Source organism: Streptomyces sp. NPDC005574 (genome assembly GCF_040605435.1).
Lineage (GTDB): Bacteria > Actinomycetota > Actinomycetes > Streptomycetales > Streptomycetaceae > Streptomyces.
On the sequence record NZ_JBEXCW010000007.1, the window covers coordinates 116,048 to 173,305 of the forward strand.

Below are 57,258 nucleotides of genomic sequence, written 5' to 3' on the forward strand. Positions count from 1 at the left end.
GCGCCTCGACGGCCTTGTCGACGACGCCCTCGGCCTCGTCCAGCGCCTTCTTGCAGTCCATCATGCCGGCGCCGGTGAGCTCACGGAGCTTCTTGACGTCGGCGGCGGTGTAGTTCGCCATGATTCCTGGAATCTCTCTCGAAGTCTGAAGATCTACGGGCCGAACGGCGGGGGCTTCGCGGCCCCCGCCGTTCACTGACCTGAAGCGATGAGGTGTCAGGCCTGCTCGGCGTCCGCGGCGGGAGCCTCGGCAGCGGCCTCGGCCGGAGCCTCAGCGGGGGCCTCAGCGGCAGCCTCGGTCTCGGCCGGCGCCTCGGCGGGGGCCTCAGCCGCAGCCTCGGTCTCGGCCGGCGCCTCGGCAGCGGCCTCGGCGGCGGGGGCCTCGGCGTCGTCGGCCTTCTTCTCGCCCTCGAGCAGGTCGCGCTCCCAGGCGGCCAGCGGCTCGCCCGCGGCCTTGTCACCCTTGCCCTCGGTGGCGACACCGGAGCGGGAGATGAGGCCCTCGGCGACCGCGTCGGCGATCACACGGGTGAGCAGGGTGACGGAGCGGATCGCGTCGTCGTTGCCCGGGATCTTGTAGTCGACCTCGTCGGGGTCGCAGTTGGTGTCGAGGATGGCGACGACCGGAATGTTGAGCTTCCGGGCCTCACCGACCGCGATGTGCTCCTTCTTGGTGTCCACGATCCAGACGGCGCTGGGCACCTTGGACATCTCGCGGATACCACCGAGGGTCTTCTCCAGCTTGGCCTTCTCGCGCGAGAGCACGAGAAGCTCCTTCTTGGTCAGACCGGACGCGGCGACGTCCTCGAAGTCGATGAGCTCGAGCTCCTTCAGGCGCTGAAGGCGCTTGTAGACGGTCGAGAAGTTGGTGAGCATGCCGCCCAGCCAGCGCTGGTTGACGTAGGGCATGCCGACGCGGGTGGCCTGCTCGGCGATGGCCTCCTGCGCCTGCTTCTTCGTGCCGACGAACATGACCGTGCCGCCGTGGGCGACGGTCTCCTTGACGAACTCGTAGGCGCGGTCGATGTACGACAGCGACTGGAGCAGGTCGATGATGTAGATGCCGTTGCGCTCGGTGAAGATGAAGCGCTTCATCTTCGGGTTCCAGCGACGGGTCTGGTGACCGAAGTGGACGCCGCTTTCCAGCAGCTCCCGCATCGTGACGACGGCCATGGCCGTTCTCCTTGGTGTTCTCGGTTGTGCCGCGGGTGCCGGACGGCACTCACGCCTGACGCCCGCATGCGCCGTGCCACGAAGGACCGAGGGGCGCAGACACCGGCCGGAAACCGACCCGATGCCGGGGCGTGCGAAGTCGACCCGGTGACCCGGATCGCCAGAAGAAGTGTACGGGACCCGCGGGCCCCCGGGTGACGCCGCTGTCCACAACCCGGGAGTAATCCACAGCCACCGGTCGATCCGGGTACGGCTGCGGGACGGTTCTCGCATGCGAGTCAAGCGACGGATGGGGAGAGGGCCGGGATCGTTGCTGGTGGCGGCGGTGCTGATCACCTCGGCGGCCGCTCACGGGAGCGGCGGGGGCGGACCGGCCTGGGAGCCGGCCGGCCGGCGTGCGGCACCCGCCGAACCGGTTCCGCAGGTCGGCCGCGGGTGGCCGGTGGGCATGCGCCCGGTGATCCTGCGCGGCTGGGAGCCGCCGGCGACGGTGTACGCCCGGGGCCACCGCGGGGTGGATCTGGCGGCGCCCGCCGGAACTCCGGTACGGGCGGTGGCGGCGGGCCGGGTCTCCTTCGCGGGCCGGGTGGCCGGAAAGGGGGTGGTGTCGGTGGAGCTGGCGGGCACGGGCGCCCCACCGCTGCGGACGACCTACGAACCGGTGCTGGCGGCCGTGCGCAAGGGGCAGGAGGTGGCGGCGGGAGAGGAACTCGGCACGGTGGAGGCCAGGGGCTCGCACTGCCCGGCCGCCTGTGTGCACTGGGGCCTGCTCAGGGGCAGGGCCTACCTCGACCCGCTGTCCGTGCTGCCTCCGTGGCTGCTGCGGTCCGGCCCGTCACGCCTGCTGCCGGTGCTCGGCGTCCCGCTGCCCACCGGAGCGACGGCCCGCCGGCACAACCCCGCACGACGAGCGCGGAGACCGGTCCGCGTCGGCCCCACACGATGAGCGCGCAGGGCGACTCACGTCAGCCCCGCACGATCAGGGCGCGGGGGCTTGGCGGCTCACGTCAGCCCCGCGCGATGAGCGCGGAGACCGGTCCGCCTCAGCCCCACACGATGAGCGCGCAGGGCGACTCACGTCAGCCCCGCACGATCAGGGCGGCGGGCCGGCTCACGTCAGCCCCGCGCGATGAGTGCGGACACCGGCGCGCGTCGGCCCCACACGATGAGCGCGCAGGGCGACTCACGTCAGCCCCGCACGATCAGGGCGCGGGCCGGCTCACGTCAACCCCGCGCGATCAGGGCGCGGGCCGGCTCACGTCAACCCCACACGATGAACGCGGAGACCGGTGCGCGTCGGCGTCGCGCGATGAGCACGGAGACCGGTGCGCGTCAGCCCCGCACGCCCCGTAGGGCCATGCCGACTGCCGCCTCGGTGATCGTCCCAGGATCCTCCGCCGCCCCCAGCTCGATCCGTCGTACGGCGGCGTCGACCACGCCCTGGAGCAGCATCGCCGCCAGCCGCGGTTCCGCGTGGCCCATCTCGCCGAGCGCCTCGACGATCAGCGCCACCAGCGCTCCGTGCGCGGCCCTGATCTTGTCCCGGGCACCCGCGTCGAGTTCGCTCGCGGAGATCGCCACCACGGCCCGGTGCCGCCGGTCCCCGACCAGGGCGAGCTGCCGGCGCACGTACGCCTCAACCCTGCCCTCGGGCGAGTCCGCCCGCTCCATCGCCGCCGAGACCTCGTCGGCCCACACCGGGAAGTCGACCTCGCACAGTTCCTCGACCACGGCGGCGCGGGACCGGAAGTACTCGTAGACCGACGACCGGGCGAGCCCCGTCCGCTCGGCGAGGGCCGGGAAGGTCAGCGCCTCCGTCCCGCCCTCGGACAACAGGGCACGGGCCGCGTCCAGCAGGGCGGCTCGCTGCATCGACCGGTGCTCGGCCACGGAGGCCGCTCGAATCCTTGGCACGCCGTCCACTGTACGGACGGAGCCTTGCCGACGGGAGCCACTCCCCCGACCCGAAGCCCCACCCGCATCCCGCCGGGCCTTCCGGGCTCGGGCCCAGTCCGGTCCGCTCCTGGCTCGTCCCGGCGCAGCCCGAGCCCCCGACCCCAGCCCTGTCAGCGACCAAAACTCGCCAGCTTCGCCCGCAGTTGCAGCACCGACTTGGTGTGGATCTGGCTCACCCGGCTCTCGGTCACGCCCAGTACGTTGCCGATCTCGGCGAGGGTGAGGCCCTCGTAGTAGTACAGCGTGACCACGGTCTTCTCCCGCTCGGGCAGGGTGTTGATCGCCCGGGCCAGGAACCGCCGCAGTTCCCGGTCCTCGGCCACCGCCACGGGGTTGTCGGCGGCGGTGTCCTCCAGCGTGTCCATCAGGCTGAGCCGGTCCCCGCCCTCGCCCCCGACGTGCAGCAGCTCCTCCAGGGCCACCACGTTCGCCAGCGACAACTGGCTGAACACGGCGTGGAGTTCCTCCACCGCGATGCCCATCTCGGACGCCACCTCGCTCTCGCTGGGGGTCCGCCGCAGCCGCGCCTCCAGCGTGGCGTAGGCCCGCTCCACGTTGCGCGCCTTCTGCCGCACGGACCGCGGGATCCAGTCCAGCGCCCGCAGCTCGTCGATCATCGCGCCCCGGATCCGGGTGATCGCGTACGTCTCGAACTTGATCTCCCGGCCGATGTCGAACTTCTCGATCGCGTCGATCAGCCCGAACACCCCGGAGGAGACGAAGTCGGCCTGCTCGACGTTGGGCGGCAGACCCACGCTCACCCGGCCGGCCACGTACTTGACGAGCGGCGAGTAGTGCAGGATCAGCTGCTCGCGCAGCCGCTCGTCCCCCGTCGACTTGTACGACCGCCACAGCTCGTCGAGTGTCGAGGGAGCGGGCGGCCGCACGCTGCCACCGTCACGGGCGGCTGCGGGGATCGCCGCCCGGTCGGACCCGGAGGTGTGCTGGGGCATTCGTCGCCTTGTGCCGTTTCTGCTGCGAAGTGGTGGTGGCTGGGTGAGCTGTCGGTCTGGTGGGGTATCGCCGGTGTGCGCCTGAATTCAGGTGAGCGTAGCGTGACTGGGGCGTCGCGGTGAGCGAAGGGCGGCCCACACCGCACGCACGGACGACGTCCGCCGGGCGCTTCGCCGGGGTGCGGTGGTCGACGGGTGTGATCACCGGATGACACCAACTCCGTGATTTCTCAAGGGCGTCCGGGTTCCCCCGGACGGCCGAACAGGTCCGGTCCGCACCGACCGCGATCACCGCGGACCGAGATCACCGCCTGGCGTGTCAACTTCCAGCCGTCGCCGTGTCGTTCGACGTAACCGAGTGACCGGAGTTCATACAGTCGGGCGACCGCGTCGTCCCGTGTGGTCTGGGCAGCGCGCGCGATCTCGTCCACGGGTGCCGCGCGAGCGCCCGGCAGGGCGGCGAGGACCCGCCGGGCGCCGGCGGCGAGCAGGTCGCGCGGCAGCACCGGCCCGCGCCGGTCCGGGGCCAGCTCGCCCATGTCACCGACCAGTTCGGTGACCTCCGCCGCGTCCGTGACCAGCGCCGCCTCCCCGCGCAGCAGCTCGTGCACGCCCGCGGACAGGGCGCTGGTGACCGGGCCTGGTACGCCCATGGTGTGGCGTCCCAGACGCTGGGCGGCCCGCGCGGTGACCAGGGAGCCGCTGCGGTGGGCCGCCTCGACCACCACGGTTCCCCTGGTGAGCGCGGCGATCACCCGGTTCCGCAGGACGAACCGGCTCGGGGTCGGATGCTCCCCCGGCGGCAACTCCCCGATCACCAGACCCTGTTCCGCGATCCTGCTCAGCAGCTCGGTGTGTCCGCGCGGATAGGGCCGGTCGACCCCGCAGGCCAGGACGGCGACGGTGGCGCCGCCGGCGCCGAGCGCCCCCCGGTGGGCGGCCCCGTCGACCCCGTAGGCGCCGCCGGACACCACGACCCATCCGTGTTCGGCGAGCTGGGCGGCGAGGCCGGCCGCCATGTGGGCGCCGTACGCCGTGCAGGCGCGGGCGCCGACGACCGCCACCGATCGCAGCGCCCACATCCTGAGGTTCGGCAGGCCGCGCACCCACAGGCCCAGGGGCCGCGCGTCGCCGAGGTCGTCGAGCTGGCCCGGCCACTCGGTGTCGCCGGGACACACGAACCGCACCCCGGCCTCCCGCGCCACCTCCAGGTCACGGACGGGCCGGGCCCGTTCAGCCCGGGCCAGCAGGCCCGCCCACCGCCGCTCGCTCACGCCCGGGGGATGCGGCGCCCCCTCACGCAGCAGGCTGACGGCCTCCTGCGGCCCGCACCGGCGCACCCACCGGCCGCCGGCCTCGTCGCCCGGCTCGACGACCCGGGTGAGGAAGACGCGCGCGAGCAGTTCACCCGCCGCGGCGGGGTCGGCGCTCACGCCGGCGCCCCGATCGCCATAGGCACGCCCCGTGGCACGCCGGTGCGCAGTTGCAGGGCCAGGGCGACATCGGTCGCGCCGGGCCGGTCGTGGCCGGCGAGGTCCGCGACGGTCCAGGCGACGCGCAGCACCCGGTCGAGTCCCCGCGCGGTCAGGACACCGCGCTCCAGGCTGCGTTCCGCCTCGTCCATGGCGCCGGGCGCCGCGTGCCAGCGGCTGCGCAGTTCCCGCCCCGGAACCTCGCTGTTGGCGCTCCACGGGGTGCCGGCCAGACGTGCCGCGGCCCGCTCCCGGGCGGCCCGCACCCGGTCGGCGACAGTCGCGGTGGACTCCCCGCGGGTGCCGCGCGCGGTGAGCTGCTCCCGCGTGACGGCGTCCACCTGGACCCGCAGGTCCACCCGGTCCAGGAGCGGGCCGGAGAGCCGGGCCTGGTAGCGGCGGATCGCGGAGGGCGGGCACTCGCACAGGGTGTCCCGCAGCGAGAAGCGGCCGCAGGGACACGGGTTGGCCGCGAGCACCATCAGGAACCGGGCCGGGAAGCGGACGACGCCCGCGCTGCGCGCGATCACCACATGCCCCGATTCGAGGGGCTGCCGCAGCGCGTCGAGAGCCCGGCCGCTGAACTCGGGGGTCTCGTCGAGAAACAGCACCCCGCGGTGGGACAGCGAGACGGCGCCGGGCCGCGCGATGCCGGGGCCGCCGCCCACCAGGGCCTGCATGGTCGCCGAGTGGTGCGGGGCGCAGTAGGGGGCGAGGTCGATGAGCGGTTTGCCCGCCGGGAGCAGGCCCGCCACCGAGTGGACGGCCGTGACCTCCAGGGACTCCTGCCTGCCGAGCCGGGGCAGGACGGCGGGCAGCCGCTCCGCGAGCATGGTCTTGCCGGCCCCGGGCGGTCCTTCCAGGAAGAGGTGGTGAGCGCCTGCCGCGGCCACCTCCACCGCGGTGCGTGCCGAGGTCTGGCCGACGACGTCGGCCAGGTCGTGGCCCTGGTCGTGGTGTGAGGCGCCCATGCCGTGCAGGCCGGTCGCGGCGCCCGTGCCGGGCAGCCGGAGACCGGCGAGGAGCGGATCGGGGCGGCCGAGGTCGTCGGGCTCCTCCTCGGGCACGGGTTCGTCGGCGAGGACGGCGATCAGCTGGCGCAGGCTGCGCACGCCCAGCACGGACACGCCCGGCACCAGGGACGCCTCGGCCGCCGCGGACTCGGGGACGACGACCTGTTCGTAGCCGGCCTCCGCGGCGGCCAGCACGGACGGCAGGATGCCGCGCACGGGACGCACCCGGCCGTCCAGGCCGAGCTCGCCGATCATCACGATGTCCGCCAGCACGCGGGGGTCGATCCGCTCGGCGGCGCCGAGGACCGCGCAGGCCACCGCGAGGTCGAAGCCACTGCCGCCCTTCGGCACCGACGCCGGGCTGAGTCCGACGGTGAGCTTCTTCTGCGGCCACTCGCCGCCGGAGTTGACCACGGCGGCGCGGACCCGGTCCCGGCTCTCCGTCAGGCTCTTGTCGGGCAGTCCCACCAGCGTGAACGCGGCGACTCCCGGTTCCAGGTCGGCCTGGACCTCGACGACGACACCCTCGACGCCGACCAAGGTCACCGCACACGTACGGGCGAATCCCATCACGCCACCCCCCGCGCGTGCTCGACCAGGGCGGCTCCGCGCCGGGGCAGGACGACACCGACGAGGTCGATGCGGACGCCTCCCGGCGGGGCCCCTCCATGGGTCTGGATCCAGCGCTCGGCGAGGCCGCGCAGCCGCTGCGCCTTGTCGGGGGTCACCGCGGCCATGGGGTGCTCGAAAGCGCCCGTCCTGCGGGTCTTGACCTCGCAGACGACCAGGACGTCACCGTCCCGCGCGACGATGTCGATCTCTCCGGTACGGCCGCAGCGCCAATTGCGCTCCAGCACCGTCATCCCGGCCTCGGTCAGCCGCCGCGCGGCCAGTTCCTCGCCGTACCTGCCCAGTGCCCTGCGTGCCTGTTGCGTGTTCATGTCGGCACCACCTCCGGCGCCAACCGTCACGCATCCGCACCCACGAAGTGGATCTTTGTGGACCGCTCAGCGGTTGTGGAGAACCTCGTCACCCCGGCGGGTGAACGTCACCCGCCCGGCAACTCCAGATCGCTCTTGTTGAGCTCCTCAATGTTCACGTCCTTGAACGTGAGCACGCGCACCTGCTTGACGAACCGGGCCGGCCGGTACATGTCCCACACCCAGGCGTCCGCCATCGACACCTCGAAGAACACCTCGCCCTGGACCGAGTGCACCTGCATCTCGTAATCGTTGGTGAGGTAGAAGCGCCGCTCGGTCTCGATCACGTATTTGAACAGACCGACGACATCGCGGTACTCCCGGTAGAGCTTCAGCTCCATCTCGGTCTCGTACTTCTCGAGGTCCTCGGCGCTCATGGCATGTTCCCCTTCAGCCGTGCGATCCCACCATTGTGCGCCAGTCCCGCCCACCCCTAGACGATTTCGGTGTCCAGGGTGACGGGTCCGGCCGGGGGACCGTCGTCGAGCAGCCTGCGCAGCAACCCGGCGAGTCTGGTCGGATACACCGTCTCATGTGCCTGGGCCAGTTCCTGACACGTCCACCAGCGCGCTCCGCGGAGGCTGCGCCGCTCCAGCTCGGTGAGGCCGGTGGCCCCGGTGGCCGTCTGGGTCGTACGGGCCAGGTAGTACCACTCGTCCTGGTCCCAGCGGCGCCCCGCGAACGGGAAGGAGCACCTCCGCCGCCACAGCACCGGGCCCAGTTCGACCTCGGTGATGCCGGTCTCCTCCACGAGTTCCCTGCGGGCGGCCTCTTCACGGGTCTCGTCGCCCTCCAGGCCCCCGCCGGGCGTGAACCACCAGTTGTTCGCCGGATCGTCGGGCTCGTGGCCGTGCAGCAGCAGGATGCGGTCCTGCGGGTCGAGCAGCACCAGCCGGGCGACTTTGCGCAGCCCGCCCCCGAAGGCGCCCGGGTCCCCGAAGGCGCCCTGACTCCCGAAGCCGTCCGCGTGCTCGTCGGCGTCTGCGCCGGTCCCCGGCGCCTCAGCGGGCACCGGGCGACTCCGTCCGGGTGCGGGCGCGGCCGCCGCCCACCCGCTTGGCGATCGGGCCGTAGGCACCGCCGGCGAGGATGAGCACCGCGCCAGCCACGATCAGGCCCACCACCGCGCGGAGCGGTCCGGGCTGGGAGAGGGTGCCGAGCGCCTCGAAGCCGGTCGGCCGCTTCAGCATGCCGTTCATCGGCCACACGACCGCGTCGACCCGGGCGGAGACGGCGCTGCGGGCCACGGTGCCGCCGGCCGCGTCGGTCAGGTGGGCCGTGGAGTCCAGCGAGCCCTGACGCTCGTCACCGAGCAGGAACAGCCGCCCCTTCGGCACCGTCACGGTGGGGATGTCCGTGATCTCGGCCAGGCTCCCCTTGGGGAGATACGGTTCCTCGATCTGCTTGCCGTTGATCGTCAGCTTGCCGTTCGTGCAGCAGGCGACGGTGTCGCCGCCGACCGCGACGACCCGCTTGACCACGGCTGAGTTGCTCACCCAGGACTTGTCCGTGAAGACCACGACGTCACCGCGGCGCACCTCGGAACCGTCGACGCGCTGCGCCAGTACCCGGTCGCCCGCGGCGATGGTCGGACTCATGGAGCTGGTGGGGACGGTGTAGGGCCGGTAGGCCACCGCTCCCCAGCCGAATCCCCCGAGGAACAGCACCAGACCCAGGGCGACGGCCAGACCGGACAACCGCTGTCCGGTCCGGCTGCCCACCGGTTCACTGCCCGTGCCGCCGCTGCGCGGGGCCGTACGCGTCGCACTCTCGCCACCCATGGGTCCGCACCCTACCCGGCGGTACCGGACCCGGTCAGCCCCTTCCGAAGCGGCCCGGGTCACAGCTCCACCAGGGATTCACAGGCCCCGGACGTACGGCGGAAGGATCGGCTCCGCCGGGCCCGGGCCTCAGCGGGTCCCGTCGGCGGCGATCCTCCTGCGGCGCCACAGCGCCACCGGCACCACACCGACCAGGGCGATGCCGTTCGGGGCCACGGTCAGGGCGGCGGAGGCCGAGGACCGGTCGTTCAGACCGTTCTGGTCGAAGGTGTCGGGGATCGGGAGCGTGCCCCAGCGGTTGATCGGCCAGGCCTTGACGATGGCGCGGCCGACGACCTCCTTCACCGGGACCATGCCCTTGTGCTCGTCCGCCTGGTTGTAGCGGGAGTCCCGGGAGTTCTGCCGGTGGTCGCCCATGACCCAGATGGAGCCCTTGGGGACCTTCACGGTGAACTGGCCGCCCTGGTCGTCGACGCTGCACGGGGTGTTGCCCGCGTACACGTAGGACGTCTCGTTGAGCGCCTTGCCGTTGACCTTCAGCGGGCCGGTGCCCTTGCAGGAGACGGTGTCGCCGCCGACGCCGATGACACGCTTGATGAGGTCCTTCTCCTCCGCGGACGGCATGAGGCCGATCCAGCTGAGGAAGGTCTGCACCGCGTTCGGGTTCGCCGTGGGCTCGCCGGCCAGCCAGTTGTCCGGGTCGTGGAAGACGACGACCTCGCCGCGCTCGGGCTCGGAGCCGAACCACGGGGTCAGCTTGTCGACCAGGACCCGGTCACCCTGCTGGAGGGTGTTCTGCATCGAGTCGGAGGGGATCGAGAACGCCTGCACCAGGAACGTCTTGATCAACAGCGCGAGCACGAGCGCGATGCCGATCAGGATGGGCAGCTCCTTCCAGAAGGAGCGGGGCTTCCTGGGCCCGCGCGCCGGCTCCCCGGGCCCCTGGTCGCCGGGGCCGGATCCACCGGGTCCCTGGGTCCTCGGCTCCTCGCCCGTATCCGGACCGTCCGCCGCTCCGGCGTCACTCCCGGAGGTCACGGCGCCGTCCGCGGCCGGGGCGGCCGGCTCCACGGGTTGTCCGCCGTACTCCTCGCCGTCGTGTCCGGACCGTGCGCCAACCGCAACATCCCCCACGCCAACTCCTCACTCTGTGCCGCTGCCTGCCCCAGACGCGGCGCAGGCCCACCACTCCCATAACGAGCGGGAGTTCCGCAGGGCTCGGGAGTCGGATCGTTCCGTTGAGATCCTCGGAGGCAACCCTATGCGACAGTTCGGGAGCCGCGGTCGTCCCGGCTGCCGAGTCGGACACGGAAGCAAAGGTTTTCGGCTCGTCGAGGGAGGTCCAGTGGCCGAGCGGCCAGGCGATGACCTTGGCCCGGCCCACCACGGAGTCGAGGGAGACCGTGCCGCCGTAGTCGGTGTTCTGGTGCGCGCGGGAGTCCGCGGAGTTGCCGCGGTGATCGCCCATCACCCACAACCGCCCCTTCGGGACGGTGATGTCGAACTGCGATTCGGAGGGGACGTTTCCGGGATAGAGGTACGCACCCTCCTCCAGGGGGACCCCGTTGACGGTCACCCGCCCCTGCGCGTCACAGCACTTGACCCGGTCGCCGCCGACCCCGACGACCCGCTTGATGAGGTCCTTCTCGTTGTCCGAGGGGAGCAGGCCGATGAAGGTGAGACCCTCCTTGACCTGCTTGACGACGATCGGGTCCTTCTTCTTGGTGGTCTGCTCGTCCTGGAGCCAGCCGCCGGGGTCGTGGAAGACGACGACGTCCCCGCGCTTGGGCTCGGAGCCGAACCACGGGGTGAACTTGTCGACCAGGACGCGGTCACCGATCCGGATCGTCTGCTCCATCGAGCCGGACGGGATGACGAACGCCTGGAGGAGGAAGGTCTTCAGGACGAGCGCGATGAGGACCGCGACGCCGACGAGGAGCGGTATCTCCTTGACCGCGCCGCGCCTGCGGCGCCGTTTGACCTTGCGCTGGAGCTTGCGCCGCTCGGCGCGCGAGCGGCCGTTCGCGGCCGCGCCGCCGCCGGTCCGCCGGGAGCCCGTGGGCAGCAGGTCCTCGGCGGCGCTGAGGCCCGTACCGCGCCGTCTGCCACGGTTACCCATGCGCACCGTCCGGTGCGGGCACGCGCGCGTAGGCGCCCGGCCGCTCGAGGCGGGTCCAGTGCGCGCTGGGCCATACGATCCAGTCGGCACGGCCGATGACCTCGCCGACGGGGATCATGCCGCCGCCCGGTGAGCCGAGATGGTCGCGGGAGTCGCTGGAGTCGCTGCGGTGGTCACCGAGGACGAAGAGGGTGCCGCCGGGGACCCTGATGTCGAAGGGCACCGTGGACGGGCTGTCACCGGGGTACAGGAAGGTCGACTCGTCGACCGGCCGGCCGTTCACCCGGACCCTCCCCTCCTTGTCGCAGCAGACCACGTGGTCTCCCCCCACACCGACAACGCGTTTGACGTAGTCCGCGTCCCCGAAATAGCCGGTCCCGTCGAACACGACCACGTCACCGCGCCGCGGCTCGGCACCGAAACGGTACGCCAACTTATTTACGAGAACCCGGTCCCCGATCCTCAATCCGGATTCCATGGATCCGCTGGGAATCTGGAAGGGTTGCACCACGAATGCGTTGAGGACGAGCAAAAACAGCAGGCAGACCAGGAGCGTCAGGGTGATGCGCCCGCCGGGGAGCGGGTCGGTGATCCTCGACACCAACGCGAAACGCGACCGGTCCTCCGGCCCCCTGGGGTCCGAGTTCTCGGATCCGCGGGGGCGGGAGGAGCGGTCGCGCTCCGTCGGCTGTGCTTCGGTGTCCATCGGGGCCAGATGCTATCCGGCCCTGCTGTGGCAACCGGCGCGCGATCAGCGGTCGCGCTTCTCCTTGATCTTCGCGGCCTTGCCGCGCAGCTCGCGCAGGTAGTAGAGCTTCGCGCGACGCACGTCACCGCGGGTGACGACCTCGATCTTCTCGACGATCGGGGTGTGCACCGGGAAGGTGCGCTCCACGCCGACGGAGAACGAGACCTTGCGGACCGTGAAGGTCTCGCGGACCCCGGCGCCCTGGCGGCGGATGACGATGCCCTTGAACTGCTGCACACGAGAGCGGTTGCCCTCGATGACGCGGACGTGGACGTTGACCGTGTCACCCGGGCGGAAGGCCGGGACGTCGCTGCGCAGCGACGCGGAGTCGACGGAGTCGAGCAGGTGAGACATTTTGCGTCTGCTTTCTTCGCCCATGCCACAGGTCATCGACGGAAGTTGGGTGATCTGGATGAGAGCCGTGCGCGTCGGGGCGGGCGTCGTGTCCCCCTGTGGCAGGGGCGCACGCCGGACGGCGCACAGCAGCGGCCTATTGTTCCACGCCCTGCGGCCTGCGCCAAAATCGGCCGTACGGCTCCCCCTCGGGGTCCGGGGCCCAGCCCAGGATGGAGAGCATCTCGCGGTCCTTCTTGTCGAAGGCCCCGGGGTCGCACCGCTCGATCAGGTCGGGCCGGTTGGCCGCCGTGCGGCGCAGCGCCTCGTCGCGGCGCCAGCGGGCGATCTTCCCGTGGTGCCCGCTGAGCAGCACGTCGGGGATGCCCTGGCCGCGCCACTCGGGGGGCTTGGTGTAGATCGGCCCCTCCAGGAGGTTGGCCATGGCCCCGGGGGCGAAGGAGTCGTCCCGGTGCGACTCGGCGTTGCCGAGGACGCCGGGCAGCAGGCGCGCCACGGCCTCGGTGACGACCAGGACGGCCGCCTCGCCGCCGGCGAGGACGTAGTCGCCGATGGACACCTCGTACACGGGCATCCGCGTGGCGTACTCCTCGACGACGCGGCGGTCGATTCCCTCGTAGCGGGCGGGTGTGAAGACCAGCCACGGGCGCTCGGACAGTTCGACGGCGAGGTCCTGGGTGAAGGGACGGCCGCTGGGCGTGGGGACGACGAGCGCCGGCGCGTGGGAGCCCGTCTCGTAACCCTCGGCGAGCACGGAGTCCAGCGCGTCGCCCCACGGCTCGGTCTTCATCACCATGCCGGGACCGCCGCCGTAGGGGGTGTCGTCGACGGTGTTGTGCCGGTCGTAGGTCCATGAGCGCAGGTCGTGCACGTGGACGTCGAGCTGTCCGCGCGCGCGTGCCTTGCCCACGAGGGAGACGTTCAGCGGCTCCAGGTACTCCGGGAAGATCGTGACGACGTCGAGCCGCATCACGCCTCTTCCCCGGCGGCGTCCGCTTCCCCGGAGCTGTCGTCGGACTCGGACGCGTCCCGCGCGGAGGCCGTCTCGGCCCGGTCGTCGATCAGCCCGGGGGGCGGGTCGATGACCGCGCGCTGCTCCGCCAGGTCGATCTCGGTGACGATCTGCTCGACGAACGGGATCAGCACCTCGGTGCCGTCGGGCCGCTCCACGATGAACAGGTCCTGGGAGGGCAGGTGCGAGATCTCGGTGATCCGGCCCACCTCGACGCCGTCCCCGGTGACCACGTCCAGGTCCATCAGCTGGTGGTCGTAGTACTCGTCCTCCTCCTCGGGGAGCGCCTCGGGGTCCACCTCGGCGATCAGGAGGGTGTTGCGCAGCGCCTCGGCGGCGTTGCGGTCCCGCACGCCCGCGAAGCGCAGCAGGAGACGGCCGCTGTGGACGCGGCCGGTCTCGATGGTCAGCGGCCCGGTCGAGGCCGGGTCGGTGGCCAGGACGGCGCCGGGGGCGAGCCTCAGTTCGGGCTCGTCGGTGCGTACCTCGACGGTGACCTCGCCCTTAATGCCGTGGGCGCGGCCGACGCGAGCGACTACCAGCTGCACTTGTGTTGATCTCCTGTCGTACGACCCGTCGCAGACCCCCGCGGGTCATACGACGTCGGGCCGGGGACGGCCAGTGGCCCTCCCCGGCCCGAGCCGGTGCTGTGTTTCGACGTCAGCGGACGTGGTCCACGTCGACGAGGTCGACGCGGACTCCGCGACCGCCGATGGCGCCCACGACGGTCCGCAGTGCGCGCGCGGTGCGGCCGTTGCGGCCGATCACCTTGCCGAGGTCGTCGGGATGGACCCGGACCTCGAGCACGCGCCCGCGGCGCAGGTCACGCGAGGCGACCTGCACGTCGTCGGGGTTGTCGACAATGCCCTTCACGAGGTGCTCGAGAGCCTCCTCGAGCATGCTCAGGCCTCGGTCGGCGCAGCCGCAGAGGACTCGGCGGAGGCGTCGTCCTTCTTGTCGGCCTTCTTCTTCTGGGTGATGGCCTCACCCTTGCCCTCGTCGTCGCCGCCAAGGGCTTCGAACAGGGGACGCGCGGCCTTGGGGGCCGGCTGCAGCAGCGGAGCCGGGGCGGGCTCGCCCTTGAACTTCTGCCAGTCGCCGGTCTTCTTCAGGATCGCGAGCACGGGCTCGGTCGGCTGTGCGCCGACGGAGAGCCAGTAGGCCACGCGGTCGGCGTTGACCTCCATGCGCGAGGGGTTCTGCACCGGGTGGTACAGACCGATCTCCTCGATGGCCCGGCCGTCACGGCGGGTACGGGAGTCGGCGACGACGATGCGGTAGTGAGGCGCGCGGATCTTGCCCAGACGCTTCAGCTTGATCTTGACTGCCACGGAAGTGGTGTCTCCTGGTCTTGACGTGGTTGGGCACGGCGAGATGGCCGCGTGGGGTTGCGGTACCCGAGTGCCCGATGGACGCGTCAGCCGGAGGAGAGAGGGGTCCTGTGCGGCTGTCGAGTACAGCTAGCCATTGTGCCACACCCGGCGCGTCGCGCTTACCCCGGTCCACCGGGCATGCCACAGGGACGCCGGGCGCCACCCGGCGCCTTCGCATCCGCCCGCACCGCGTCGCGGCCCGGTCGTCCTCGTGCGGCCGCCGGCGTCCGCGGCCGCCACGCGAGGACGACCGCGGAGAGCGACCCGCCCGCGTCCACGCCGTCTGCTGGTCCGGCACCCACGAGATGCCGGGATGCGCAGTCAGCCGGCCGCCGCGCCCACGACCTCCGGGATGCGGAACGGCTTTCCGCAGCCGCCGCAGACGATCGGCGCCTGGGCCAGCACGGACGGGACGACCCGTACGTTGCGGCCGCAGTCGCAGACCGCCTTGACGCGCACGCCCCCGCCGGAGGAGCCGTGCCGGGCGGCCGGTCCGCGGAAGGAGCGGGCGGTGTCCGCGGCGGTCGCGGCCGTGTGGGCCTTGAGCGCGCGCTGGAGGCGCTCCATGGTCGGGCGGTAGCGGCGCTTGGCCTCGGGGTTGAGCGTGACCAGGGAGAACCCGCTGCTGGGATGCGGCTCCTCGGGATGGTCCAGGCCCAGCTCCTCGGCGATCGCGAGGAATCGGCGGTTGTGGTAGCGGCCGGCACGGGACGTGTCGCGCACACCGCGCGAGGCGGCGATGCCATGGACTGCCTCGTGAAGCAGCCGCTCGAAGGAGAGCTCGTGCCCGCAGGCGGACGAGGACTCTCCGATCAGAGACTCGGGCGCGGCAAGATCGGGCAGCTCGGGGTGGTACCGCTGGATGTCGGCCCACGCCTGCGCCAGTTCTGCGGCGAGAACAGGTGGTGTCTGTGTCGTGCTCACGTAATGACAACGAGCCGGGGTGCCCCTGTGTTCCGATTCCGGGGCATCCCAAATAATTTGCACGTACCCGTCAGTTGGCACTGATGCGTCCTGACGAGGGCGGGTGCGCTGATCTGCGGAGAAGCCTCACAGCTCATACCAAGCTGGTGCGTAGTCCTCCGTACGGCCCCGCGCGTAGACGATGTCGGCACGCGGGGGCGCCCGTGACCCGCGGGTGCGCAAGGGGCGTTTCGGCCGCGTGCGTGACGCAGACCCTCGCCTCAGTAGGCGCGCGCGACGACCGCGACGTTACCGGGTGCGTCCTCGGTGTCGGGCACCGACCCGTCCTCGGCGACCAGACACCGTACGGTGACGGCGTGCTCGGCCAGCCTGGCCTCGCCCTCCGTGCCGAGCGCCGCCCACGGGATGCGCGCCCACCCGCCGGCGCCGGCGGCCTCGACGGCCTCCTCGACCGTCGACACCTCCGACGTCCGGGACAGGCGGCGCTCGCGGGACTGCGCCAGCAGCAGCGCCTGGTCCTCGCGCAGGACACCGGGCAGCAGTGCCGCGAGAGCGTCGACGGCCACCGGCTCCTTGCCTCCCGGGATCCGGCGGACCAGCATCGCCGTGCCGTTCTCCAGGTCACGCGGGCCGATCTCGATCCGTACGGGCACGCCCTTCAGCTCCCAGTCGACGGCACGGCGCCCGAAGGCGACGTCCGTTCGGTCGTCCACCCGGACGCGCAGGCCCGCGGCCCTCAGCCGGTCGCCCGTCTCGCGGACCTTGGCCAGAACCGCCTCGTCGGCCTTGATCGCGAGGACGACGACCTGGATCTGTGCGAGGTTCGGCGGGACCCGGAGGCCGTCGTCGTCGCCGTGCATCATCACCAGGGCGCCGATCATGCGGGTGGTCGAACCCCATGAGGTCTGCCAGACGAGTTCCCGCGTGCCGTCCTTGGACAGGTACCGGGTGTCGAAGGCCCTGGCGAAGTTCTGGCCCAGCTCGTGACTGGTGGCCATCTGCAGGGCCTTGCCGTCGCCCATCATGCCTTCGAGCGTGAGGGTGTTGATCGCGCCCGCGAAGCGCTCCCTGACCGTCTTGCGCCCGGCGACGACGTCCATGGCGAGGACGTCGACCATGAAGTCCTCGTAGACCTGGCGGTGGATGTGCGCGGCGAAGTCGCGGGCCTCCTCGTAGGTGGCGTGCGCGGTGTGGCCCTCCTGCCAGAGGAACTCGCTGGTGCGCAGGAAGAGGCGGGGGCGGAGTTCCCAACGGACCACGTTGGCCCACTGGTTGATCAGCAGCGGCAGGTCGCGGTAGCTCTGCACCCACTTGGCGAAGTATTCGTTGACGATCATCTCGGAGGTGGGGCGGACGACCGCGGGCTCCTCCAGCTCCTTGCCGCCGCCGTGCGTGACCACCGCGAGCTCGGGTGCGAAGCCCTCGACGTGGTCGGCCTCCCGGGCGAGGTAGGACTGCGGGATCAGGACCGGGAAGTAGGCGTTCTCGGTGCCCGTCTCCTTGATCCGGGCGTCCATCTCCTGCTGCATCCGCTCCCACAGGCCGTATCCGTACGGTCGGATCACCATGCTGCCGCGCACCGGGCCGTTGTCGGCCAGCTCGGCCTTGTTGATCAGATCCTGGTACCAGCGCGGGAAGTCGTCGGCCCGCGAGGTCAGTACGGGTGCTTTGGCCATGGCGAGATGGTACGGCGCCAGGTTGCCGGGATGTGAAATCTCGCCACATGCGGGCACACACCGCAAGCCGGGACCTACAACCCCTGGACGCGCGGTCGAGTGCGGAGTTACCTGACATACGGGGGGAGTACGAGCGCACGTCACGGGGGCCATGTGATCGGGCAAAGAGACAACAACTCTCGGCGGAATGGGGCGCTTTTCTATGTCACCTACGCTCGTGCGACAGCACCTGTCCCCCACGGGACCCGCGTCCCGCGTGGACCGGAGTGCACGCGCGCGTGACTGGTCGGAGATCCAGGAGCGGATGCTGGTACCGCTCTACGAGGCCGTCTACGAGCGACTCGAAGTGGGCCCGCGGACGCGCCTGCTGGGCCTCGGCTGCGGTTCCGGGCTGGCCCTGCTGATGGCCGCGTCGAGAGGCGCCGCGGTCACTGGGGTCGAACCCGGCTCCCCCGAGCGGCTCGCCCTGGCACGGCAACGCCTGCTTCCGGACGCGCCCGGCGGACACGTCCGCGGCGACACCCGGCTCGTCGGCGGCTCACCCGGGGACGCGGCGGACGCGACCAGGCCGCCGTACAACCTGGTGACCGCCTTCGAGCCGCTCGGCCACCAGGAGGACGACGCGGTGGAGCTCGGCTCCCTGCTGGCCGCGGCGACACCGCTCGCCGTGCACGGGGCGCCGGTGGTGCTGGTCGGCTGGGGGCCGCCGGAGCGGTGCGCCACGTCGAATGTGCTGCGGATCGCCGGGAAGCCGGAGGCTCCGGCGCGCGGCGGAGGCGGCCGGCGCGCGGCCGTGCGCGACGACCTGGAGGAGGTCGCCGGGCGGGCCGGGCTCAGGCCGGACGGCTCGGGCCGGGTCGCCTGCCCCTTCGGCTACGCGGACGTCGGCAGCGCCGTGCGCGGCCTGCTGTCGACGGGCCTGTTCGACACGGCGATCGCCGCGACGGACCGGGCGCAGGTCGGCAAGGAGCTGACGGAGGCCCTGCACCCCTACCGGCGGCGGGACCGGACGGTGTGGATGCCGAACGTGTTCCGGTACCTCGTCGCGCGGGTGCCGTAAGCGCCCGCGCGACCAGCCCGTGAACCTGCCGGACGTCAGCCCATGAACTTCTTGAACTCGTCCGGCAGTTCGAAGTCCTGAGGGGCCTGCTGGCCGGGCACGCCGAGGGCGCCGCCGCCCTGTGCGGCGGCGGCACGGCGGGCCGCCTCCTCCTGCTCCTGCTGCTTGCGCTTCATCGGGTTGCCGGAGCGCTGCTTGCCCTTGGCCTGCCTCTGCTGCTTCTTCTGCCGGCCCGGGCCGCCGCCCATGCCCGGCATCCCCGGCATGCCCGGCATCCCGCCGCCCTGGGCCATGCGGGACATCATCTTGCGGGCCTCGAAGAACCGCTCGACGAGGTTCTTCACGGCGCTGACCTCGACACCGGAACCCTTGGCGATACGGGCGCGGCGCGAGCCGTTGATGATCGTCGGCTCGTGGCGCTCGGCCGGGGTCATCGACTTGATGATCGCGGCCGTACGGTCGACGTCCCGCTCGTCGAGGTTGGCGATCTGGTCCTTGATCTGGCCCATGCCCGGGAGCATGCCGAGCAGCTTGCTGATGCTGCCCATCTTCCGGACCTGCTCCATCTGGGCCAGGAAGTCGTCCAGGGTGAAGTCCTGGCCCTTCTTGGACGCCAGCTTGGAGGCCATCTTCTCGGCCTCTTCCTGACTGAACGTCTTCTCCGCCTGCTCGATCAGGGTGAGCAGGTCACCCATGTCGAGGATGCGGGAGGCCATCCGGTCGGGGTGGAAGGCGTCGAAGTCCTCGAGCTTCTCGCCGTTCGAGGCGAACATGATCGGCTTGCCGGTGACCGAGGCGATCGACAGGGCCGCGCCACCGCGGGCGTCGCCGTCGAGCTTCGACAGCACGACACCGTCGAAGCCGACGCCGTCACGGAAGGACTCGGCCGTGTTGACCGCGTCCTGGCCGATCATCGCGTCGACGACGAACAGGATCTCGTCGGGGCGGACCGCGTCACGGATGTCGGCGGCCTGCCGCATCAGCTCCTGGTCGATGCCGAGGCGGCCGGCGGTGTCCACGATCACGATGTCGTGGACCTTGGCCTTCGCGAACTCGACGGAGTCCTTGGCGACCTTGACCGGGTCGCCGACGCCGTTGCCCGGCTCGGGCGCGTAGACGGCGACGCCCGCGCGCTCGGCGACGACGCTGAGCTGGTTGACCGCGTTGGGGCGCTGGAGGTCGGCGGCGACCAGCAGCGGCGAGTGGCCCTGGTCCTTGAGCCACCGGCCGAGCTTGCCCGCGAGGGTCGTCTTACCGGCGCCCTGGAGACCGGCGAGCATGATCACGGTGGGCGGCTGCTTGGCGAAACGCAGCCGCCGGGTCTCGCCGCCGAGGATGGTGACGAGTTCCTCGTTGACGATCTTCAGGACCTGCTGGGCGGGGTTCAGCGCTCGCGAGACGTCGGCCCCGAGCGCCCGCTCCTTGACGTTCTTGATGAACGTGCGGACCACGGGCAGCGCCACGTCCGCCTCGAGGAGCGCGATACGGATCTCGCGCGCCGTGGCGTCGATGTCCGCCTCGCTCAGGCGCCCCTTGCCGCGCAGGTTCTTGAAGGTCGCTGAGAGGCGGTCGGAGAGAGTATCGAACACGGCGGCGTCGGTCCTCGGAGTCGGGGGCAGGGTGAGCGTCTTCCAGGGTATCCGGCCGAGCGGGACAATCGCCCCCGCCTGCCGTATTCGACGAACGGCACAGGGTCCGCCGCCCAGCGGCGGGGCGCCTCGGGCACGGCGGGGCCGCACCGCGGGGGCCGGGCGATCAACGGGCGTGGGGCGCCCGACGGGCTCGGGTACCCACGGGGCTCGGCTGCCCACGGGTCCCGCCGGCAATGTCACAGGGGACCGCCGGCGGAGGTCACAGGCGCCCGCCCGGGGGCGAGGTCACAGCCGCCCGCCCGGGGCGAAGGTCACAGCCGCCGGCCGGCACAGGCCGCAACCGCCCCCGGCGGACGCGTCCGTGTCCCCCCGCCGCGCCCCGCCCTCACCCCCGCAGTGTCTCCTCCAGCCTGCGGGTCAGCGAGGCCGCTTCCTCGCCGGGGAGCGGTGCGCCCTCGGGGCCGGTCACGTAGAAGGCGTCCACGGCGTTGGCGCCGAGCGTCGAGACGTGCATGCTGCGCACGCGTACCTTCGCGTCCTCCAGGGCACGTCCGATCCGGTGCAGCAGACCGGGGGCGTCGTGCGCGCGGACCTCGATCACCGTCGCGAGCCGGGAGGCGGCCGGCGCGACCGTCACCCGGGGCGGGGGCGCCACGACTCCCCGGCGGCGCGGATAGGCCGCGTCCCGTTCGGCGAGCCGGCCCGTGATGTCCAGCGAGCCGTCCAGCGCGCGGACGAGATCGGCGCGCAGCCGGGCGGCCTGGGGCAGCGAGCCGTACTCGGCGGCGACCCGCCAGTTCAGCAGCAGGACCGAACCCTCCACGCCGTCCGGGAGGTCGAGGGCGCGCAGCTCCGCGGTGCGCACGGTCAGCCGGTGCACGGCGAGGACGCCCGCCACCGCGGGCAGCACGCCGGCCTGGTCCGGTACGGCGATGAGCAGTTCCACACCGAGCGGCTCGGGGTCGCCGGCGGGCTGCTCCTCGGTGGGCGGCGGCTCGGTCTGGGCGCGCAGCGACAGGACGGGGCTGCCGGTGGCGACCGCCTCGATGGCGAGTCGTTCCTGCTCGGCGGTGGGAGCGAGGGCCTCGGGTTCCTCGGGGGCGTCCCCGGCGAGGACCGCGGCGACCCGCTTGACCAGGTCGGTGACGAGGGAACCGCGCCAGGACGACCAGGCGGCGGGCCCGGTGGCCAGGGCGTCCGCCTCGGTCAGCGCGTGCAGCAGCTCCAGGGTGCTCTGGGTGCCGACGGCCTCGGCGACCGAGCGCACGGTGGCCGGGTCCTCCAGATCGCGCCGGGTGGCCGTCTCGACGAGCAGCAGGTGATGCCGTACGAGGGTGGCGAGGACGGCCACGTCCGTGCGGTCGAAGCCGATGCGGGCGGCCACGTCCTTGGCGATGATCTCCCCGGCCACGGAGTGGTCGCCGGGCCAGCCCTTGCCGATGTCGTGCAGCAGCGCGGCCACCAGGAGCAGGTCGGGGCGGCTGACGCGGCGGGCGAACTCGGAGGCGCGCACGGCGGTCTCGATGAGGTGCCGGTCGACGGTCCAGATGTGCACCGCGTTGCGCTGCGGGCGGCAGCGCACCCGCTCCCAGTCGGGCAGCAGCTGGGTGATCAGGCCCTCGGCCTCCAGCGCCTCCCAGACCTCGATGGTCGGGGTGCCGGAGCCCAGCAGGGTGACGAGCTGCTCGCGGGCCTCGGCCGGCCAGGGCGTGGGCAGCGGGCGCACGGTGGCCGCGAGGCGCCGGACGGCGTGCAGGGAGAGCGGGAGGCCGGCCTGGGCGGCGGCGGCAGCGGCACGCAGCGGGAGCACGGGGTCGCGTTCGGGGCGGGCGGCCCGGGCGAGCACCACCTCGCCGTCCTGTTCCACCACGCCCTCGGCCAGCGGGGAGCGTTCGGCGACCGGTTTGCCGCCGCCGAGCATGGCGCGCAGCCGCGGCCGTACGGCGCGGGAGCGCAGCACCCGCTCGACCTCGCGCCAGGTGACGTCGCTGGCGTACGAGATGACGCGGGCCGCTTCGTAGACCTGCCGCAGGAGGGTGTCGGCGTCGAGGAGGCCGAGCTCGTCGGCCACCTGGTCCTGTTCCTGGAGGGCGAGCCGGTCGGTGGCCCGGCCGGTCGCCAGGTGCAGCGCGTCGCGGACGTCGAGCAGGCGGCGCCGGGCGTCGTCGAGGCCCTCGCGCGGGGCGTCGGCCAGCCAGGAGGCGGCGACCGCGCGCAGGGCGGTGGCGTCGCGGAGGCCGCCGCGGGCCTCCTTGAGGTCGGGCTCCAGGAGGTACTGGAGTTCGCCCTGGCGTTCGGCGCGCTCGGTGCACAGTTCGTGGAGTTCGGGCAGGCGTTTGGGGGCCTGGTTGCGCCAGTCGGCGAGGACGGTGGTGCGCAGTCCGGCGGTGAGGCCGAGGTCGCCGGCGAGGTGGCGGGCGTCGAGCAGGCCGAGCTGGACCTTGAGGTCCTCACCGGCCGTCTTCCGGGCCTCGGCCGGGGTGCGGACCGAGTGGTCGAGGGCGAGCCCGAGGTCCCACACGGGGTACCAGAGGCGGTCGGCGAGGGCGGCGATCGCGGCGGAGTCGCTGCCGTCGTGCAGCAGGAGCAGGTCCAGGTCGCTGCGCGGGGACAGCTCGCCGCGGCCGTAGCCGCCGACGGCGACGAGGGAGGCGCCGCGCAGTCCCTGTGTGGCCGCCTCGAAGAGGCCGGAGAGCCAGTCGTCGGTCAGTTCGCTGAGGGCCGCACGGCGCGGCGGCCCGGACCGCGCCCCCTCCTGGAGGAGGCGCAGCCGGGCCGCCGCATAGCCGCTGGGTCCCGAGTCCTCTGCTTCCTTGCTCACGTGCGTACTCGTCACCCAGCGACTCCTGTCGTTCTTCCGTTGCACGCTTTCCGGCTCTTAGAGCGCGTCCGGGCCGCGCTCACCGGTCCGCACCCGGACGGCCGTCTCGACCGGCAGGGACCAGACCTTGCCGTCACCGATCTTGCCGGTCCTGGCCGCCTTGACGATGACGTCGATCAACTGCTCGGCGTCGTCGTCCTCGGCCAGCACCTCGATGCGGATCTTGGGGACCAGGTCGACCGTGTACTCGGCACCGCGGTAGACCTCGGTGTGGCCCCGCTGACGACCGTAGCCGCTCGCTTCGGTGACCGTCAGGCCGTGGACCCCGAAGGCCTGCAGGGCCTCCTTGATCTCGTCGAGCCGGTGCGGCTTCACGACGGCGGTGATGAGCTTCATGCGTCCACCTTCTTGCTCGCGGCGTCGGCGACCGGGGCGGGACCCGCGGTCCGTACGGCGCCGCCGCCGGCGCCGCTGAAGTCGTATGCGGTCTCGGCGTGCTCGGCCTGGTCGATACCGGCCACCTCGTCGTCCTCGGGGACCCGCATGCCGATCGTCTTGTCGATCAGGAAGGCGAGGATCGCGGAGACGACCAGCGAGTAGCCGAGGACCGCGAAGACGCCGGCGCACTGCTTCCAGAACTGGGTCAGACCGCCGCCGTAGAAGAGGCCCTCGACGGTGGACTGGCCCTTGCCGCTGGCGAAGAGGCCGATCAGCAGGGAGCCGATGACTCCGCCGACCATGTGGACGCCGACCACGTCGAGGGAGTCGTCGTAGCCGAACCGGTACTTCAGGCCGACGGCCATGGCGCACAGCAGACCGGCGATCGCACCGACGGCGATCGCGCCGAGCGGGGAGACCGCACCACCCGAGGGGGTGATGGCGACCAGGCCGGCGACGGCACCGGAGGCGGCGCCCAGCGTGGTGAACGCGCCGTGGCGGATCTTCTCGTAGACGAGCCAGGCCAGCATGGCGGCGGCGGTGGCGACCTGCGTGTTGACGAACATCAGCGCGCCGACGCCGTCGTCGTTGCCGAGCCAGGAGCCGGCGTTGAATCCGAACCAGCCGAACCACAGGAGACCGGAGCCGAGCATGACCAGCGGGAGGCTGTGCGGGCGCATCGGGTCCTTCTTGAAGCCGACCCGCTTGCCGATGACCAGGATCACGCCGAGCGCCGCGGCACCCGCGTTGATGTGGACCGCCGTACCACCGGCGAAGTCGATCACGCCGAGTTCGAAGGCCCAGCCGCCGGCGCCCCAGACCCAGTGCGCGACCGGGAAGTAGACGACCGTGGCCCACAGCGCGACGAACAGTGCCCAGGCCGTGAACTTCACGCGGTCCGCGAGGGCACCGCTTATCAGGGCGGGCGTGATGATGGCGAACATCATCTGGAAGACCATGAAGACGAAGATCGGGATGGTGTATCCGGGCCACAGGTCCGTCAGGCCGATGTGGCTGAGCCCCACCCAGTCGGACGTCCAGCCGATGAAGCCGCCGGAGTCCGTACCGAAGGCCATGGAGAAGCCGTACAGCACCCAGAGGATGGTGACGATGCCGATGCTGATGAAGCTCATCATCAGCATGTTGAGCGTGCTCTTGACGCGGACCATGCCTCCGTAGAAGAAGGCGAGGCCCGGGGTCATGATCAGCACCAGGGCGGAACAGATGAGCATGAAGCCCGTGTTGGCGGCAGAGAGCTTGGGTGCCTCTGCGGCTAGCGTGATGGCTGGGGCCATCGGCGTCTCCTCGTCGTTGGTACGGCCCCGTGCGGGCGAAGCCTGAGCGGATTTGAGGGGTGGGCCGGTTATGCGCCATGAGATTGACGCAGCGCGGTTTCGGCGGACGCCCCTCGTTGTTTCGCCGCCGTGACGAAGGCGCCCCGTGCGTTACGCGTCGATGAACTGCCTGATGTCCGCCGAGTGGATCGTTATCGTGGCGCAACCTTCGGACGGGGACGCAAACCGGCCGCGGACGGCTCTCCGACGACCTGGCATGGGGGAGCCGAGTCGGGCTGTTCGGGAGGGCCGGCCGCGGCCGGGGATCAGGGGGGATCAGACCGCTTCGGCGGTCTCCGGCAGCTCTGCGGCGAGCGTGTCGGTGAGGTCCACGACCTCCGCGAGGTCCCCGAAATCGCGTACGGCCGTGTCGACCGTTTTTCGGATACGGGTGTTGACCCGCTCGGAGCGCACCTTCTTGGCGATCCGCATGGCCTTCCCCGCGAGCACCGTGCTCTCTTCTGGCTCGCGGCGCAGCAGGTGGACGGTGGCCATGCCGATCAGGTTCAGTGCGTACGACCGCTGGTGCTCGTCGTCGTCGGCGAAGAGGTCCACCGCACGCTGCATGAGGGGTTCGGCCAGGGAGGCGTAGGTGGGGCTGCGGCCGGCGACGTAGGCCAGGTCGCGGTAGGAGTGGGAGTTCTCGCCGTACAGCTCGGCCTCGGAGAAGAAGCGGATCCAGTCGGGGTCCGGCTCGTCCCAGTCGTCGGCGTCGGCGAAGACGTCCTCGGCCATCCGGACCGCCCTCTTGCACTTGCCGGGCTGCCCCATGTTGGCGTACGCCCGCGCCTCCATCGCATACAGCATGGACTGGGTGCGCGGACTCGCGCAGTCCCGGCTGCCGTACTGGGCGAGGTGGATGAGTTCCAGCGCGTCGTCGGGGCGCCCGAGGTGGATCATCTGGCGGCTCATGCTGGACAGGACGTACGAGCCGAGCGGCTTGTCGCCGGCCTCCTTGGCCGCGTGCAGGGCGAGGACGAAGTACTTCTGCGCGGTGGGCTGCAGCCCCACGTCGTACGACATCCAGCCGGCCAGCTCGGCCAGTTCGGCGGCGACCTTGAACAGCGTGCGGGTGGTGTGCTCGGGCTGCGGTTCCTGGAGGAGGTCGGTCACCTCGTGCAACTGGCCGACGACCGCCTTGCGGCGCAGGCCGCCGCCACACTGGGCGTCCCACTGGCGGAACATGACGGTCGTGGACTCCAGGAGCTCCAGCTCGGGCCGGGACAGCCGGCCGGCCCGGCGGCTCGCGGCCGACACCTCGGGGTCCTGCTGCGGGGCGGACCCCGGGTCGGCCGGAAGCCTCGGTGGCGTCTGCGCGGGCACCAGCCAGCGCTGCATCGGCTCGATGAGGGACGGGCCCGCGGACAGGACCAGCGAGGATCCGAGGAAGCCGCGCCGCGCCAGCATCAGGTCGCTGCGTGAGAACTCGCTGAGCAGGGCCACCGTCTGCGGGCCCGTCCAGGGCAGGTCGACGCCGGAGACGGACGGGGACTGACGGGTGGCGCGCAGCCCGAGATCCTCGACGGAGACCACACAGCCGAACCGCTCGGAGAACAGCTCGGACAGGATCCTCGGGATCGGTTCGCGCGGGTTCTCGCCGTCCAGCCAGCGGCGGACTCGGGAGGTGTCCGTGGAGATGTGGTTGGCGCCCAACTGCCGGGCCCGGCGGTTGACTTGGCGGGCCAGCTCGCCTTTGGACCAGCCGCTGCGCACGAACCACGAGGAGAGCAGTTCGTTGGGGCGCTTGTCAGCCTGCACAGCGTTTCCAGCGCCTGTCCCGCTTCCGCCGTTGCCGCCCACTGGAACGCCCCCATCCCTGAGACCACTTGTCGCTGAGTGCGCCAAGCCCTATCAGAATGCCGGTAAATACCGCCGTCCGTACGGTGGTTGTCACCCTTCGAACGGGAAGCCGCCTTGCCTCCGGCATACCCACGAGCGCATGTGCCCCCAGGACTCGTGCACTCACAGTAATCCCACGATCACCCGTCCAGCCATGGCGAACGCGTAAACGCCACCATTCGCCACCCCTTCGAATGAACTAACGGTTGCCCGCGCACGATTCACTTGACATAGGACGAACGAGAGTCGGCGGAGCGGTGCACTCAGGGGCGCGTACGGCCGGGTGCACCACCCGGGACACGCCCGGGCGCCGCGCGAACCGGAAGACGTGACGGAGAGTCATGGATCGGGTTCACCGCGTAACCGTCGGTGCGCTGGACCCGTTGGAGGGGGCATGGACTTCACGATCGGCGGTATTCGGGAGATCCGCTCCGGCTCGCGTCGGCGCGGCCGCTCCTCGGAGTGCACCACCGTCGCCGAGTTCACCGGACTGTGGGGCTGGGACGTCGCGCCGGGAGCGCGGGCCGCCGCGGGCGCCTGCTCCTGCGGACACGCCGACTGCCCCGCGCCGGGCGCCCACCCGCTCGCCTTCGCACCGCAGGTCGGGGCGGGCGCCACTCTCGACGAAGTGACCCGGATCTGGGGGGAGTTCCCCGGCGCCTCGGTGATGCTGCCGGTCGGCCGGGCCTTCGACGTGATCGAGGTCGCCGAGCCCGCCGGGCGCCGCGCGCTGGTCCGGCTGGAGCGGATGGGCCTGCCCCTGGGGCCGGTGACGGTGACCCCGGAGGGCCGGGCCCAGTTCTTCGTCGCCCCCGGCGCCGCCGCCGGACTCTCCGACCTGCTCTACCGCATGGGCTGGGACGACCCGTGCTCCCTCGACCTGCGCGGTCTCGGCCCGGGTACGTCCGTCACGGCCCCGCCCTCCGACCGCGGGGGCCTCGGCCCGGTGCGCTGGCTGCGCTCCCCCGCCCTGGACGCCTCGGCGAAGCCGCCGGCCGCCCGCCTGCTGCTGGGCACGCTCGCGTACGTGGCGCACCGCTCACGCGCGTAGGCCGGCGAGCGGCAGGGCGAAGACCGGACGGCCGAGCGGCCGACACGGCGAAGCGCCCGTCCCCGACCGAGTGTCGGGGGCGGGCGCTTCTTCGTTCCTGACTCGCGCCTGCGGTTTGTTCCGTTCCTGCGATGCCTCCGGCGCCTGCGGTGCGTCCAGCTCCTGCGGCGCGTCGGCTGCCGTGATGCTTCCGGTACGCCGCCGAGAGGGGTTCGGACAGCCCTCAGTCGCCGATAAGGGCGTCAACGAAGGCCTCCGGCTCGAACGGCGCCAGGTCGTCGGCGCCCTCGCCGAGGCCGATCAGCTTGACCGGTACGCCCAGCTCGCGCTGGACCGCGACCACGATGCCGCCCTTCGCCGTGCCGTCCAGCTTGGTGAGCACGATGCCGGTGATGTTCACGACCTCGGCGAAGACCCGCGCCTGCACCAGACCGTTCTGTCCCGTCGTCGCGTCCAGGACGAGCAGCACCTCGTCGAGCGGGGCGTGCTTCTCGACCACGCGCTTGACCTTGCCGAGCTCGTCCATGAGGCCGGTCTTGGTGTGCAGCCGGCCCGCGGTGTCGATGAGCACCACGTCGGCGCCCATCTCCTTGCCCTCCTTGACCGCGTCGAAGGCGACGGAGGCGGGGTCGCCGCCCTCCGGTCCGCGCACGGTGTGGGCGCCGACCCGCTCGCCCCAGGTCTGGAGCTGGTCGGCGGCGGCGGCCCGGAAGGTGTCGGCGGCGCCGAGGACGACGCTGCGGCCGTCGGCCACCAGGACGCGGGCGAGCTTGCCGGTGGTCGTGGTCTTGCCGGTGCCGTTGACGCCGACGACCATCACGATGCCGGGCCTGCTCGTCTCGGGCTCGGTGCGGACCGTGCGGTCGACGTCGGTGCGGACCAGCTTGAGCAGCTCGTCGCGCAGCAGCGCGCGCAGCTCGTCCGGGGTCCGCGTGCCGAGCACCCGCACGCGCTCGCGCAGGCCCTCGACCAGTTCCTGGGTGGGCAGCACGCCGACGTCGGCGGTGAGCAGGGTCTCCTCGATCTCCTCCCAGGTGTCCTCGTCGAGGTGTTCGCGCGACAGGAGCGTGAGCAGTCCCTTGCCGAGGGCGTTCTGGGACCGGGAGAGCCTGGTCCGCAGGCGGATGAGGCGTCCGGCCGTCGGCTCGGGCACCTCGATCGCGGGGACTTCGAGTTCGGGGACGGCGAGCGGCTCGTCGACGGCGGTGGGGGCCGAGCCGTCCGGAAGATCGACCTCCTCTATCGTCCGGCGCGGTTCGTCGCGCGGCGTCTCGGCCTCGTCGCCGAGGTGCGGCTCGGCCGGAGGGGCGGTGATGTCGGGCGCGGTGGGGGGCGGCGGTGGCAGCGGCTTCCGGCGCCGGCTGCCGACGACCAGCCCTCCGAGCGCACCGAGCACGACCACGGCGATGACTACAGCAAGGATGACGGTTTCCATAACAGCTCCAGTATGGCGTGACCCCCCGCCCGCTCCCCGGTTGCCCGCGCGGGGGCTCGGCGAACGGGACGGGCGGCCAGGGGGCGGTGGGCGGGCCCTTAGGGCTGTCCCGCAATTCCCGGCGGGCGCGCGACGACAGCTACGGCCCCTCGCCGCGTTGCCGGATCGCCCGAATACGCCCGGTACGCGGACTACGCGGACTACGCGGACGACCCTCCGCCTCACGATGCGCCGCATCCGGCGCCGCGCGCTGATCCACCGGGAATTGCGGGACATCCCTTGGCGCAACGGGCCGCACTGGACGGATCACCGGGAGCGGGCCGCCGTACACCCGTCACCGCCGGCTCTGGATGTCTGACGTGCCGTCAGCTACCGTCCCCCTCCACCGGAACGCCATCCGCCCGGCGAAGGGGACTGCCCATGCCCGTCACGGTCGTACGGTTCAACCTGGTCGAGCCCGACGCCACCCCCGCCTCGCTCGGCGCCCGCTACCGGGCCGCCCTGGAGATGGCCGCGTACGCCGACGAGCACGGGGTCACCACCGTGCAGACCGAGGAGCACCACGGGGTCGGGAACAACTGGCTGCCGTCGCCGTTCGCGTTCGCCGGAGCGGTGTTCGGCGCCACCCGGCACCTCGCGGTCACCGTGTCGGCGATCATCGGCCCGCTGCACGACCCGCTGCGGCTGGCCGAGGACATCGCGGTACTGGACCTGCTCAGCGGCGGGCGGCTGGTGACGGTCGCCGGGATCGGGTACCGGCCCGAGGAGTACACGCTGTTCGACGTGGAGTGGAAGCGGCGCGGCAGGCTCCAGGACGAGCTGCTTGAGACCGTGCTGAAGGCGTGGACCGGCGAGGAGTTCGAGTACCGGGGCCGTACGGTACGGGTCACCCCGCGGCCGTTCACCGATCCGCACCCGCTGCTGCTGGTCGGCGGCTCCTCGAAGGCCGCCGCCCGCCGGGCCGCCCGGCTGGGCCTGCCCTTCTTCCCCAGCGCGTACCTGCCGGAGCTGGAGGCCTACTACCGGGAGCGGCTCGTCGAGTACGGCACCGAGGGCTGGACGATGATGCCCGCCGCCGAGACGCCCCTGCTGCACGTCGCCGAGGACCCGGACCGGGCCTGGGCGCGCTACGGCGAGCACTTCCTGCACGAGGCGCGGACCTACGCCTCCTGGCAGTCCGGGGACATCCGGTCGGCGGTGAGGTCGGCGGCCACCACAGTGGAGGAGCTGCGCGCGGAGGGCGTCTACCGCATCCTCACGCCGGACGCGTACGTGACCCAGGGCCTGGACAACCTCGTACTGCATCCGCTGGCGGGCGGGATGCCGGTGGAGGAGGGGTGGCGCAGCCTGCGGCTGTTCTGCGAGGACGTGCTGCCCCGGCTCGACGGGTGAGCCGGGGCAGCAGGTCTTACGGGTGCCGAGGAGCGGGCGGCGGGGGCTTGGCCCCGCTCCTCGAGTCGTGGGAGCCTCGCGGGTTGGCTCAGCCCATCTCCTCCAGCGTCTTGCCCTTCGTCTCCTTGACGAACTTGAGGACGAACGGGATGGAGAGCGCGGCGAAGAACGTGTAGATCACGTAGGTCGCGGACAGGTTCCAGTCGGCCAGCGACGGGAAGCTCGCGGTGATGGCCCAGTTGGCGATCCACTGCGCGGAGGCGGCGACGCCCAGGGCGGCGGCCCGGATCCGGTTGGGGAACATCTCGCCGAGGAAGACCCAGACGACGACACCCCAGGACAGGGCGAAGAACAGGACGAACACGTGGGCGGCGACCAGGGCGACCCAGCCCTGTGTGGCCGGCAGCTTGCCGTCGACCAGGTCGTAGGAGAAGGCCCAGGCCTCCAGGCCGAGACCGATCACCATGCCGACGGAGCCGATGAGCGCGAGCGGCTTGCGGCCGACACGGTCGACGAAGATCATCGCGATCACCGTGCCGACGATGTTGATGATCGACGTGGTGAAGGAGTACAGGAACGAGTCCGTCGGGTCGACGCCGACCGACTGCCACAGCGTCGAGGAGTAGTAGAACGCGACGTTGATGCCGACGAACTGCTGGAAGACCGACAGGCCGATGCCCACCCAGACGATCGGCTTGAAGAAGAAGGAGCCGCCGAGCAGGTCCTTGAAGCTCGACTTGTGCTCGCTCTTCATCGCGTGCTCGATCTCGGCGACGCGGGCGTCGAGGTTGACACTGTCGCCCTCGACCTCGTCGAGGATCTGCCGGGCCCGGTCGCGCTTGCCCACGGAGATCAGGAAGCGGGGGGACTCGGGGATCGCGAAGGAGAGCAGGCCGTAGAGGACGGCCGGGACGACCATGACGCCGAGCATGACCTGCCAGGCCTCCAGGCCCATGAGCTCACCGCGCTGGTCGCCGCCGGCGGCGTTCAGCAGACCCCAGTTGACCAGCTGCGAGATGGCGATGCCGATGACGATCGCCGCCTGCTGGAAGGAGCCGAGGCGGCCGCGGTAGGCCGGAGGGGCGACCTCCGCGATGTAGGCCGGGCCGATGACCGAGGCCATGCCGATGGCGAAGCCGCCGACGATGCGCCAGAAGGCGAGGTCCCACAGGGCGAAGGGCAGCGCCGAACCGACCGCGCTGACCGTGAAGAGGACGGCCGAGATCTGCATGCACCGGATGCGGCCGATGCGGTCGGCTATCCGGCCGGCGGTCGCGGCGCCGATGGCGCAGCCGATCAGGGCTACGGCGATGACCTGGGCCAGCGCCGCGGAGCCGACGTCGTAGCGGCTGCGGATGGCCTCGACGGCGCCGTTGATCACCGAGCTGTCGTAGCCGAAGAGGAACCCGCCCATCGCGGCCGCCGCCGCGATGAAGATGACGTGCCCGAGATGCTCGGGATGAGCCGTCGCGGCTCCTGACGGCTGGGGTGCCTTCGCTGTGCTGGTCACGTGTACTCCTCGGGCCACCGGCAACGCTGCCGGTGTGGGGGTCGGCCCTCCCAGTGGTGCACGTCGTACCGCCGCCCACCACCTGAAGGTAAAAGCAACGCTGGAGAGACTATGCCTTCAAGTTTCGAAGTCAATACGGGGGATCATGCGAACCTGCACAGGTGGTGTGGACCGTTCGTGTTCAACACTTGAAGGTCGACAGAAGATGCAGGTCGGGATCGGTGTAGACCGCACGCACCTAGCGGAGACGCTGGGAGATGACCTTCGACACACCGTCGCCCTGCATGGACACGCCGTACAACGCATCGGCGACCTCCATCGTGCGCTTCTGGTGCGTGATCACGATCAGCTGCGAGGCCTCCTGCAGTTCCTGCATGATCCGGATCAGCCGCTGCAGGTTGGTGTCGTCCAGCGCCGCCTCGACCTCGTCCATGACGTAGAACGGGCTGGGCCGCGCCTTGAAGATCGACACCAGCAGTGCGACGGCCGTCAGCGACCGTTCACCTCCCGACAGCAGCGACAGCCGCTTGACCTTCTTGCCCGGCGGCCGCGCCTCGACGTCCACACCCGTGGTGAGCATGTTGTCGGGATCGGTCAGCACGAGCCGTCCGTCGCCGCCCGGGAACAGCCGGCCGAAGACGCCCTCGAACTCCCTGGCGGTGTCCCGGTAGGCCTCGGTGAAGACCTGCTCGACGCGCTCGTCGACCTCCTTGACGACCTGCAGCAGGTCGGCGCGGGTCTTCTTCAGGTCCTCCAACTGCTCACTGAGGAACTGGTGACGCTCCTCCAGCGCCGCGAACTCCTCCAGGGCCAGCGGATTGACCTTTCCGAGCTGCTGATACGCCCGTTCGGCCGACTTGAGCCGCTTCTCCTGCTCCGCCCGGACGAACGGCCGGGGCTGGTTGCGCGGGTGCTCGGGGTCCTCCGGCAGCTCCTCGCCCTCGGCGGGGGGCGAGGGCGGCACCAGTTGGCGGGGGCCGTACTCCGCCACGAGCCCCGCCGGTTCGACACCGAGTTCCTCCAGCGCCTTGGTCTCCAGCTGCTCGATCCGCAGCCGCTTCTCGGCACCGAGTACCTCGCCCCGGTGAACCGAATCAGTCAACTTGTCGAGCTCGGCCTTGAGGTCGCGTCCCGTGCCGCGCGCGGCGGTCAGTTCCTGCTCGCGGCGCGCCTTGGCCGCCTCCGCCGCGGCCCGCTCCCGCTGCGCCCGGCCGAGCGACACCTCGACGTGCGCGAGCACCTGGCGCGCACCGGAGCCGACGGCCGCCGCCACGGCCGCCTCGTGCCGCAGCCGGGCCCGCCGCTGTTCCGCGCGGGCGCGTGCCTCACGTTCCGCCCGCGCCGCCCGGTCGAGCGACTCGGCCCGTCCGGCGAGCCCCTTGACCCGCTCCTCGTGCGTACGCACCTGGAGGCGCGCCTCCATCTCGGTCTGCCGCGCGTTGGCTCCGTCGGCGGCGAGCCGGTCGCGCACCGACGTGTCGGGCTCCTCCTCGACGGGCAACTCCTCGGCCACGGCGAGGCGTTCGGCGAGCTCCTCGGCCTCCTCCACGGCCCGGTCGAGCGCGTCCTGGGCGCGGACGGCCGCCGCGGTGGTCCGTTCGGCCTCACCGGCCGCCCCCCGCGCCTGGCCGGCGAGCCCGCCGAGCCGCTGGGCGACGGCCGACTTCTCCCGGTCCGCGGCCCGCCGCCGCTCCCCCAGCTCCTCGACCAGCGCGGCGCCCTCCCGGCGCCGCTCGCCGGCCGCGTGCTGCGCCGCGGTCAACTCCTCGCAGCGCACGGCCAGCTCCTCCAGCTCGGCGGCCGCCTCGTCCACGGACGCCTGCACCTCCAGCAGGCTGGGCGCCCCGGCGGACCCGCCGTGGGCGAAGTGCGCGCCCAGCAGGTCGCCCTCGGCGGTCACCGCGGTCAGCCCGGGCCGCGCGTACACCAGGTCCTCGGCGTCCTCCAGGGTGCCGACCACGACGATCCCGCGCAGCAGCCGCCGTACGGCGGGCATCAGTTCCGCGGGACCGCGCACGAGTTCGGCTGCGTACGGCGGCCCGTCGCCCCGCGGCTCCTGCGGTACGTCGTCGGGGGCGCCGCTCAGCAGGAGTGCCGCGCGTCCCGCGTCCTGCTTGCGCAGCAGGCGGATCGCGTCGGCGGCGGCGGCCGGCGTGGTCACCGCCAGGGCGTCCGCGGCGGCGCCGAACGCGGCGGCGAGGGCGACCTCGTGGCCGGGGGTCACGCTCAGCAGTCCGGCGGCGGGGCCCAGCAGGCCGGCGAGCCGGTCCCGCGCGCCGAGCAGCGCGCCGGTGCCGTCCTTGCGGCGCAGCCCCAGGGCGAGGGCCTCGCGGCGGGCCTGGGTCGCGGCGCGCCTGCGCTCGGCCGCGGTGGCCGCCTCGCGGGCCGCCGTCAGAGCGGCCTCCGCCTCGGCCAGGGCCGCCTTCGCCGTCTCGTGCCGGTCGGCGAGTTCCTGGTCGCCGGCGTCGAGGCCGTCGACCTCCGCCTTCAGCGCCTCGTACTCCTCCTGCGCGGTGACGGCCCGCTCCCGGGCCTCGTCGCGGGCGGTGGCCAGCCGGTCGATCTCGGCCTGGGCGGAGGCGGCGCGCGAACGGGCCGCGTTGACCTGGCCGTTGAGCCTGGCCAGGCCCTCGCGCCGGTCGGCGATGGTACGGGCGACGTCCTTGAGGCGGCGCTCCTCGTGGGTCAGTTCGCGCTCCAGGTCGGCGCGGTGGGCGACGGTGTCCTCCAGCGCCCGTTCGGCCGCCTCCAGGGCCGCTTCGAGCTCGGCCTCCTGCTCGCGGATCCGAGCGGCCTCGCGCTCCATGTCCTCGGGGTCGCGGCCACGCCGGTCCTCGGGGGGCGCGGAGGTGGCGCTCTTGACCCGCGCGTCGGCCAGCGAGACCGTGCCGCGGACCCGTTCGGCGAGCTGCGAGAGCTCGTACCAGGTCTGCTGGGCGTGCTGGAGACGCGGGGTGAGCTGCCGTACCTCGTCCTCCAGGAGCGCCTCGCGCTGGAGGGCCTGCCTCAGCTCGCGTTCGGCGGTCTCCTTGCGGTCCTTGAGGGCGGCCTCGTCGGCGATCTCGGCGGTGAGCGCCTCACGCAGCCGGACCAGGTCGTCGGCCAGCAGCCGCAGGCGCGCGTCGCGGTAGTCGGCCTGGATGACCGCGGCCCGGCGGGCGACCGCGGCCTGCCGGCCCAGCGGCTTGAGCTGGCGCCGCAGTTCGTCGGTCAGGTCCTGCACGCGCGCGAGGTTGGCCTTCATCGCGTCCAGCTTCCGCAGCGCCTTCTCCTTGCGCTTGCGGTGCTTGAGGACGCCGGCGGCCTCCTCGATGAAGGCGCGGCGGCCCATCGGGTCGGCGTGCAGGACGGAGTCGAGCTGGCCCTGTCCGACGATGACGTGCATCTCCCGGCCGATGCCGGAGTCGGAGAGGAGCTCCTGGATGTCGAGCAGCCGGCAGGTGTCGCCGTTGAGCTGGTACTCGCTGCCGCCGTTGCGGAACATGATCCGCGTGATGGTGACCTCGGCGTACTCGATGGGCAGCGCCCCGTCGGAGTTGTCGATGGTCAGGGACACCTCGGCGCGGCCCAGCGGGGGGCGGCCGGTGGTGCCGGCGAAGATGACGTCCTCCATCTTGCCGCCGCGCAGCGACTTGGCGCCCTGTTCGCCCATCACCCAGCTGAGCGCGTCCACCACGTTGGACTTGCCCGAGCCGTTCGGCCCGACCACGCACGTGATGCCGGGTTCGAACCGGAGCGTGGTCGCCGAGGCGAACGACTTGAACCCGCGCAGGGTCAGGGCCTTGAGGTGCACGCCGCCGGACTCTACCTTTCGGGGGTGTCTCACTCCATGAACCCGCGGTTTCACGTGTGAACGCGGAGGGCACACCAAACGTTAAGAGAGTGAAAGGCTTGCGGGGGAAAGAAAGAAAAGAAGGGACGCCGAAGCGTCCCTTTGCAAAACTGACAACTTAAGCGGTTGAGACAGGCCGCACAACCACTGCGTGAGCTGTCGTGAGCGATGCAGTGATCAGGTGAGCGCGGGCTCCGCCTGGTGTGCGTCGATGCTCTCCATGATCCTGTCGTGAGAAGCGGCAGCCGCGAGCGTGTCGTTCTCGGCCTGGATCCGTACGAGCTCGGATTCCAGATCCTGTACGCGCTGCTGGAGCCGTCGCATCTCGGCGAGGAGTCGAGGGTCGGAGCCGCCGACGTAACCGAGAAGCGCCTTTGCCATGATGGATGGTCCTCCACACTGAGTGACCGACCGAAGCGGTGTGGGTCGTGAGGGATTCGCACCCGCGGTGATTGACACTTTTGAGTTCGGGTTTGCCGTTCATCCATGCCAAACAGCTAAGGTGCGCGGGGTGCTTTCAGCGTCTCACCAAAAAGTTTGACGGTCAACACGATCACACCCCGTATCGGCGGGCGACCCTGGGCGCGCGGCCGGATACCGGCGGCGCTGCTACGCGAACGGGCCCTGGGGGCGTGGCGATCATCTTGGCGTGCGGCGTTCCCCGGCGCAAGCGATTCTCGGCAACCACCAGGCACTTCCCGCTGAACGCGGGTGCCTGGAGACCTCCTGCCGGCCCCCGTGCAGGCATCCCGGCCGAGGGTCTCAGCGGATGGCGAAGCCCTCGTAGCCCCCGCGAGGTGTGTCCCAGATCTCGGTGACGCCGTCCACGCGGCCGGGCGTGTCGCTGCCCTGGAGCCAGCCGAGGAGACCTTCACAACCCGGCCGGGGGCCCTCGGCGACCACCTGGACCCTTCCGTCGTCCAGATTGAGAGCAAAGCCACTCAGGCTGCCGATCTCCAGGGCCTTGGCCCGCGTGAACCAGCGGAAACCCACGCCCTGCACGCGTCCGCGCACCCAGGCCACCAGCCGTACGTCCTCGCTCATGGGTGCAACCTAACCGGACAATGTCCCTCCGGACACTTCCTCCCCTTGCGTCATGCGGTACCGTCCCCACCCAGTGAATCTCATACGAAACTCACTTGATCGTGTGAGTTTCGTGAGTTTGGTTGACCGGGGGGACGCGTCGACCGCCGAGGATGAGAAAGGCAAGGACATGGGACGCCACCGACGCTCCGACGCCGGCCGCGCCGCCACGGGCCGCGCCACAGGGGTCACGCAGACGCGCGACGCGTACACAGGCAGCCACGATCCGCTGGACTCCTACAGCTTCGACCGCACGGAGAGCCCCTACGTCCCCCGGCAGCGGGGCGCGTACACGGCCGACCGCGGCACCATGGGCATCGCGCCCTACCTGAACGCCGGCGTCCCCGTCGAGGAGCCCGTCGCGGACACCGAGGTGCTCGCCGAGCCCTACGCCGTGACCGACGAGGTGCACGTCGAGGCGTCCGCCCGGAGCGCCGCCTACCTCTTCGCCACGGACGACGACTTCGCCACGGTCTTCCCCGACGAGGGCTTCGCCCCCGGCGGCTCCCGGCGCGGCCGCTCGCACCGCCGCAAGCGCAGGACCGTGACGCCGGTCCGCACCGGCCTGCTCGGGGTGTCCGCCGCGGTGGCGCTCGGCACGGTCGCGGTCGCCACCGGCGCCGTGCCCGGTCTCGACAACTACAAGCTCGGCGGGACCACCTCCAGCGGCGAGAAGGTCCAGGCCGCGGACTCCCCCACCAACAGCGCCACCGAGCAGGGCGGCACCTCCGGCGACGCGGGCGGCACCGACACCGGCAGCCGCGACGACGGTTCGGCGACGAGCCGCGACGCCCAGCGGGCCACCTCCCCGACGCAGTCCGCCTCGGCTCCGTCGGCCTCGGCGTCGGCCGCCGCGCCGACCAAGAAGCCGGCGAAGAAGCCGAAGACGACCCCGGGCAAGAAGGCCAAGGCCACGCCTCCGGCGGCGGCCACCAAGGTTCCCAAGCAGCCCAGCGCCCCGGTGACGGTGTCGGCGCAGTCCCAGGCCGGCGCCGAGGTGCTCGCACTCGTCAACGAGGAGCGGGCGAAGGTGGGCTGCAGCGCCCTGTCCGCCAACAGCGCGCTGTCGGGTCTGGCGACGGACTTCAGCGACGCCATGGCCGCCGAGGGCTTCTTCGACCACACCGACCCCAGCGGGGCCACCCCCTGGGACCGCGCCGAGAAGGCCGGGATCTCCGGCCTCGGCGGCGAGAACATAGCCCGGGGCCAGGCCGACGCGGCCGCGGTGATGGAAGCCTGGATGGACAGCCCCGGCCACAAGGCGAACATCCTGAACTGCGACTTCAAGACGCTGGGCGTCGGCGTGCACTTCGGGTCGGGCGGCCCCTGGTGGACGCAGGACTTCGGCTACTGAGATAACCGCAGGTCAGAGGGCTAGGAACTCCCCCGGGCCGTGTCCGGGCCGTCGCCCGTGGGGTCCTCGTCCGCGAAGACGTGATCCACGGCGGCCCGGGTCCGGGTCCCGCTGGACGGCATCAGGTGCGTGTACGTGCGCAGGGTGAAGCCGGGGTCATGGTGCCCCAGGTATTCGCTGAGAGCTTTGATGCTCTCCCCCGCGTCCAGGAGCACCGAGGCATAGAAGTGCCTCAGCGCGTGCATGCCGTTGTCCCGCCCGGTCTCCACGCCCGCAGCCCGAAGCGCCGGCCACCACACACGATCGTTGAAGCGGTTGCGATCGAGGGCCAGGCCCATGGAGCCGGTGAAGATCAGCGATGCCGTTACCGGAGGACCGTCGAGCGTCTTCCGCGGCAAGGTGACCTTCACGGCCGGGTGACGCTTCAGATGCGCAGCCAACGCGAAGGCCACCGACTCGGGTAGAGGCATGTCACGTTCCTTGCCTCCCTTGGGCGGAGCGAACACCGCCCGGTGACGTTGCACCAGCTTGACCTGCCGGACCACGTGCATCACCCCACCGAGGAAGTCCACGTCTTCCACGGCCAAGCCGAAGACCTCCCCCTGTCGCAGCCCGCATCCGGCGGCGACGTTCACGAGAGCCTGGTAGCTCACCGGCAGGGCCGCACGCACTCGCATCACTCGCTCGGCGGGCCAGGGCTTGACCTTGCGAGGTTCGAGACGAGGAGCCCGCACCGACCGGGCCCTGCAGGGGGCGGCGAAGCTGCTTCCCCGGCTGCGCTTCGCTCCGCCGGGCGGGCTCCCGGCTGCGCCGACGCCCGCCCACATGTGGATAGGCCCGGAGGTCATGAGTCGAGCAGCCGACGACTTCGACCCACGGTCACAGACGATGCCTCCGGCGGGGGATCGGCCGGCACCGGGATGGAGGGGGCGCCGTTCCGGGCCGCGGGCACATCGTGGCAAGCGTGGTGGGCTCCCATCCCGTCCACCGTCGACCCAGGCAGAGCCGAGCAGACGCGGCCCAGGGCGTCAAGGTCGTTCGTACAGTGGCGCGCTCCACCTTGACGCCCTGAACCACGCCCGCTCCACGGTGTGTGGGTCGACGGCGGACGGGATGGGAGCTGGGGTAGGTGTGTGGCTGAGCTGGTCAGGCGAGGGACGACCGGATCCGGTCGATGGCGCGCAGAACCTCATCTCTGTTCTTCGCACTCTTGATCCAGGTTGGTAGCCGCGCGACGAGCGTCATCCTTTTTACTTGCGCATCCCATGGGGCTCGCTCACGCAACGGTGCCTGTACCAACTTCCGGATCAGTTCCAGGTGTTCCGGGTTGTAGGCCCACAGCCAGCCGTGTCGCGTCTCTGCCTGCAACCACAGCGGCAGACCAAAGTAAGGATCTGTCGCTTCGCCTCGCCCTCGGAAGAGGCGGAACCCTCCCCCAGCAGCCTCTCGCGACAGACCGCACGCCCTGCAGACGAGACGGCGGCGCGCGAACACCGAGGGAACAGCGTCCTCAGCCGCAGGCGTCACCGGGGCAACGTGTGCAATCCCAGCGCACTTCGGACAGCTCACGAGTACATGATCAATGAAGTGGTACTTCGTGTGCTGGGCATCTCGGAACCGCTGTGGCGAGAGCATGACGCCAGTATGCGATCCCTCTGCCTGACCATGCTCATGCGCGGAAGAACCGTGCCCCTTCCGTGCCCGATCAGGCAGGGAGTCGCGGGGAACCACGGTCGCTCGCAGCGAGCGGGGAAGGAGAGAGCCCCCGACCGATTTGCCCGGTCAGGGGCCGTTCGCCTGCGGTGGGTGTGGGATTTGAAGCCACGGTGACATCGCTGCCACGACGGTTTTCAAGATTGTTCAGGAGGGTTGGCACTCCCAATGAGGCTCCACCAACCGCGCGGTAGCGTGACGCCATGGATGAACCCCGGATCAAGGTGTACGGCTCAGCCACCTAAATCACCATTGCAGCCAACGCGGCCGGCCTGCAGGACCTTGCGGAGCGGCTCATTGGTCTTGCTGATACCGAACTCCGGGACGGGTACCACGAGCATCTTGAAGGCGGCATCAATCTTGAGGACGGATCGATCAGTCTGATCTTGGAGCGGGACGACCAGGTGTAGAACTGCGGTACAGCAACGAAATACAGCAACCACCGCGACCGTGACCGGCCCCTCCTGACCGCAGACCCACGACTGACCAGCCCTGCAGACTTCAGTAACCGTCGTGGCGGTGTCAGTCCTACCGTGCACAATGCCGTCCATGAGTGAGCGCTATGAGGTCGTCTTTTCCTGCTACTTGCGCGACGACACCCCCGAATGGGTCATGGCCGCCTTGCGGTGGCACTTGGGCATGGACGCCGAGTTCCCCGAGGGTCTCGACGACCAAGACGAGTACCTATACCCACTGCTCGTCCCCGATAACTACGCCAACCGCCGGGTGCCCGGTGGAGACGTCGTGTCCCTGCGTCGCGAGGTGCAAGAGTTCACGAGTTCCGGGGAGAGGTACGAGTGGGAACTTTTCGCACGCAACCACTGGGTCGACGACTCCATGCTTTACCTCCGGGGCCTGTTGGACCTACTCGCCCCACACATCGCGCAGCCCGGCTATGGGGGCCACTTCCGCCACATATCCGACACCGAAGTGACTGTCTTCCACTTCCGTAATGGGGCGTATGAGCCCATCAAGATATGGGGTGTCGACCCGCGGTGACAGGGCGGCAAAAGGCTCGCGCCCCGCGTGCCCCATCGGGGAAGCCAGCGGAGAAAACACGGATCGGCCACTCCCCGACGAAGAGCGGTCGTGCCACATCCATGCCAGAACGGGCGGAGAGTCACAGGGAATCGGGGTACACCGAGGCGCGTGCCGCCGAACCCTCTCAAGGTGGGGAACCCGCAGGTCACACCACAAGTCGTCTCACCTCGCCCCTTAAAGCGGTGATGCCCAGGGACTCACGAGGTCAGAGCGCTTTTTTCGACGGCGTGATCAGCTCCCCCGACTTACGTACTACAGGCAAAACGCTCCACGGTGGCTGACACCAACGCCTGACACCAACAGCCCCGAACAGCGGCGGTTGGCGTCGGACCCCAGCGGATGGTCGGCCCAGGAGCACGGCCTGTTGGCCAACGTCACCGAAGCCCCATGATCGACCTGATAAGGATGAAGCCGCGGGTTCAAATCATGTGAGCAAGAGCGGGCGTCTCCGAAGCTGGAGGCGCTCACGCTTCCTTTCGAAGCTCGGGTTGGGCAACAACCCGCATGCGAGGCAGGAGCGGCCCGACCATCTCCCCAGGTCGCATCGGATCCGACTCTAGGTTCACCTCCACCCCGTAGAACTCCGTCACCCCCTTGAAGCGCGAGTTCAGGACGGTGAGAGCAGTTATGTGTTCAGCCCGGAAGGATGGCCTGCACCAGCTCTTTGATCCTGCGGCCACCCACACGATCACGTCTGCATGGGCCGCGCACGCATACACGACGATCTGCCCAAAATGACCGTGGTCCGTCGGACCGAACTGGTTCTCAATCACTACGCGTCGACCGCGATCGTCACAGGCGATGATGTCCGCGCGGAAATCCCCGACGGGCACTTCGCGACCCATGAAAGTTAGGTTCAGACCGAGTTGCTCACCTAACTGCTCGAGATTGCTGATCACCCAAGGCGTGAAGTGACCTACTTCTGTCGGCCACTGAGTCTTGGCGTCGGCGCTGAAACTACTGACCATCAGCTCGGAGAAGTCCGTCACCCGCCCAGCATGACGGATCCGCCGACACCCTTGTAGTCGGCTGCGCCCCCTTCCCGCACCAAGGAGCGACGGGCAACAGAAGCATCCGAGTTCTGAGCTGCGGGCTTCCTCGGTGGTGCTGTACAGCAGCGAGTACAGCAACCACCATGACCAGCGCCAGCCCTCACCGCCCCATGCAACCACGTGCCCAGCCGGAAAGACCTCAGCAACCTTCCGGCCCACGGTTCGCATCGATGTAAAACGCACGGCACCCCCGCTCGGGCCGTGTCTGGGCCGTGCGGGAGTGCTCAGCGACGACCAACGCTGACAACCGTCGACAGCTAAGTCGCAGGTCGCAATGCTGATCGCTTACGCAGTCGCAGGTCAGGGACCCGGCCCTTCACTTCGGCTACTAGGACGGACGGCGCCGGGGCGGACCGCCCCGGTCGGGGCACTCCGCGCGTGGCAACCCCGGGCGGTCAGGTGACTCAGGCCGCCGCGCGGCCCTGGCGGAAGACCTTCGCGGTCTCCGCCACCCGGCGTCCGAGGTGCTCCGCCGTCGCCACGTCCGCCTTGTGGACCGCCTCCGGACCCTCGTCCACGTTGGTCTGCGCGGCGGCGCCCGCGAAGACGCCGAGGCGGTTGAGGTCGTTCTCGGAGCCGGCGCTGTTGTTCCAGCCCGGGTGCAGTCCCAGGTTGATCCAGTGCATGCCGTGCTGTCCGGCGAGGATCTGGAAGAACTGCAGGGTGTGCAGCTTGTCGCCGCTCTTGGAGCCGGAGTTGGTGAAGCCGGCGGCCAGCTTGTCCTTCCAGTCCTGCCCGAACCAGCGCTTCGAGGACGCCTCCGCGAACACGTGGAAGGCGCCGGACGCGGTGCCCATGTAGGTGGGCGAGCCGAAGACGATCGCGTCGGAGACGTCGAGGGCGGTCCACTGCTCCTCGGTGATGGCGCCGACGTCGATCAGGTGCACGTCGGCGCCCGCCTCGGCGGCACCGGCCCGGACGGCCTCGGCGAGCACGGCGGTGTGGCCGTGGCCGGAGTGGTAGGCGATGGAGACGACAGGGGTGGTCACGTGTGCACTCCTCAGGGGAACAGCGAGCTCCGAGCGGAACGGCAGCTCGTCAACGATGAGGAAAGGTAAGCACTAACTTCTAGTTAGTGCAACCTGGTGGTTAGCGCTGCCTTCGCGTACCCTTGACACATGGACATCACGCAGGAGCCCACGGAGGTGCGCGACCTCCCGTACAACGTGTTCGCCAAGGCCTGCCCCTCGCGCGGCACCCTGGAGCACGTCACGGGCCGCTGGGGTGCTCTGACGCTGGGCGCTCTGCACCAGGGCTCGTTCCGCTTCAACGAACTGCGCCGGCGCGTCGACGGCGTGAGCGAGAAGATGCTGTCGCAGACGCTGCACGCGCTGGAGCGCGACGGCCTGGTGCGCCGCGACGCCCAGCCGACGAACCCGCCCCGCGTGGACTACGAGCTGACCCCGCTGGGCCACGCGGTCGCCGAGCGCCTGACCACCCTCATCGAGTTCGTCGAGGGGAACATGGACGACGTACTGGCGGCACGCGAGCGCTACGACGGGACCCGCCGGGAAGGGGTCTCCAAACCGGCCTGACGGGCTTCCGGGGCGGGCCCGGCGCCCGGCGTTGTGACACGTCCGGCGTGCGCGAGGCCGGACCTTCGCGTCCCGGGCCGTGTGCGGCTCGGCGTCAGGTCCGCGTGAGGCGCGGAGCCCGCTGGCACTGCGGGCAGAAGTAGCTGGACCGGTTCATCCAGGGGCGCCGGCGCATCGGCGTGGCACAGCGCCTGCACGGCAGCCCCTCCCGCCCGTACGCGTCGAGCGACCGGTCGAAGTAGCCGGACTCGCCGTTGACGTTGACGTACAGGCTGTCGAAGCTGGTGCCGCCGACGTCGAGCGCCGCGTTCATCACGTCCCTTACGTGGCCCAGGAGTTCGGCCGTGCGGGGCCGGGTGAAGTTCGCGGTCGGACGCTCGTAGTGCACACGGGCCCGCCAGAGGGCCTCGTCCGCGTAGATGTTGCCGACGCCGCTGATCAACGACTGGTCCAGCAGGGCCCGTTTGATCGTCGTGCGCTTGCGGCGCAGCGCCTGGTGGAAGACCTCGTCGTCGAACAGCGGGTCGAGAGGGTCGCGGGCGATGTGCGCGATGACGTCGGGCAGTCCGTCCGGCGTGGTGTCGTGCAGCGAGAGTCCGCCGAAGGTGCGCTGGTCCACGAAGCGGAGTTCCGTGCGCAGGTCGTCCGCGAACCGCACCCGGATCCTGAGGTGCTTCTCGTCGGGCGCCTCGTGCGGCTGGACCAGGAGCTGGCCGCTCATCCCGAGGTGGGCGAGGACCGCCTGGTGGGTGTCCTCCAGCGGCAGCCACAGGTACTTGCCGCGTCGGCTGGGGGTGCCGACGCGATGCCCCTCGAGCCGGTGGGTGAAGTCTTCGGCGCCGGCGAGGTGACGGCGTACCGCGCGCGGGTGCAGCACCTCGGCCTCGGTGACGGTCCGGTGGGCGACCCAGCGCTCCAGACCGCGCCGGACGACCTCGACCTCGGGCAACTCGGGCATGGCGCTCTCCCGTCACGAACCGGTGGATGAGCCGAGCGCCCGCCCTCAACGAAGGGGGCGGGCGCTCGGGTCGCGCTGTTTCGGTCAGGCGGAGACGGACGACGGGCTCTCGCCGTCCTCCTCGGCGGCCTTCTCGGCCACCGCCTTGGCTCGCTCGTCCGCCGCGGCCCGGATGGACCGCCACGCGGATTCCGCGGCCTGCTGCTCCGCCTCCTTCTTGCTGCGGCCGGTGCCGGTGCCGTACGAGACGCCTCCGACGCGGGCGGCAGCAGTGAAGGTCTTCTCGTGGTCGGGGCCGGTCTCCGTGACCAGGTACTCGGGCACGCCGAGTCCTTCGGTCGCGGTGAGCTCCTGGAGACTGGTCTTCCAGTCCAGGCCGGCTCCGAGGTTCGAGGACTTCTCGATCAACGGGTCGAAGAGACGGTGGACGAGTTCGCCCGCCGCGTCCAGACCCTGGTCGAGATAGACCGCGCCGATCACCGCTTCGAGGGTGTCGGCGAGAATGGATGCCTTGTCCCGGCCACCCGTGCCCTCTTCGCCCCGGCCGAGCCGGATGAAGGAGCCGAGTTCGAGGCCGCGACCGACCTCCGCCAGTGCACGCGAGTTGACCACCGCGGCCCGCAACTTGGCCAGCTGGCCTTCGGGCAGGTCGGGGTGGGTGCGATACAGCGTGTCCGTCACCACGAGGCCGAGCACGGAGTCCCCGAGGAACTCCAGGCGTTCGTTGGTGGGCAGACCGCCGTTCTCGTACGCGTACGAGCGGTGGGTCAGCGCACGCACCAGAAGGGCGGACTCGAGCTGGTAGCCGAGCCGCCCTTCCAGAAGCGTGTGGGACGAGGCTGTGTTCTCCGCCTTCTTCTTGGCGCTGGTTTCCGCCGTGGCGTCAGACATCAGACCTCTCACCAGCCGCTCAGACCTCGAGAACCTGGCGCTTGTTATAGGTGCCGCAAGACGGGCACGCGATGTGCTGCAGCTTGGGCTCGTGGCAGCGCTCGCACGCAACCAGGGTGGGGACCGCAGCCTTCCACTGCGACCGGCGGTGGCGCGTGTTGCTGCGCGACATCTTCCGCTTCGGAACAGCCACGGCTACTTCTCCTGCTTCTCGTCGGCGCGTGCTGATCGAGGCGCGCCGCCGCTCATCTCGTCCTTCTCGCCGTCTCCGAGTGAACCGGCGAGTCCCTGCAGTGCCGCCCAACGGATGTCGACGGCGTCGTGGTGGTGCGTCGGGTCGTCCGCGAGTCGCGCTCCGCACTGGGAGCACAGACCCGGGCAGTCTTCCCGGCACACCGGCTGCATCGGCAGTGCGAGCACCACCGCATCACGCAGCACGGGCTCGAGGTCGAACAGGCCGTCCTCGAGGAAAAGCATGTCCTCGTCATCCTCGGCGTCGTCGGCCGGTTCCGCTTTCACACGGCCCCGGTCGTCGGCGTCAGGGTACGAGAACATCTCCTGGAAGTCCGCTTCGAGCTCCAGCCCGAGCGGCTCCAGACACCTTACGCACTCCCCCTCGGCCCGTGCACGTGCGGTGCCTGTGACAAGCACACCTTCCATGACCGACTCGAGCCGGAGGTCGAGCTTCACCGGGGCGCCTTCCGGCACTCCGACGACTCCCTGGATCCCGAGATCCCGGGGAGCATCGATCTCGCGGGTCAGGCGCTGCTGCGCACCGGGCCGCCGGCCCAGCTCGTGTGTGTCGAACACGAGAGGGTTGCGGTGGTCGAGGCGGGCGTTCAGGGCCATTCCTGCTTTCGATCTCTGAGCTCGTGGGACGCCGCCCTTCGATGTTGCCGGGCAGCGTTGATCGCGGACGTACACGCGACCGAAGAGCCAGGATACTGGACCTTTCGCTCAGGTCCCAATCCGGTGCTCCCGGCCGCCCCGGGCGGGGGGTTCAGCCGTTGCCGCGGCCCTGCTCGTACGCCCGAAGCTGCTCCGCGCTGATCATGCCGGTGTCGAACAGGCTGGTCTCGTCGAGGGTCTGCGGCTGCTGCCGGCCGTAGTCCTGTTCGTGCTGCTGTACGGCGTTGTGGTCGTACCCGGCGGCCTGCTGGGCGTCGTAGCCCTGGTTGGGGGCCCCTCCCCCCTGCCCGTAGTCGAAAGCGGGGGCGTAGGGGTCGGCCTGCTGCTGGTAGCCGTAGGGGTCGGGCTGCTGGGCGTAGTCCTGCTGCGGGTAGCCGGCCGCGTAGGGATCGGGCTGAGGCTGGTAGCCGTAGGCGGGCTGCGGCTGCTGGGCGTAGTCCTGCTGCCGGTCCTGCTGGCGGGGCACCCCGGCCGGGCTGTCGGTCATGGCGGCGAGGTCGGCCAGGTAGTCGGCGTCGCTGGAGTGCTGGACGGTCGTGGGGTCGTCGGCGAGGGCGCCCAGCTCGTCGGAGGCGATCCGGCCGTGCAGGGTCTGCCGGCCGCGTCCGACGGCGTCCAGGGTCTTGGCGAGGACCGCCTCGAAGGCGCCGAGCTTGACGTCGACGTAGTCGTCGGCGTTGCGGCGCAGGGTCTCGGGGTCGTGGCTGCGCTCGGGGGCGTCCTCGTCCTCGTAGCCCTGCTCGTCGACGCCCGGTCCGGTGCCGAGGAGCTTCTCCCGGCCGCGGCCGACGGAGCCGAGGGTCTTGGTGAGGACGACCTCGAAGTTGGCGAGCTTGGAGTCGACGTAGTCGTCGGCCTCGGCGCGGACGTCCTCGGCCTCCTTGCGGGCCTCGGCCAGGATGCGGTCGGCCTCGGCCTGGGAGCGGCGGGCGACCTCGGTGTCGGAGATCAGCGAGCCGCGCTGGGCGTGGGCGTGCTCGATGATCCGCTCGGCCTCCTGGCGGGCCTGCTCGACCATCTGCTCACGGCCGCCGATCAGCTCCTGCGCCTGCGCGAGGGAGCCGGGGAGCGCCTCGCGCAGCTCCTCCAGCGTGGAGAGCAGTTCGGCGCGGTTGACCACGCACGAGGCCGACATGGGCATGGCCCGGGCACCGGAGACCATCGCGACGATCTCGTCGAGCTTCTTCTGCACGTCCACCTGTGCTCGCCACTCTCTACAGCTGTGTTGGAGACGGACGGGACGACTGTACGGCCACGGGGTGTCCGCCCGACACCGGGTGACGGCCCGTCAGCTCGTCAGTTCTCGCCGAGGCGTCCGGCGAGGGCCTCAAGGACCTCCGCGGGCACCAGGTGGGAGACGTCGCCGCCCCAGGTCGCGACCTCCTTGACCAGCGAGGAGGACAGGAAGCTGTAGGTCGGGTTGGTGGGCACGAAGAGGGTTTCCACGCCCGAGAGGCCGTTGTTCATCTGGGCCATCTGCAGCTCGTAGTCGAAGTCGCTGACCGCGCGCAGCCCCTTGACGATGGCGGGGATCTCGCGCTGCTTGCAGAAGTCGACGAGCAGGCCGTGGAAGGACTCGACGACGACGTTGCCGTACTCGGCGGTGACCCGGCGGATCAGGTCGATCCGCTCGTCGATCTCGAACAGGCCCTTCTTGGACTGGTTGATCATCACGGCGACGTAGACCTCGTCGTAGAGACGCGAGGCGCGGCCAATGATGTCGAGGTGTCCGTTGGTGATCGGGTCGAACGACCCGGGACAGACGGCGCGGCGCAACTGAGTTCCCTCGCTCTCCGGTCCGGTCATCGTGCGTCTTCGCACGTAGAGGCGGCGCGACCGTACCAAAACGTTCCCTCGCCGTAGCGACGGGCCCGGATCGCGTCGAAACCGACCGGCCAGCGGAATTCGCCGCCCCTGGTGCTGCGCTCCACGGTGACGAGCGCTCCCGCCGCGAGCCAGCCCTCCGTGCGGAGTGTGAGCAGGATCTCCAAAAGATCGACGTCCGGGACGGCGTACGGCGGATCGAGGAAGACCAGGTCGTACGGCTGTGACGGCGGTTCCTGGATGATCTGCCGGGCCTTGCCCGCGCGGACCTCGGCGCCGGGCAGACCGAGGTTCTTCACGTTCTCCCGGACGGTGCGCACGGCCCGGGCGTCCGCCTCGACCAGCAGGGTGTGCCCGGCGCCGCGGGACAGCGCCTCCAGGCCGACGGCGCCCGAACCCGCGTACAGGTCGAGGACCCGCTCGCCGTCCAGCGGGCCGCCGAGCAGGGACTGCCAGGTGGAGAAGAGTCCCTCGCGCGCACGGTCGGAGGTGGGGCGGGTGCCGTTGCCCGGGGGGACGGACAGGCGGCGTCCGCCGGCCGCTCCGGCGATCACGCGGGTCATCTCGGGTCCTCGTTCGTGGGTGTGCTTGCGGTGGGGCGCGCTGTCGTGGCTGTGGTGGCCGGCGTAGCTGTCGTGGGGTTGCTGACGGATCCAGTCTGGCAGGCGGCGGCCGGCGAGGGACGGGGCGTCGGCGGGTGCGAGTGCCGGGGCCCGGTGGCGCGGGTCCCGGTGGTACGGCGCGGCGCGGGCCTCATCCCTTGTCCAGGTACTGCTCCCGCTCCTCGTCGAGGAGGGCGGCCAGGGCCGTGTTGAGCCCGGGGAGGCGGGTGAGGCCGGGGTCGGCGGCGACCAGGGCGGCCGCCTCCTCGCGGGCCTCGGCGATGATCTGCTCGTCGTCGATGACGGTGAGCATCCGCAGGCTGGAGCGGGTGCCGGACTGGGCCTGGCCGAGGACGTCGCCCTCCCGGCGCTGTTCGAGGTCGATCCGGGAGAGCTCGAAGCCGTCGAGGGTGGCGGCGACGGAGTTCAGCCGCTGGCGGGCGGGGCTCGCCTCGGGCATCTCGGTGACCAGCAGGCACAGCCCCGGGGCCGAGCCACGACCGACGCGGCCGCGGAGCTGGTGCAGCTGGGAGACGCCGAACCGGTCCGCGTCCATGATCACCATGGCGGTCGCGTTGGGCACGTTGACGCCGACCTCGATGACCGTGGTGGCGACCAGCACATGCGTCTCGCCGGCCGCGAAACGGCGCATCACCGCGTCCTTGTCGTCGGGGTGCATACGGCCGTGAAGCACCTCCACCGCGAGGCCCTGGAGCGGCCCCCCGGCGAGCTGGGCCGCCACGTCGAGGACGGCGAGGGGCGGGCGCTTCTCCGCCTCGTCCTCCGCGGACCTCGACTTCTTCGCGGCCCCCGGTTCGTCGACGTCGTCGCCGATGCGGGGGCAGACGACGTAGGCCTGATGTCCGTCGCCCACCTCCTCGCGCACCCGCTCCCAGGCCCGCGACAGGAAGTGCGGTTTGTCGGCGGCGGGCACGACATGGCTGGCGATCGGCGAGCGCCCGGCCGGCAGCTGGTCGAGGACCGAGGTCTCCAGGTCGCCGAAGACGGTCATGGCGACGGTCCGCGGAATGGGGGTGGCCGTCATGACGAGCAGGTGCGGCGGCTGTTTGCCCTTGCCGCGCAGGGCGTCGCGCTGCTCGACGCCGAAGCGGTGCTGTTCGTCGACCACGACCAGCCCGAGGTCGTGGAACTGGACCTTGTCCTCGATCAGCGCGTGGGTGCCGATCACCAGGCCGGCCTCCCCGGTGACGAGGTCGAGCAGCGCCTGCCGCCGGCCGGCGGCCCCCATGGAGCCGGTGAGCAGCACGACCTTGGTGGCCCGGTCGGCCCCGCCGAGCATGCCGCCCTCAGCCAGCTCCCCCATCATCTCGACGATCGACCGGTGGTGCTGCTGGGCGAGCACCTCGGTGGGCGCGAGCATCGCGGCCTGTCCGCCGGCGTCGACCACGGCGAGCATCGCGCGCAGCGCCACCATCGTCTTGCCGCTGCCGACCTCGCCCTGGAGCAGCCGGTGCATGGGGTGTTCCTCGGCGAGGTCGTCGAAGATCTCCTTGGACACCTTGAGCTGGCCCTCCGTGAGGGTGAAGGGCAGCCGGTCGTCGAAGGCGGCGAGGATGCCGTCCGGCCGGGGCCGGCGCGGGACCGCCGGCAGCTGGGCGTCGGCGTGGCGGCGGCGCGCCAGGGCGACCTGGAGGACGAACGCCTCGTCCCACTTCAGACGGTCCCTGGCGCTCTCGATGTCGGCCTTGGTGTGCGGGCGGTGGATCTTCAGCAGGGCCTCGGGGAGGGAGACCAGGCCGCGGCCCTCGCGCAGGGGGTCCGGCAGGGGGTCGAGGGCCTCCCGGGCGCTGGGCAGCACCGTCTGGATCGCCTTGCCGATCTTCCAGGACTCCAGTTTGGCGGTGGCGGGGTAGATCGGGATGAGCGCGCCGGCCCAGGTCTCGACCGGCTCCCCTTCCTCCTCTTCCTCCCCTCGCAGCAACTCATAGGCCGGGTGCGCCAGTTGCAGGCGGCGGTTGAAGACGGAGACCTTGCCCGCGAACATCGCGCGGGTGCCCGGCAGGAGTTCCTTGTGGGGCTTGTGGACGCCGCTGCCGAAGAAGACGAGCTGGAGCCGGCCGCTGCCGTCGGTGATGGTCACTTCGAGGCGCTGGCCCTTGCCCCGGGGGGCCTTGGCGGAGGCGAAGGAGTGCAGCCGGGCGTCGGCGACCTGGGCGACCACCGTGACGTGCTCGTCCATCGGGAGGTCGGCGAGGTGGGTGAGCTGCCCCCGCTCCTCGTATCTGCGCGGATAGTGGTGCAGGAGGTCGCCGACGGAATGCAGGCCGAGATGCTCGGCCATCACCTTCGCGGTGGCGGGGCCGAGCACCTTCTTCAGTGGTTCTTCCAGCGCGGGCACGAGATCCATTGCACACCACGGTACTGACATTCCCGTATACGCCTTGGGAAACCCCTGGTCAGACGGCTGGTTCGGGCTCTAGGATGGCGCGCCTCCAGCCATCCCCGCGGTCACCGCCTCACATGGGACCGCCCGACCCCGCGCCGAAGCCCCTCCCCCACCGGCGCTGCGACGATGGACTCCCAGACCTCACAGGCATCCCAGGCATCCCCGTCACCCCACTCCTTCCAGGTCGACCTGCGCGGTCTGGTGGACCTTCTCTCCCATCACCTCTACTCCAGTCCCAAGGTCTATCTGCGCGAGCTGCTGCAGAACGCGGTCGACGCGATCACCGCCCGGCGGGCCGAGGAGCCCGGCGCTCCGGCGCGGGTGCGGCTGCACGTCGAGAGCGCCGCGGCCGGCGCGGGCGTCGCCCTGCGGGTCGAGGACACGGGCGTGGGGCTGACCGAGTCGGACGTGCACAACCTGCTGGCCACCATCGGCCGCAGCTCCAAGCGGGCCGACGGCCTGCGGGAGGTCCGCTCCGACTTCCTCGGCCAGTTCGGCATCGGCCTGCTGGCCTGCTTCGTGGTGGCCGAGCGGATCCGGGTGGTCAGCCGCAGTGCCCGTACCCCTGACGCGCCGCCCGTCGAGTGGACGGCGGCGGACGACGGTTCGTACACGGTGCGGACGCTGCCGGACGAGGCCCGCCGCGAACCGGGCACCACCGTGCACCTGGTGGCGCGGGCCGGGGCCGCGGAGTGGCTGTCCGAGGGGCGCGTCCTCGCGCTGGCGCGGGACTTCGGGTCACTGCTGCCCTACGACGTGCGGGTGGGCGAGGAGGCGGTCACCGACCTGCCGGCGCCCTGGGACCGGGCGTATCCCAGCCCCGCCACCCGCCGGGTGGCCCTGGCCCGGCACTGCCACGACCTGTTCGGCTTCACCCCGCTGGACTCGATCGACCTGGCGGTGCCGCTGGCCGGGATACGCGGGACGGCGTACGTCCTGCCGTCGGCGGTCTCTCCCGCGCAGCGGGCCGGCCACCGCGTCCACCTCAAGGGGATGCTGCTCACCGAGCGGGCCGAACAGCTGCTGCCGGACTGGGCGTTCTTCGTGCGCTGCGTCCTGGACACCGACAGTCTGCGGCCGACGGCGTCGCGCGAGTCGCTGTACGAGGACGAGACGCTGGCCGCCGTACGGGAGGCGCTGGGCGAGCGGATCCGGTCGTGGCTGACCGGCCTCGCCGCGGGTGATCCCGAACGGCTGGCGGCCTTCCTGTCCGTGCACCACCTGGGCGTGAAGTCGCTCGCCCGGCACGATCCGGAGATGCTGCGCACGATGCTGCCGTGGCTGCCCTTCGAGACGACGGACGGGCGGCTGTCCCTGGAGGAGTTCGCGCAGCGGCACCCGGTGGTGCACTTCACCCGGACCGTCGAGGAGTACCGCCAGGTCGCCCCGATCGCGTCGGCGCAGGGCGTCGGTGTGGTCAACGGCGGCTACACCTACGACAGCGACCTGGTCGAGGCGCTGCCCTCGGTACGGCCGGGCACGGTCGTCGCCGAACTGGACGCCGACACCGTGACCGCCCACCTCGACGCGGTCGACCCGGCCGAGGAGCTGGCCCTGGCCGGTTTCCTGGCCGCCGCGCGGACCCGGCTGGACCCCCTGGGCTGCGACGTCGTGCTGCGCGCGTTCCATCCGCTGTCCGTGCCCGCGCTGCACCTGGACGACCGCACCGCCCGGCACGAACAGGCCCGCGCGGAGGCCGAGGAGCAGGCCGACGACCTGTGGGCGGGCATCCTCGGCTCGCTGCGCGGCAGCGCCCCGCGCGCGCGTCTGGTGCTCAACCATCTCAACCCGCTGATCCGGCGCATCAGTTCGCTGGGCGACCCGGAACTCATCGGCACCGCAACGGAGTCGCTGTACGGCCAGGCCCTGCTGATGGCGCAGCGCCCGCTGCGCCCGGCGGACTCCGCGCTGCTGAACCGGGCGTTCATCGGCCTCCTCGAATGGGCCACCCACTCCGACTCCAGGGAGGACGACCGCCGATGAGCGGGATCACGGACTTCGACGCGCTGCGCCGGGCGATGGCGGAGAACGCCGAGCAGCCGGAGGGGCCGGCCCGCAACGCGCGCGCGGAGGTGCTGCTCGCCGAGGCCGAGAAGCTGAACATCCCGCTCGCGGTGATCGAGGCGCTCGGGCACCAGCTGAAGGTCTACAACTACAGCTCCGAGAAGGACCGGATGTTCGTCCCCTTCGCGCGTCTGCTGCGCATGTGGGACGAACGGCCCGAGGACTTCGACGCGTACGAGGTCCACTCGCTGCACTGGGTCTTCAAGTGGATGTCGTCCGGGATGCTGGACCAGCCGCACGTGCCGCTGGCCTCCGTCGAGAAGTGGCTCGGCGAGATGGAGCACCGCTACCGGCTCGCCGGGCACTCCGAACGGGCCGTGCGCAGCGCCGAGTTCAGTGTCGCCGCGCACGTCGGTGACCTGGGGCGGGCGGAGCGGGCGTACGACGCCTGGCTGGCCGCCGACCGGGACACCATGGCCGACTGCCACGCGTGCGAGCTGCACGGGCAGGGCTGGTGGCAGGCGGAACGCGGCCGCGACGCGGAGGCGCTGGAGCTGTGGCGGCCGGTCCTGGAGGGCGAGTTCACCTGCGCGCACGAGCCGCACACGGTCCTCGCCTCCTCCCTGGCGCCGCTGCTGCGGCTGGGCCGCGCGGACGAGGCGCGCGCCAACCACCTGCGGGGCTTCCGCCTCGTACGGGCCATGGAGAGCATGCGCGGCGCCTACGCGGACCACGTCGAGTTCTGCGCCCTGACCGGCAACGAGGCACGCGCGCTGGAACTGCTCGCCCAGCGGCCGGCGTACTTCACCGACGACGGCCATCCGCGCAGCAGGCTGGAGTTCACGGCGGTGGTGGCCCTGCTCATGGACCGGCTGGCCGAACTCGGCCGCGGCGACCGGCAGGTGCCCGGTCCGGCCGGCCGGGCGTGGAGCGCGCGGGAACTCGCCGCCCACGCGCGCGGGGAGGCGCTCGCGCTGGCCGCGCGCTTCGACGAGCGCAACGGCACGTCGTACATCAGTGAGCGGGCACGCGCGCGTATGGCGCGGCGCCCGCTGGTGGAGCGCCTGCCGCTCGGGGTGCGGTCGGCGCGGGCGGCCGTGGCGCCCGCAGCGCCTTCACCCGTCCCCGCGCCCTCGGCCGGGGCGGCTCCGGACCCGGCCGCCCTGCTCGCGGAGGCGCGGCGGCTGTCCGACACGTTGCGGCCCCACGCCGTCGAGGCGTGGGCGGCTGCCGCCGAGGCGGCGAAGGACCTGGAACTGGACGCCCGTGACCGGGCGGAGATCGCCGACCACGAGGCCATGGGCGGGGGCCCCGAGGGCGTCGCGCTGTTCGAGCGGGCCGCCGAGCTGTACGCGGAGGCGGGCGACCCCGGCGAGTGCCTCGCGGCGCGCACACGCGCGGCGTACGTCCGCGCCCTGTCGGGCGAGGTCCAGGAGGCGCTGGCGGCGGTCGCCGAGCCCTACGACGACGTCCTCGCGCTCTACGCCGACGGCGGCACGGGCGTACGGCAGACGGCGGCCGTGCTGATGGGACGGGCGCGGATCCTGCTGCGGCGGGTGCACGAGGCCGCGGAGAGCGGTGACGCCGCCACGCCGGCGGTCCTGGCCGACGCCGAGAGGGCCGTGCGGGAGGTGCTGGCCCTGGTGGACGGCCACGTCGGGGACGACGTACGGCTCGCCGCGCGGGCCGCCGAGGCGCAGGCGATGCTGGCGGAACTGGCGTCGCTCACCGGCGACCTGGAACGGGCCGCGGAACTGTTCGCCGAGGCGGCGGCCGCGTTCGTCGGGGCGGGACTGCCGTGGTTCGCGGTGGAGTACGAGGCACGGCTGGCCGGGCTCGCGCACCACCTGGGCGACATCGCGGAGGCCGAACGGGCCCTGCGCGCGGCCCTGGAGCACGGCGGTCAGCAGCTGGAGGCGACCGGCCGCGCGCAGCTGAACCTGCAGCTCGCCGAGGTCGTCGGCGGCCGGGGGCTGGCCGAGGAGGCCGCCGGACACGCCCTGGAGGCGGCGCACTGGGCCGACGAGGCCGGTGAGGGTCCCACCCTCGGCGCCTGGGCGCGGCAGCAGCTCGGCGGGTTCCTGCTGCGGCAGGAGCGGTGGGCGGAGGCCGCGGAGGTGCTGGAGTCGGCGCTGCCCGACCTGACCGCCGAGACGCACGGCGACGGCGCGGTCGTCCAGACGCGGTGGTGGCTCGGCGACTGTCTCGGCGAGCTCGGTGAACACCGCGCGGCCGCCGAACACCGGCTTCAGGCCGCCGAGATCGCCCGGCACTGGCCCGAGCAGCACGACCACGCGACGCTGGCCCACCTCGCCGCCGAGTCCCTGGGCCACGCGGACCTGCCGGCCGAGGCGGACCGGGCCTACGCGCGCGCGGGCGAGCTGTGGCGCGCCCTGGGCAACGTCCACGGACTGGTGCGGGCCCTGCGCGCCCGCGCGTGGCTCGCGCTGGGCACGCACGACGGCCCGGACGCGGCACGGGAGTTGATGGCGGCCGCGGTCCAGGAGTGCGAGGCGGCGCTGCCCGGCGCCGAGGACGAGGAGGAGCGGCAGCGACTGGTCGCCGAACTCGGGCACACCCAGCGGCAGTTCGGCGACCTGCTCGCCCGGTCGGTCGCGGAGGACGCCGAGGACGACGCGATCCGCGCCGCGCTGGAGGAGGCCCTGGGCCGGATGACCGAGGCGATCGCCGTGTTCACCCCGCTCGGCGACGAGGGCCGCCACAGCCGGACCGGTGCCGAACTGGCGGCCGGCTGGCTGGCGGCCGACCTGAGCCGCCCCGCCGAGGCGGCCACCCACGCCCGCGCGGTCCTGGCGGCCTACCCCACCGCCGAGGACGCCCCGTCCCGCTCCCGCCGCACGGAGGCCGGCCAACTCCTCGACGCGGTCGGTGAGGAGCCGACGGACTAGACCGGCGTCCCCTCCCGCCGACGGCCGGACGGGAGGGGCGACCGCCGCGCGGACACCCCTGGAGGGAACCCGCGACGGCGTCACCGCCCGACAGCCGCTTCGCCGACCGCGCCCGGCACCGGCCGCCCGACAGGGCGAGACCGGAACGGCGGGCCCGACAGCCGCTTCGCCGACCGCGCCCGGCACCGGCCGCCCGACGGGGCGAGACCGGAACGGCGGACACCCCTACGGCACCCCTACTCCACCCCGATGAGGAGCACCGCTCCCTGTCGGCCGCCCCGGTACACCACCGTGTCGACCGCCAGGTACGCGTCGCGGACCCGGGCCTCCAGGTGCGCGGCGACGGGTTCGGGGGCCTCGTCGCCGAGGACGAGGGTGACCAGTTCGCCGCCGGCCGACAGCATCCGGTCGAGGACGATCTCGGCGGTGACGGTGATGTCCGACCCGATGACGGCGACGTCACCGTCGATGAGGCCGAGCACGTCACCGGCCTGGCAGATGCCGGCCATGGTCCAGGACTGGCGTTCCGCGACGACGACCTCGGCGTGGCGGGTGGCGCCCGCGGCCGAGGTCATGGCCACGACGTCCTCGTCGAAGCGGCGCCCCGGCTCGTGCACGGCGAGCGCCGCGATGCCCTGGACCGCGGAACGGGTCGGGATCAACGCCACCCGGATGCCGTCCGCGCGGGCCTGCTCGGCCGCGGCCGCCGCGGTGTGGCGCAGTTCCGCGTCGTTGGGCAGCAGCACCACCTCGCGCGCGTGGGCCCGCCGTACGGCCTCCACCAGTTCACCGCTCGCGGGCGCCTCCCCGGGCCGCGCGAGCACCGTGGTCGCGCCGGCCTCGGTGTACAGCCCGGCCAGTCCCTCGCCGGGCACGACCGCCACCACGGCCCGCTGCGTCCGCTCCCGGGGCGGCCGTTCGGCGCCGGTGGTGTGGACGTCGCCGGCACCGAAGTGCGTGATGCGGATGCGGTACGGCCGCCCGGCCTCGACGCCCGCCTCCACGGCGGCGCCCGCGTCGTCCACGTGGACGTGCACGTTCCACAGCCCGTCGCCGCCGACCACCACGAGGGAGTCCCCGAGGGCGTCCAGCCGGGCCCGCAGCCGGGCGACGGCCGGGTCGTCGGCCTCCAGAAGGT

The 57,258-nt window shown here is 71.5% G+C and carries 51 protein-coding genes and 1 pseudogene (2 of these 52 only partly in view); 9 read left to right on the plus strand and 43 right to left on the minus strand.

Annotated elements, in window-relative coordinates; translation table 11 throughout:
* Both tsf and rpsB read right to left on the minus strand, forming a co-directional pair.
* Positions 1–121, minus strand: the 5' end (the start) of a protein-coding gene (tsf, locus tag ABZT03_RS07745) for a translation elongation factor Ts (RefSeq protein WP_356034974.1). 716 nt of this gene lie to the left of the window's left edge; 121 of the gene's 837 nt are visible here — the first part of the coding sequence; the start codon lies at positions 119–121; its stop codon lies off the left edge, out of view.
* A gap of 95 nt (positions 122–216) precedes the next feature.
* On the minus strand, positions 217–1,173 hold the full coding sequence (rpsB, locus tag ABZT03_RS07750) for a 30S ribosomal protein S2 (RefSeq protein ID WP_356034977.1): 957 nt from the start codon (positions 1,171–1,173) through the stop codon (positions 217–219).
* A gap of 271 nt (positions 1,174–1,444) precedes the next feature.
* Here rpsB and ABZT03_RS07755 point away from each other — a divergent pair, with 271 nt between their 5' ends.
* The gene (locus ABZT03_RS07755; RefSeq protein ID WP_356034980.1) at positions 1,445–2,119 is read left to right on the plus strand and encodes a M23 family metallopeptidase; all 675 of its coding nucleotides are present in this window, start codon (positions 1,445–1,447) and stop codon (positions 2,117–2,119) included.
* 386 nt (positions 2,120–2,505) lie between these two features.
* On the opposite strand, the gene ABZT03_RS07760 is transcribed toward ABZT03_RS07755, so the two are convergent.
* The 18 genes from ABZT03_RS07760 to proS form a co-directional block, all read right to left on the minus strand.
* Positions 2,506–3,063: a TetR family transcriptional regulator gene (locus tag ABZT03_RS07760; RefSeq protein ID WP_356035156.1), complete on the minus strand. Its 558-nt coding sequence runs from the start codon at positions 3,061–3,063 to the stop codon at positions 2,506–2,508.
* 176 nt (positions 3,064–3,239) lie between these two features.
* Entirely contained in the window at positions 3,240–4,082 is an 843-nt protein-coding gene (gene whiG / locus ABZT03_RS07765) for an RNA polymerase sigma factor WhiG (protein ID WP_356034983.1), read from the minus strand.
* A 230-nt stretch (positions 4,083–4,312) separates the two neighbouring features.
* Positions 4,313–5,515 carry a DNA-processing protein DprA gene (gene dprA / locus ABZT03_RS07770; protein WP_356034986.1) on the minus strand — a complete coding sequence of 401 codons (1,203 nt, stop codon included), beginning with the start codon at positions 5,513–5,515 and terminating at the stop codon, positions 4,313–4,315.
* Positions 5,512–7,137, minus strand: coding sequence for a YifB family Mg chelatase-like AAA ATPase (locus ABZT03_RS07775; protein ID WP_356034989.1), 1,626 nt, complete (start codon positions 7,135–7,137; stop codon positions 5,512–5,514). Before ABZT03_RS07775 ends, dprA begins: the two co-directional genes overlap by 4 nt.
* On the minus strand, positions 7,137–7,508 hold the full coding sequence (locus ABZT03_RS07780; protein ID WP_356034992.1) for a YraN family protein: 372 nt from the start codon (positions 7,506–7,508) through the stop codon (positions 7,137–7,139). Before ABZT03_RS07780 ends, ABZT03_RS07775 begins: the two co-directional genes overlap by 1 nt.
* A 107-nt stretch (positions 7,509–7,615) precedes the next feature.
* Positions 7,616–7,924, minus strand: a complete 309-nt coding sequence (locus ABZT03_RS07785) for a DUF2469 domain-containing protein (RefSeq protein ID WP_003965949.1) — start codon at positions 7,922–7,924, stop codon at positions 7,616–7,618.
* Positions 7,925–7,980: 56 nt separating this feature from the next.
* Entirely contained in the window at positions 7,981–8,457 is a 477-nt protein-coding gene (locus tag ABZT03_RS07790) for an NUDIX hydrolase (RefSeq protein ID WP_356035158.1), read from the minus strand.
* Between the two features lie 91 nt (positions 8,458–8,548).
* On the minus strand, positions 8,549–9,328 hold the full coding sequence (lepB, locus tag ABZT03_RS07795; RefSeq protein ID WP_356034995.1) for a signal peptidase I: 780 nt from the start codon (positions 9,326–9,328) through the stop codon (positions 8,549–8,551).
* A gap of 129 nt (positions 9,329–9,457) precedes the next feature.
* Entirely contained in the window at positions 9,458–10,462 is a 1,005-nt protein-coding gene (gene lepB / locus ABZT03_RS07800) for a signal peptidase I (RefSeq protein ID WP_356034998.1), read from the minus strand.
* The gene (lepB, locus tag ABZT03_RS07805; RefSeq protein WP_356035001.1) at positions 10,350–11,447 is read right to left on the minus strand and encodes a signal peptidase I; all 1,098 of its coding nucleotides are present in this window, start codon (positions 11,445–11,447) and stop codon (positions 10,350–10,352) included. The genes lepB (ABZT03_RS07800) and lepB (ABZT03_RS07805) overlap by 113 nt, the downstream gene beginning before the upstream one ends.
* The gene (gene lepB / locus ABZT03_RS07810) at positions 11,440–12,153 is read right to left on the minus strand and encodes a signal peptidase I (RefSeq protein ID WP_356035003.1); all 714 of its coding nucleotides are present in this window, start codon (positions 12,151–12,153) and stop codon (positions 11,440–11,442) included. The genes lepB (ABZT03_RS07805) and lepB (ABZT03_RS07810) overlap by 8 nt, the downstream gene beginning before the upstream one ends.
* Before the next feature lie 45 nt (positions 12,154–12,198).
* Positions 12,199–12,549 (minus strand): 50S ribosomal protein L19, encoded by a 351-nt coding sequence (gene rplS, locus ABZT03_RS07815; RefSeq protein WP_356035006.1) that lies wholly within the window; start codon positions 12,547–12,549, stop codon positions 12,199–12,201.
* Positions 12,550–12,685: 136 nt separating this feature from the next.
* Positions 12,686–13,519 (minus strand): tRNA (guanosine(37)-N1)-methyltransferase TrmD, encoded by an 834-nt coding sequence (gene trmD, locus ABZT03_RS07820; RefSeq protein ID WP_356035009.1) that lies wholly within the window; start codon positions 13,517–13,519, stop codon positions 12,686–12,688.
* Entirely contained in the window at positions 13,519–14,109 is a 591-nt protein-coding gene (rimM, locus tag ABZT03_RS07825; protein WP_356035012.1) for a ribosome maturation factor RimM, read from the minus strand. The genes trmD and rimM overlap by 1 nt, the downstream gene beginning before the upstream one ends.
* Positions 14,110–14,221: 112 nt before the next feature.
* Positions 14,222–14,461 carry an RNA-binding protein gene (locus tag ABZT03_RS07830; RefSeq protein WP_005479813.1) on the minus strand — a complete coding sequence of 80 codons (240 nt, stop codon included), beginning with the start codon at positions 14,459–14,461 and terminating at the stop codon, positions 14,222–14,224.
* A gap of 2 nt (positions 14,462–14,463) precedes the next feature.
* Positions 14,464–14,892 carry a 30S ribosomal protein S16 gene (gene rpsP / locus ABZT03_RS07835; RefSeq protein ID WP_356035015.1) on the minus strand — a complete coding sequence of 143 codons (429 nt, stop codon included), beginning with the start codon at positions 14,890–14,892 and terminating at the stop codon, positions 14,464–14,466.
* Between the two features lie 363 nt (positions 14,893–15,255).
* A complete protein-coding gene (locus tag ABZT03_RS07840; protein ID WP_356035017.1) occupies positions 15,256–15,858 on the minus strand; it encodes a hypothetical protein in 603 nt (200 codons plus the stop codon).
* Positions 15,859–16,118: 260 nt separating this feature from the next.
* Positions 16,119–17,534 carry a proline--tRNA ligase gene (gene proS, locus ABZT03_RS07845; protein ID WP_356035020.1) on the minus strand — a complete coding sequence of 472 codons (1,416 nt, stop codon included), beginning with the start codon at positions 17,532–17,534 and terminating at the stop codon, positions 16,119–16,121.
* A 202-nt stretch (positions 17,535–17,736) separates the two neighbouring features.
* Between proS and ABZT03_RS07850 the strand changes: the two genes are divergently transcribed.
* Entirely contained in the window at positions 17,737–18,594 is an 858-nt protein-coding gene (locus ABZT03_RS07850; RefSeq protein ID WP_356035023.1) for an SAM-dependent methyltransferase, read from the plus strand.
* Between the two features lie 35 nt (positions 18,595–18,629).
* On the opposite strand, the gene ffh is transcribed toward ABZT03_RS07850, so the two are convergent.
* The 5 genes from ffh to ABZT03_RS07875 all read right to left on the minus strand — a co-directional run bounded on the left by ffh (position 18,630) and on the right by ABZT03_RS07875 (position 26,579).
* Positions 18,630–20,183 carry a signal recognition particle protein gene (gene ffh / locus ABZT03_RS07855; RefSeq protein ID WP_356035026.1) on the minus strand — a complete coding sequence of 518 codons (1,554 nt, stop codon included), beginning with the start codon at positions 20,181–20,183 and terminating at the stop codon, positions 18,630–18,632.
* A 388-nt stretch (positions 20,184–20,571) separates the two neighbouring features.
* On the minus strand, positions 20,572–23,022 hold the full coding sequence (locus ABZT03_RS07860) for a [protein-PII] uridylyltransferase (protein WP_356035029.1): 2,451 nt from the start codon (positions 23,020–23,022) through the stop codon (positions 20,572–20,574).
* 42 nt (positions 23,023–23,064) lie between these two features.
* A complete protein-coding gene (locus tag ABZT03_RS07865; protein WP_003997576.1) occupies positions 23,065–23,403 on the minus strand; it encodes a P-II family nitrogen regulator in 339 nt (112 codons plus the stop codon).
* The gene (locus ABZT03_RS07870) at positions 23,400–24,740 is read right to left on the minus strand and encodes an ammonium transporter (RefSeq protein ID WP_356035033.1); all 1,341 of its coding nucleotides are present in this window, start codon (positions 24,738–24,740) and stop codon (positions 23,400–23,402) included. Before ABZT03_RS07870 ends, ABZT03_RS07865 begins: the two co-directional genes overlap by 4 nt.
* Positions 24,741–25,055: 315 nt before the next feature.
* The gene (locus ABZT03_RS07875) at positions 25,056–26,579 is read right to left on the minus strand and encodes a hypothetical protein (RefSeq protein WP_356035035.1); all 1,524 of its coding nucleotides are present in this window, start codon (positions 26,577–26,579) and stop codon (positions 25,056–25,058) included.
* Positions 26,580–27,012: 433 nt separating this feature from the next.
* Here ABZT03_RS07875 and ABZT03_RS07880 point away from each other — a divergent pair, with 433 nt between their 5' ends.
* Positions 27,013–27,669, plus strand: a complete 657-nt coding sequence (locus tag ABZT03_RS07880) for a bifunctional DNA primase/polymerase (protein WP_356035038.1) — start codon at positions 27,013–27,015, stop codon at positions 27,667–27,669.
* A 223-nt stretch (positions 27,670–27,892) separates the two neighbouring features.
* On the opposite strand, the gene ftsY is transcribed toward ABZT03_RS07880, so the two are convergent.
* Positions 27,893–29,104: a signal recognition particle-docking protein FtsY gene (ftsY, locus tag ABZT03_RS07885; RefSeq protein WP_356035039.1), complete on the minus strand. Its 1,212-nt coding sequence runs from the start codon at positions 29,102–29,104 to the stop codon at positions 27,893–27,895.
* A gap of 420 nt (positions 29,105–29,524) precedes the next feature.
* On the opposite strand from ftsY, the gene ABZT03_RS07890 reads away from it, so the two are divergent.
* Entirely contained in the window at positions 29,525–30,496 is a 972-nt protein-coding gene (locus ABZT03_RS07890; protein ID WP_356035042.1) for an LLM class flavin-dependent oxidoreductase, read from the plus strand.
* An 88-nt stretch (positions 30,497–30,584) separates the two neighbouring features.
* On the opposite strand, the gene ABZT03_RS07895 is transcribed toward ABZT03_RS07890, so the two are convergent.
* From ABZT03_RS07895 to ABZT03_RS07910, 4 genes are all read right to left on the minus strand, one after another.
* Positions 30,585–32,006, minus strand: a complete 1,422-nt coding sequence (locus ABZT03_RS07895) for a sugar porter family MFS transporter (protein WP_356035045.1) — start codon at positions 32,004–32,006, stop codon at positions 30,585–30,587.
* 238 nt (positions 32,007–32,244) lie between these two features.
* Positions 32,245–35,799 carry a chromosome segregation protein SMC gene (gene smc / locus ABZT03_RS07900; RefSeq protein ID WP_356035048.1) on the minus strand — a complete coding sequence of 1,185 codons (3,555 nt, stop codon included), beginning with the start codon at positions 35,797–35,799 and terminating at the stop codon, positions 32,245–32,247.
* A 216-nt stretch (positions 35,800–36,015) separates the two neighbouring features.
* Positions 36,016–36,219, minus strand: coding sequence for a hypothetical protein (locus tag ABZT03_RS07905; protein WP_053747983.1), 204 nt, complete (start codon positions 36,217–36,219; stop codon positions 36,016–36,018).
* Positions 36,220–36,600: 381 nt separating this feature from the next.
* Complete coding sequence (locus ABZT03_RS07910; protein ID WP_356035052.1) at positions 36,601–36,882, minus strand: acylphosphatase; 282 nt, start codon at positions 36,880–36,882, stop codon at positions 36,601–36,603.
* 169 nt (positions 36,883–37,051) lie between these two features.
* Between ABZT03_RS07910 and ABZT03_RS07915 the strand changes: the two genes are divergently transcribed.
* Complete coding sequence (locus ABZT03_RS07915) at positions 37,052–38,275, plus strand: CAP domain-containing protein (protein ID WP_356035055.1); 1,224 nt, start codon at positions 37,052–37,054, stop codon at positions 38,273–38,275.
* Positions 38,276–38,295: 20 nt separating this feature from the next.
* Here the strand turns inward: ABZT03_RS07915 and ABZT03_RS07920 are convergent.
* Positions 38,296–39,027: pseudogene (locus tag ABZT03_RS07920) on the minus strand (site-specific integrase); the annotation flags it as partial.
* 1,194 nt (positions 39,028–40,221) lie between these two features.
* Positions 40,222–40,539, minus strand: coding sequence for a hypothetical protein (locus tag ABZT03_RS07925; RefSeq protein ID WP_356035057.1), 318 nt, complete (start codon positions 40,537–40,539; stop codon positions 40,222–40,224).
* Between ABZT03_RS07925 and ABZT03_RS07930 the strand changes: the two genes are divergently transcribed.
* Positions 40,538–40,987 carry a hypothetical protein gene (locus tag ABZT03_RS07930; RefSeq protein ID WP_356035060.1) on the plus strand — a complete coding sequence of 150 codons (450 nt, stop codon included), beginning with the start codon at positions 40,538–40,540 and terminating at the stop codon, positions 40,985–40,987. The genes ABZT03_RS07925 and ABZT03_RS07930 overlap by 2 nt on opposite strands.
* 506 nt (positions 40,988–41,493) lie before the next feature.
* On the opposite strand, the gene ABZT03_RS07935 is transcribed toward ABZT03_RS07930, so the two are convergent.
* Complete coding sequence (locus ABZT03_RS07935; RefSeq protein ID WP_356035062.1) at positions 41,494–42,018, minus strand: hypothetical protein; 525 nt, start codon at positions 42,016–42,018, stop codon at positions 41,494–41,496.
* 467 nt (positions 42,019–42,485) lie between these two features.
* Positions 42,486–43,070: a flavodoxin family protein gene (locus tag ABZT03_RS07940; protein WP_356035065.1), complete on the minus strand. Its 585-nt coding sequence runs from the start codon at positions 43,068–43,070 to the stop codon at positions 42,486–42,488.
* 129 nt (positions 43,071–43,199) lie between these two features.
* Here ABZT03_RS07940 and ABZT03_RS07945 point away from each other — a divergent pair, with 129 nt between their 5' ends.
* Entirely contained in the window at positions 43,200–43,616 is a 417-nt protein-coding gene (locus tag ABZT03_RS07945) for a helix-turn-helix domain-containing protein (protein ID WP_356035068.1), read from the plus strand.
* A 94-nt stretch (positions 43,617–43,710) separates the two neighbouring features.
* On the opposite strand, the gene mutM is transcribed toward ABZT03_RS07945, so the two are convergent.
* From mutM to recG, 8 genes are all read right to left on the minus strand, one after another.
* Positions 43,711–44,574, minus strand: a complete 864-nt coding sequence (gene mutM / locus ABZT03_RS07950) for a bifunctional DNA-formamidopyrimidine glycosylase/DNA-(apurinic or apyrimidinic site) lyase (protein ID WP_356035072.1) — start codon at positions 44,572–44,574, stop codon at positions 43,711–43,713.
* An 84-nt stretch (positions 44,575–44,658) separates the two neighbouring features.
* On the minus strand, positions 44,659–45,465 hold the full coding sequence (gene rnc, locus ABZT03_RS07955) for a ribonuclease III (RefSeq protein ID WP_356035075.1): 807 nt from the start codon (positions 45,463–45,465) through the stop codon (positions 44,659–44,661).
* A 19-nt stretch (positions 45,466–45,484) separates the two neighbouring features.
* A complete protein-coding gene (rpmF, locus tag ABZT03_RS07960; RefSeq protein ID WP_007493396.1) occupies positions 45,485–45,658 on the minus strand; it encodes a 50S ribosomal protein L32 in 174 nt (57 codons plus the stop codon).
* Positions 45,659–45,660: 2 nt separating this feature from the next.
* A complete protein-coding gene (locus ABZT03_RS07965; RefSeq protein ID WP_356035077.1) occupies positions 45,661–46,314 on the minus strand; it encodes a DUF177 domain-containing protein in 654 nt (217 codons plus the stop codon).
* A 151-nt stretch (positions 46,315–46,465) separates the two neighbouring features.
* Entirely contained in the window at positions 46,466–47,572 is a 1,107-nt protein-coding gene (locus tag ABZT03_RS07970; RefSeq protein WP_356035080.1) for a cell division initiation protein, read from the minus strand.
* 98 nt (positions 47,573–47,670) lie between these two features.
* The gene (gene coaD / locus ABZT03_RS07975; RefSeq protein WP_356035160.1) at positions 47,671–48,150 is read right to left on the minus strand and encodes a pantetheine-phosphate adenylyltransferase; all 480 of its coding nucleotides are present in this window, start codon (positions 48,148–48,150) and stop codon (positions 47,671–47,673) included.
* 26 nt (positions 48,151–48,176) lie between these two features.
* Positions 48,177–48,761, minus strand: a complete 585-nt coding sequence (gene rsmD, locus ABZT03_RS07980; protein ID WP_356035082.1) for a 16S rRNA (guanine(966)-N(2))-methyltransferase RsmD — start codon at positions 48,759–48,761, stop codon at positions 48,177–48,179.
* A gap of 190 nt (positions 48,762–48,951) precedes the next feature.
* Positions 48,952–51,168, minus strand: a complete 2,217-nt coding sequence (gene recG / locus ABZT03_RS07985; RefSeq protein ID WP_356035084.1) for an ATP-dependent DNA helicase RecG — start codon at positions 51,166–51,168, stop codon at positions 48,952–48,954.
* Between the two features lie 165 nt (positions 51,169–51,333).
* On the opposite strand from recG, the gene ABZT03_RS07990 reads away from it, so the two are divergent.
* Positions 51,334–53,190 (plus strand): HSP90 family protein, encoded by a 1,857-nt coding sequence (locus ABZT03_RS07990; protein WP_356035086.1) that lies wholly within the window; start codon positions 51,334–51,336, stop codon positions 53,188–53,190.
* Positions 53,187–56,120: a tetratricopeptide repeat protein gene (locus ABZT03_RS07995; protein ID WP_356035089.1), complete on the plus strand. Its 2,934-nt coding sequence runs from the start codon at positions 53,187–53,189 to the stop codon at positions 56,118–56,120. The genes ABZT03_RS07990 and ABZT03_RS07995 overlap by 4 nt, the downstream gene beginning before the upstream one ends.
* Positions 56,121–56,356: 236 nt before the next feature.
* Here ABZT03_RS07995 and ABZT03_RS08000 read toward each other — a convergent pair whose 3' ends face one another.
* Positions 56,357–57,258: the 3' portion of a DAK2 domain-containing protein gene (locus ABZT03_RS08000; protein ID WP_356035092.1), read on the minus strand. 817 nt of this gene lie beyond the right edge of the window; 902 of the gene's 1,719 nt are visible here — the last part of the coding sequence; its start codon lies beyond the right edge, outside the window — the gene reads right to left on this strand; its stop codon occupies positions 56,357–56,359.

Bases quoted from the DNA above. Each gene is read 5' to 3' on its own strand.
- ABZT03_RS07945 (WP_356035068.1), top strand. From the start codon at position 43,200: ATGGACATCACGCAGGAGCCCACGGAGGTGCGCGACCTCCCGTACAAC.
- lepB (WP_356035003.1), bottom strand. From the start codon at position 12,153: ATGGACACCGAAGCACAGCCGACGGAGCGCGACCGCTCCTCCCGCCCC.
- ABZT03_RS07830 (WP_005479813.1), bottom strand. From the start codon at position 14,461: ATGCTCGAGGAGGCTCTCGAGCACCTCGTGAAGGGCATTGTCGACAAC.
- ABZT03_RS07925 (WP_356035057.1), bottom strand. From the start codon at position 40,539: ATGGACGGCATTGTGCACGGTAGGACTGACACCGCCACGACGGTTACT.
- proS (WP_356035020.1), bottom strand. From the start codon at position 17,534: ATGGCCAAAGCACCCGTACTGACCTCGCGGGCCGACGACTTCCCGCGC.
- ABZT03_RS07880 (WP_356035038.1), top strand. From the start codon at position 27,013: ATGGACTTCACGATCGGCGGTATTCGGGAGATCCGCTCCGGCTCGCGT.
- ABZT03_RS07995 (WP_356035089.1), top strand. From the start codon at position 53,187: ATGAGCGGGATCACGGACTTCGACGCGCTGCGCCGGGCGATGGCGGAG.
- ABZT03_RS07775 (WP_356034989.1), bottom strand. From the start codon at position 7,137: ATGGGATTCGCCCGTACGTGTGCGGTGACCTTGGTCGGCGTCGAGGGT.
- ABZT03_RS07865 (WP_003997576.1), bottom strand. From the start codon at position 23,403: ATGAAGCTCATCACCGCCGTCGTGAAGCCGCACCGGCTCGACGAGATC.
- rsmD (WP_356035082.1), bottom strand. From the start codon at position 48,761: ATGACCCGCGTGATCGCCGGAGCGGCCGGCGGACGCCGCCTGTCCGTC.
- trmD (WP_356035009.1), bottom strand. From the start codon at position 13,519: ATGCGGCTCGACGTCGTCACGATCTTCCCGGAGTACCTGGAGCCGCTG.
- ABZT03_RS07905 (WP_053747983.1), bottom strand. From the start codon at position 36,219: ATGGCAAAGGCGCTTCTCGGTTACGTCGGCGGCTCCGACCCTCGACTC.
- ABZT03_RS07930 (WP_356035060.1), top strand. From the start codon at position 40,538: ATGAGTGAGCGCTATGAGGTCGTCTTTTCCTGCTACTTGCGCGACGAC.
- ftsY (WP_356035039.1), bottom strand. From the start codon at position 29,104: ATGGAAACCGTCATCCTTGCTGTAGTCATCGCCGTGGTCGTGCTCGGT.
- lepB (WP_356035001.1), bottom strand. From the start codon at position 11,447: ATGGGTAACCGTGGCAGACGGCGCGGTACGGGCCTCAGCGCCGCCGAG.
- ABZT03_RS07850 (WP_356035023.1), top strand. From the start codon at position 17,737: ATGTCACCTACGCTCGTGCGACAGCACCTGTCCCCCACGGGACCCGCG.
- ABZT03_RS07990 (WP_356035086.1), top strand. From the start codon at position 51,334: ATGGACTCCCAGACCTCACAGGCATCCCAGGCATCCCCGTCACCCCAC.
- ABZT03_RS07915 (WP_356035055.1), top strand. From the start codon at position 37,052: ATGGGACGCCACCGACGCTCCGACGCCGGCCGCGCCGCCACGGGCCGC.
- rplS (WP_356035006.1), bottom strand. From the start codon at position 12,549: ATGTCTCACCTGCTCGACTCCGTCGACTCCGCGTCGCTGCGCAGCGAC.
- ABZT03_RS07870 (WP_356035033.1), bottom strand. From the start codon at position 24,740: ATGGCCCCAGCCATCACGCTAGCCGCAGAGGCACCCAAGCTCTCTGCC.
- rnc (WP_356035075.1), bottom strand. From the start codon at position 45,465: ATGTCTGACGCCACGGCGGAAACCAGCGCCAAGAAGAAGGCGGAGAAC.
- mutM (WP_356035072.1), bottom strand. From the start codon at position 44,574: ATGCCCGAGTTGCCCGAGGTCGAGGTCGTCCGGCGCGGTCTGGAGCGC.
- ABZT03_RS07780 (WP_356034992.1), bottom strand. From the start codon at position 7,508: ATGAACACGCAACAGGCACGCAGGGCACTGGGCAGGTACGGCGAGGAA.
- ABZT03_RS07910 (WP_356035052.1), bottom strand. From the start codon at position 36,882: ATGAGCGAGGACGTACGGCTGGTGGCCTGGGTGCGCGGACGCGTGCAG.
- ABZT03_RS07755 (WP_356034980.1), top strand. From the start codon at position 1,445: ATGCGAGTCAAGCGACGGATGGGGAGAGGGCCGGGATCGTTGCTGGTG.
- whiG (WP_356034983.1), bottom strand. From the start codon at position 4,082: ATGCCCCAGCACACCTCCGGGTCCGACCGGGCGGCGATCCCCGCAGCC.
- ABZT03_RS07785 (WP_003965949.1), bottom strand. From the start codon at position 7,924: ATGAGCGCCGAGGACCTCGAGAAGTACGAGACCGAGATGGAGCTGAAG.
- ABZT03_RS07890 (WP_356035042.1), top strand. From the start codon at position 29,525: ATGCCCGTCACGGTCGTACGGTTCAACCTGGTCGAGCCCGACGCCACC.
- ABZT03_RS07965 (WP_356035077.1), bottom strand. From the start codon at position 46,314: ATGGCCCTGAACGCCCGCCTCGACCACCGCAACCCTCTCGTGTTCGAC.
- rpsB (WP_356034977.1), bottom strand. From the start codon at position 1,173: ATGGCCGTCGTCACGATGCGGGAGCTGCTGGAAAGCGGCGTCCACTTC.
- lepB (WP_356034995.1), bottom strand. From the start codon at position 9,328: ATGGGTGGCGAGAGTGCGACGCGTACGGCCCCGCGCAGCGGCGGCACG.
- recG (WP_356035084.1), bottom strand. From the start codon at position 51,168: ATGGATCTCGTGCCCGCGCTGGAAGAACCACTGAAGAAGGTGCTCGGC.